This is a genomic window from Saccharibacillus deserti (assembly GCF_013618475.1).
Lineage (GTDB): Bacteria > Bacillota > Bacilli > Paenibacillales > Paenibacillaceae > Saccharibacillus > Saccharibacillus deserti.
The window spans coordinates 1-52,817 of record NZ_JABJVN010000005.1; the positions used below are offsets into that span (position 1 = coordinate 1).

The 52,817-nt window shown below is 54.6% G+C and carries 65 protein-coding genes and 1 pseudogene; 60 read left to right on the forward strand and 6 right to left on the reverse strand.

Features of this window, described 5'->3' with window-relative positions:
* The first annotated feature begins 720 nt into the window (after positions 1–720).
* From HOP44_RS13645 to HOP44_RS13730, 18 genes are all read left to right on the forward strand, one after another.
* Positions 721–1,143: a GNAT family N-acetyltransferase gene (locus HOP44_RS13645; RefSeq protein ID WP_246369815.1), complete on the forward strand. Its 423-nt coding sequence runs from the start codon at positions 721–723 to the stop codon at positions 1,141–1,143.
* A 202-nt stretch (positions 1,144–1,345) separates the two neighbouring features.
* Positions 1,346–1,747, forward strand: coding sequence for an NUDIX hydrolase (locus tag HOP44_RS13650; protein ID WP_172254258.1), 402 nt, complete (start codon positions 1,346–1,348; stop codon positions 1,745–1,747).
* A gap of 251 nt (positions 1,748–1,998) precedes the next feature.
* On the forward strand, positions 1,999–2,715 hold the full coding sequence (locus HOP44_RS13655) for a class I SAM-dependent methyltransferase (RefSeq protein ID WP_172254260.1): 717 nt from the start codon (positions 1,999–2,001) through the stop codon (positions 2,713–2,715).
* 417 nt (positions 2,716–3,132) lie between these two features.
* Positions 3,133–3,669 carry a GNAT family N-acetyltransferase gene (locus HOP44_RS13660; RefSeq protein WP_172254261.1) on the forward strand — a complete coding sequence of 179 codons (537 nt, stop codon included), beginning with the start codon at positions 3,133–3,135 and terminating at the stop codon, positions 3,667–3,669.
* 215 nt (positions 3,670–3,884) lie between these two features.
* Entirely contained in the window at positions 3,885–4,799 is a 915-nt protein-coding gene (locus tag HOP44_RS13665; RefSeq protein WP_172254262.1) for a phosphotransferase, read from the forward strand.
* A 71-nt stretch (positions 4,800–4,870) separates the two neighbouring features.
* Positions 4,871–5,203, forward strand: coding sequence for a hypothetical protein (locus HOP44_RS13670; protein WP_172254263.1), 333 nt, complete (start codon positions 4,871–4,873; stop codon positions 5,201–5,203).
* A 72-nt stretch (positions 5,204–5,275) separates the two neighbouring features.
* A complete protein-coding gene (locus HOP44_RS13675) occupies positions 5,276–6,427 on the forward strand; it encodes a hypothetical protein (RefSeq protein ID WP_172254264.1) in 1,152 nt (383 codons plus the stop codon).
* On the forward strand, positions 6,424–7,149 hold the full coding sequence (locus HOP44_RS13680) for a hypothetical protein (RefSeq protein WP_172254265.1): 726 nt from the start codon (positions 6,424–6,426) through the stop codon (positions 7,147–7,149). Before HOP44_RS13675 ends, HOP44_RS13680 begins: the two co-directional genes overlap by 4 nt.
* A 409-nt stretch (positions 7,150–7,558) precedes the next feature.
* A complete protein-coding gene (locus tag HOP44_RS13685; protein WP_172254266.1) occupies positions 7,559–8,506 on the forward strand; it encodes an RCC1 domain-containing protein in 948 nt (315 codons plus the stop codon).
* Positions 8,503–9,063 (forward strand): dihydrofolate reductase family protein, encoded by a 561-nt coding sequence (locus tag HOP44_RS13690; RefSeq protein WP_172254267.1) that lies wholly within the window; start codon positions 8,503–8,505, stop codon positions 9,061–9,063. Before HOP44_RS13685 ends, HOP44_RS13690 begins: the two co-directional genes overlap by 4 nt.
* A 32-nt stretch (positions 9,064–9,095) precedes the next feature.
* A complete protein-coding gene (locus HOP44_RS13695; RefSeq protein ID WP_172254268.1) occupies positions 9,096–9,314 on the forward strand; it encodes a hypothetical protein in 219 nt (72 codons plus the stop codon).
* Between the two features lie 70 nt (positions 9,315–9,384).
* Positions 9,385–10,062 carry a GNAT family N-acetyltransferase gene (locus HOP44_RS13700; RefSeq protein ID WP_172254269.1) on the forward strand — a complete coding sequence of 226 codons (678 nt, stop codon included), beginning with the start codon at positions 9,385–9,387 and terminating at the stop codon, positions 10,060–10,062.
* 19 nt (positions 10,063–10,081) lie between these two features.
* Positions 10,082–10,432, forward strand: coding sequence for a hypothetical protein (locus HOP44_RS13705; protein ID WP_172254271.1), 351 nt, complete (start codon positions 10,082–10,084; stop codon positions 10,430–10,432).
* Positions 10,433–10,459: 27 nt separating this feature from the next.
* Positions 10,460–10,747, forward strand: a complete 288-nt coding sequence (locus HOP44_RS13710) for a phosphotransferase-like protein (RefSeq protein WP_246369834.1) — start codon at positions 10,460–10,462, stop codon at positions 10,745–10,747.
* Positions 10,748–10,805: 58 nt separating this feature from the next.
* The gene (locus HOP44_RS13715; protein ID WP_172254273.1) at positions 10,806–11,477 is read left to right on the forward strand and encodes a hypothetical protein; all 672 of its coding nucleotides are present in this window, start codon (positions 10,806–10,808) and stop codon (positions 11,475–11,477) included.
* A gap of 5 nt (positions 11,478–11,482) precedes the next feature.
* Positions 11,483–12,004, forward strand: a complete 522-nt coding sequence (locus HOP44_RS13720) for an AAA family ATPase (RefSeq protein WP_246369835.1) — start codon at positions 11,483–11,485, stop codon at positions 12,002–12,004.
* A gap of 49 nt (positions 12,005–12,053) precedes the next feature.
* Positions 12,054–12,362, forward strand: a complete 309-nt coding sequence (locus HOP44_RS13725; protein ID WP_172254277.1) for a hypothetical protein — start codon at positions 12,054–12,056, stop codon at positions 12,360–12,362.
* 80 nt (positions 12,363–12,442) lie between these two features.
* Complete coding sequence (locus HOP44_RS13730; protein WP_172254279.1) at positions 12,443–12,673, forward strand: hypothetical protein; 231 nt, start codon at positions 12,443–12,445, stop codon at positions 12,671–12,673.
* A 12-nt stretch (positions 12,674–12,685) separates the two neighbouring features.
* Here HOP44_RS13730 and HOP44_RS13735 read toward each other — a convergent pair whose 3' ends face one another.
* Both HOP44_RS13735 and HOP44_RS13740 read right to left on the reverse strand, forming a co-directional pair.
* Positions 12,686–13,018 carry a hypothetical protein gene (locus HOP44_RS13735; protein WP_172254281.1) on the reverse strand — a complete coding sequence of 111 codons (333 nt, stop codon included), beginning with the start codon at positions 13,016–13,018 and terminating at the stop codon, positions 12,686–12,688.
* A 357-nt stretch (positions 13,019–13,375) separates the two neighbouring features.
* A complete protein-coding gene (locus HOP44_RS13740; protein ID WP_172254283.1) occupies positions 13,376–14,707 on the reverse strand; it encodes an alpha/beta hydrolase family protein in 1,332 nt (443 codons plus the stop codon).
* 242 nt (positions 14,708–14,949) lie between these two features.
* On the opposite strand from HOP44_RS13740, the gene HOP44_RS13745 reads away from it, so the two are divergent.
* The 27 genes from HOP44_RS13745 to HOP44_RS13875 all read left to right on the forward strand — a co-directional run bounded on the left by HOP44_RS13745 (position 14,950) and on the right by HOP44_RS13875 (position 37,361).
* Positions 14,950–15,651, forward strand: coding sequence for a response regulator transcription factor (locus HOP44_RS13745; protein ID WP_172254285.1), 702 nt, complete (start codon positions 14,950–14,952; stop codon positions 15,649–15,651).
* Positions 15,648–16,640: a sensor histidine kinase gene (locus HOP44_RS13750; protein ID WP_172254287.1), complete on the forward strand. Its 993-nt coding sequence runs from the start codon at positions 15,648–15,650 to the stop codon at positions 16,638–16,640. Before HOP44_RS13745 ends, HOP44_RS13750 begins: the two co-directional genes overlap by 4 nt.
* The gene (locus HOP44_RS13755; protein WP_172254289.1) at positions 16,641–18,425 is read left to right on the forward strand and encodes an FtsX-like permease family protein; all 1,785 of its coding nucleotides are present in this window, start codon (positions 16,641–16,643) and stop codon (positions 18,423–18,425) included. It begins immediately after the preceding gene.
* Positions 18,426–18,626: 201 nt separating this feature from the next.
* Entirely contained in the window at positions 18,627–19,403 is a 777-nt protein-coding gene (locus HOP44_RS13760; RefSeq protein WP_172254291.1) for a CPBP family intramembrane glutamic endopeptidase, read from the forward strand.
* Complete coding sequence (locus tag HOP44_RS13765) at positions 19,404–20,591, forward strand: sensor histidine kinase (RefSeq protein ID WP_172254293.1); 1,188 nt, start codon at positions 19,404–19,406, stop codon at positions 20,589–20,591.
* Positions 20,591–21,247 carry a response regulator transcription factor gene (locus tag HOP44_RS13770; RefSeq protein WP_172254295.1) on the forward strand — a complete coding sequence of 219 codons (657 nt, stop codon included), beginning with the start codon at positions 20,591–20,593 and terminating at the stop codon, positions 21,245–21,247. The genes HOP44_RS13765 and HOP44_RS13770 overlap by 1 nt, the downstream gene beginning before the upstream one ends.
* 185 nt (positions 21,248–21,432) lie before the next feature.
* Complete coding sequence (locus HOP44_RS13775) at positions 21,433–22,428, forward strand: YiiG family protein (protein WP_343059887.1); 996 nt, start codon at positions 21,433–21,435, stop codon at positions 22,426–22,428.
* 108 nt (positions 22,429–22,536) lie between these two features.
* A complete protein-coding gene (locus HOP44_RS13780; RefSeq protein WP_172254297.1) occupies positions 22,537–22,920 on the forward strand; it encodes a nuclear transport factor 2 family protein in 384 nt (127 codons plus the stop codon).
* Positions 22,921–22,977: 57 nt separating this feature from the next.
* On the forward strand, positions 22,978–23,433 hold the full coding sequence (locus tag HOP44_RS13785; RefSeq protein ID WP_343059888.1) for a DinB family protein: 456 nt from the start codon (positions 22,978–22,980) through the stop codon (positions 23,431–23,433).
* A 34-nt stretch (positions 23,434–23,467) separates the two neighbouring features.
* Complete coding sequence (locus tag HOP44_RS13790; protein WP_343059906.1) at positions 23,468–23,842, forward strand: hypothetical protein; 375 nt, start codon at positions 23,468–23,470, stop codon at positions 23,840–23,842.
* Positions 23,843–23,877: 35 nt separating this feature from the next.
* Positions 23,878–24,429, forward strand: coding sequence for a GNAT family N-acetyltransferase (locus HOP44_RS13795; RefSeq protein ID WP_172254301.1), 552 nt, complete (start codon positions 23,878–23,880; stop codon positions 24,427–24,429).
* Positions 24,426–25,265: an alpha/beta fold macrolide esterase gene (gene mle / locus HOP44_RS13800; RefSeq protein ID WP_172254303.1), complete on the forward strand. Its 840-nt coding sequence runs from the start codon at positions 24,426–24,428 to the stop codon at positions 25,263–25,265. Before HOP44_RS13795 ends, mle begins: the two co-directional genes overlap by 4 nt.
* Before the next feature lie 14 nt (positions 25,266–25,279).
* Complete coding sequence (locus tag HOP44_RS13805) at positions 25,280–25,726, forward strand: DinB family protein (RefSeq protein WP_172254305.1); 447 nt, start codon at positions 25,280–25,282, stop codon at positions 25,724–25,726.
* A 378-nt stretch (positions 25,727–26,104) separates the two neighbouring features.
* Positions 26,105–26,752 carry a FusB/FusC family EF-G-binding protein gene (locus HOP44_RS13810; RefSeq protein ID WP_172254307.1) on the forward strand — a complete coding sequence of 216 codons (648 nt, stop codon included), beginning with the start codon at positions 26,105–26,107 and terminating at the stop codon, positions 26,750–26,752.
* A gap of 132 nt (positions 26,753–26,884) precedes the next feature.
* A complete protein-coding gene (locus HOP44_RS13815; protein WP_172254309.1) occupies positions 26,885–27,865 on the forward strand; it encodes a phosphotransferase enzyme family protein in 981 nt (326 codons plus the stop codon).
* 112 nt (positions 27,866–27,977) lie between these two features.
* A complete protein-coding gene (locus HOP44_RS13820) occupies positions 27,978–28,565 on the forward strand; it encodes a cysteine peptidase family C39 domain-containing protein (RefSeq protein ID WP_172254311.1) in 588 nt (195 codons plus the stop codon).
* Positions 28,566–28,626: 61 nt separating this feature from the next.
* A complete protein-coding gene (locus tag HOP44_RS22815; protein ID WP_246369816.1) occupies positions 28,627–29,457 on the forward strand; it encodes an SRPBCC family protein in 831 nt (276 codons plus the stop codon).
* Between the two features lie 45 nt (positions 29,458–29,502).
* Positions 29,503–30,006 (forward strand): DUF6985 domain-containing protein, encoded by a 504-nt coding sequence (locus tag HOP44_RS13830; RefSeq protein WP_172254313.1) that lies wholly within the window; start codon positions 29,503–29,505, stop codon positions 30,004–30,006.
* A 184-nt stretch (positions 30,007–30,190) separates the two neighbouring features.
* Positions 30,191–32,398: an alpha-galactosidase gene (locus HOP44_RS13835; protein WP_172254315.1), complete on the forward strand. Its 2,208-nt coding sequence runs from the start codon at positions 30,191–30,193 to the stop codon at positions 32,396–32,398.
* Between the two features lie 390 nt (positions 32,399–32,788).
* Positions 32,789–33,583 carry a metallophosphoesterase family protein gene (locus HOP44_RS13840; RefSeq protein ID WP_172254317.1) on the forward strand — a complete coding sequence of 265 codons (795 nt, stop codon included), beginning with the start codon at positions 32,789–32,791 and terminating at the stop codon, positions 33,581–33,583.
* 41 nt (positions 33,584–33,624) lie between these two features.
* Positions 33,625–34,236, forward strand: coding sequence for a histidine phosphatase family protein (locus HOP44_RS13845; RefSeq protein ID WP_172254319.1), 612 nt, complete (start codon positions 33,625–33,627; stop codon positions 34,234–34,236).
* A gap of 60 nt (positions 34,237–34,296) precedes the next feature.
* Entirely contained in the window at positions 34,297–34,845 is a 549-nt protein-coding gene (locus HOP44_RS13850) for a GrpB family protein (protein ID WP_172254321.1), read from the forward strand.
* A 72-nt stretch (positions 34,846–34,917) separates the two neighbouring features.
* Entirely contained in the window at positions 34,918–35,169 is a 252-nt protein-coding gene (locus HOP44_RS13855; protein ID WP_172254323.1) for a hypothetical protein, read from the forward strand.
* A gap of 112 nt (positions 35,170–35,281) precedes the next feature.
* Positions 35,282–36,040 (forward strand): hypothetical protein, encoded by a 759-nt coding sequence (locus HOP44_RS22820; protein WP_172254325.1) that lies wholly within the window; start codon positions 35,282–35,284, stop codon positions 36,038–36,040.
* Positions 36,007–36,321: a glyoxalase superfamily protein gene (locus HOP44_RS13865; RefSeq protein WP_246369817.1), complete on the forward strand. Its 315-nt coding sequence runs from the start codon at positions 36,007–36,009 to the stop codon at positions 36,319–36,321. The genes HOP44_RS22820 and HOP44_RS13865 overlap by 34 nt, the downstream gene beginning before the upstream one ends.
* 134 nt (positions 36,322–36,455) lie before the next feature.
* A complete protein-coding gene (locus HOP44_RS13870) occupies positions 36,456–36,815 on the forward strand; it encodes a type II toxin-antitoxin system HicA family toxin (RefSeq protein WP_172254327.1) in 360 nt (119 codons plus the stop codon).
* 57 nt (positions 36,816–36,872) lie between these two features.
* On the forward strand, positions 36,873–37,361 hold the full coding sequence (locus tag HOP44_RS13875) for a cysteine hydrolase family protein (RefSeq protein ID WP_172254329.1): 489 nt from the start codon (positions 36,873–36,875) through the stop codon (positions 37,359–37,361).
* Here HOP44_RS13875 and HOP44_RS13880 read toward each other — a convergent pair.
* The gene (locus tag HOP44_RS13880) at positions 37,358–38,263 is read right to left on the reverse strand and encodes a helix-turn-helix domain-containing protein (RefSeq protein WP_343059891.1); all 906 of its coding nucleotides are present in this window, start codon (positions 38,261–38,263) and stop codon (positions 37,358–37,360) included. The genes HOP44_RS13875 and HOP44_RS13880 overlap by 4 nt on opposite strands.
* 247 nt (positions 38,264–38,510) lie before the next feature.
* On the opposite strand from HOP44_RS13880, the gene HOP44_RS13885 reads away from it, so the two are divergent.
* From HOP44_RS13885 to HOP44_RS13910, 6 genes are all read left to right on the forward strand, one after another.
* Entirely contained in the window at positions 38,511–41,198 is a 2,688-nt protein-coding gene (locus HOP44_RS13885) for an alpha-L-rhamnosidase (RefSeq protein WP_172254331.1), read from the forward strand.
* A 126-nt stretch (positions 41,199–41,324) separates the two neighbouring features.
* Positions 41,325–41,765 (forward strand): VOC family protein, encoded by a 441-nt coding sequence (locus tag HOP44_RS13890; protein WP_172254333.1) that lies wholly within the window; start codon positions 41,325–41,327, stop codon positions 41,763–41,765.
* Positions 41,766–41,842: 77 nt separating this feature from the next.
* Complete coding sequence (locus HOP44_RS13895; RefSeq protein ID WP_172254335.1) at positions 41,843–42,553, forward strand: hypothetical protein; 711 nt, start codon at positions 41,843–41,845, stop codon at positions 42,551–42,553.
* The gene (locus tag HOP44_RS13900; protein ID WP_172254337.1) at positions 42,550–42,861 is read left to right on the forward strand and encodes a hypothetical protein; all 312 of its coding nucleotides are present in this window, start codon (positions 42,550–42,552) and stop codon (positions 42,859–42,861) included. The genes HOP44_RS13895 and HOP44_RS13900 overlap by 4 nt, the downstream gene beginning before the upstream one ends.
* A gap of 65 nt (positions 42,862–42,926) precedes the next feature.
* Entirely contained in the window at positions 42,927–43,289 is a 363-nt protein-coding gene (locus tag HOP44_RS13905; RefSeq protein WP_172254339.1) for a hypothetical protein, read from the forward strand.
* Positions 43,286–43,615 (forward strand): hypothetical protein, encoded by a 330-nt coding sequence (locus HOP44_RS13910; protein ID WP_172254341.1) that lies wholly within the window; start codon positions 43,286–43,288, stop codon positions 43,613–43,615. Before HOP44_RS13905 ends, HOP44_RS13910 begins: the two co-directional genes overlap by 4 nt.
* Here the strand turns inward: HOP44_RS13910 and HOP44_RS13915 are convergent.
* Positions 43,588–44,157 (reverse strand): shikimate kinase, encoded by a 570-nt coding sequence (locus HOP44_RS13915; RefSeq protein WP_172254343.1) that lies wholly within the window; start codon positions 44,155–44,157, stop codon positions 43,588–43,590. The two genes, HOP44_RS13910 and HOP44_RS13915, sit on opposite strands and share 28 nt — an antisense overlap.
* A 130-nt stretch (positions 44,158–44,287) precedes the next feature.
* On the opposite strand from HOP44_RS13915, the gene HOP44_RS23290 reads away from it, so the two are divergent.
* On the forward strand, positions 44,288–44,530 hold the full coding sequence (locus HOP44_RS23290; protein ID WP_425501874.1) for a RidA family protein: 243 nt from the start codon (positions 44,288–44,290) through the stop codon (positions 44,528–44,530).
* Complete coding sequence (locus HOP44_RS13925) at positions 44,527–44,916, forward strand: RidA family protein (RefSeq protein WP_172254345.1); 390 nt, start codon at positions 44,527–44,529, stop codon at positions 44,914–44,916. The genes HOP44_RS23290 and HOP44_RS13925 overlap by 4 nt, the downstream gene beginning before the upstream one ends.
* A 323-nt stretch (positions 44,917–45,239) precedes the next feature.
* On the opposite strand, the gene HOP44_RS13930 is transcribed toward HOP44_RS13925, so the two are convergent.
* Positions 45,240–47,462, reverse strand: coding sequence for a bifunctional alpha,alpha-trehalose-phosphate synthase (UDP-forming)/trehalose-phosphatase (locus HOP44_RS13930; protein WP_172254347.1), 2,223 nt, complete (start codon positions 47,460–47,462; stop codon positions 45,240–45,242).
* A gap of 221 nt (positions 47,463–47,683) precedes the next feature.
* Between HOP44_RS13930 and HOP44_RS13935 the strand changes: the two genes are divergently transcribed.
* The 5 genes from HOP44_RS13935 (at position 47,684) to HOP44_RS13955 (ending at position 50,252) form a co-directional block, all read left to right on the forward strand.
* Positions 47,684–48,271 carry a hypothetical protein gene (locus tag HOP44_RS13935; protein ID WP_172254349.1) on the forward strand — a complete coding sequence of 196 codons (588 nt, stop codon included), beginning with the start codon at positions 47,684–47,686 and terminating at the stop codon, positions 48,269–48,271.
* Positions 48,272–48,288: 17 nt separating this feature from the next.
* A complete protein-coding gene (locus HOP44_RS13940; protein ID WP_246369819.1) occupies positions 48,289–48,873 on the forward strand; it encodes a GNAT family N-acetyltransferase in 585 nt (194 codons plus the stop codon).
* A gap of 156 nt (positions 48,874–49,029) precedes the next feature.
* Positions 49,030–49,557: a hypothetical protein gene (locus HOP44_RS13945; RefSeq protein WP_172254351.1), complete on the forward strand. Its 528-nt coding sequence runs from the start codon at positions 49,030–49,032 to the stop codon at positions 49,555–49,557.
* The gene (locus HOP44_RS22825; protein WP_246369821.1) at positions 49,530–49,853 is read left to right on the forward strand and encodes a DUF3024 domain-containing protein; all 324 of its coding nucleotides are present in this window, start codon (positions 49,530–49,532) and stop codon (positions 49,851–49,853) included. Before HOP44_RS13945 ends, HOP44_RS22825 begins: the two co-directional genes overlap by 28 nt.
* A gap of 24 nt (positions 49,854–49,877) precedes the next feature.
* Positions 49,878–50,252, forward strand: a complete 375-nt coding sequence (locus tag HOP44_RS13955; protein ID WP_172254353.1) for a hypothetical protein — start codon at positions 49,878–49,880, stop codon at positions 50,250–50,252.
* 281 nt (positions 50,253–50,533) lie between these two features.
* On the opposite strand, the pseudogene HOP44_RS13960 reads toward HOP44_RS13955, so the two are convergent.
* Positions 50,534–50,833: pseudogene (locus HOP44_RS13960) on the reverse strand (winged helix-turn-helix transcriptional regulator); the annotation flags it as partial.
* Positions 50,834–51,164: 331 nt separating this feature from the next.
* Here HOP44_RS13960 and HOP44_RS13965 point away from each other — a divergent pair.
* Both HOP44_RS13965 and HOP44_RS13970 read left to right on the forward strand, forming a co-directional pair.
* Positions 51,165–51,437: a hypothetical protein gene (locus tag HOP44_RS13965; RefSeq protein WP_172254355.1), complete on the forward strand. Its 273-nt coding sequence runs from the start codon at positions 51,165–51,167 to the stop codon at positions 51,435–51,437.
* 352 nt (positions 51,438–51,789) lie between these two features.
* Positions 51,790–52,362, forward strand: a complete 573-nt coding sequence (locus HOP44_RS13970) for a Gfo/Idh/MocA family protein (protein ID WP_172254357.1) — start codon at positions 51,790–51,792, stop codon at positions 52,360–52,362.
* Positions 52,363–52,817: the final 455 nt, after the last annotated feature.

A 52,817-nucleotide genomic window follows, 5' to 3' on the forward strand; every position in this document is an offset into this window, starting at 1 on the left:
TCAGAAGAAATTCAAAAAGAAAACTATTTAAGGATTAATAACACGTATTTGAGTGCCGAAGAAGTTGCAAAGCAAATAAAAGTCAATTTCAATTTGTAAACAACTTCATGTAAGTAATTCGAAGAAGCTGCTGACATCCTATAACATAATATTCATGCTGCGGACATTCGTCCTTGGTCCGGCATACGCCGGACACCCAACATTCGTTGGGTCGTGAATACAGGAACGTTATATGCAACCTGAAAGAATGGGAAACCATAAGGGAAAGAATAGAATCACAAGGCGCCGAGTTCCCTATCGGCGTTTTTTGTTTAGGGTAAAGAGCATTTAAAAATCAAAGGAATTAACAGATATAAGAACGATTAAGAAATGAGGCCCATGCTCGAAATATGAAGCATAGAATCGCTTCAGATCAGACAAATGAAAAAGAGAGTTTGGAAAGGATTTTAAAATCAAAGAGGACTATAAAAGATTGAAAAAGAGGTAAAAAATGATTGTAGAAAGATAGGAAGAAAGCATAGAATTAGAGAAGGAAACGACCAAATAAGATTAAGAGAATTTGGAAGGGCACAGGCAGCATATAACATAATATTCACGCTGCGGACATACGTCCTGGGTCCGGCATACGCCGGACACTCGACATGCGTCGAGTCGTGAATACAGGAACGTTATAGGAAATTCGGGCAAAACATATAAACATTAAAAATAGGATGTGATTTGTTGAACAAGTATAAAATTCGTGAAATGAACCTGAATGATTATTTGAAAGTTTTTGATCTTTGGTCAAATACAGAGGGCATGGGATTAAGTGATTCTGATTCTGAGGAATCAATTTCTAAATTCTTGAAAAGAAATGACGGACATAGTTTTGTATGTACGGACGCAGAAGAAATCATTGGTACAATTTTGTGTGGTCATGATGGAAGAAGAGGTTTTCTCTATCATGTAGCAGTTTCAAAAGAATATAGAAAAAACGGAATAGGAAAAAGACTAGTTGAAAGTGCTTTGGACTCCTTAAAGAAATCAGGAATTATTAAATGTCACTTAATGGTTCTCGGAAACAATAAAATAGGCAATCAATATTGGAATAATGCAGGATGGATTAAAAGAGATGATATTCTGATTTTTTCAAAGGACACATAACGAACACCATAATCATCAAACAAAATTTAGCAATATCGAAGAAGGCCCGAACATCCTATAACATAATATTCACGCTGCGGACATTCGTCCTTGGCCTGGCATTCGCCAGGCACTCAGCATACGCTGATTCGTGAATACAGGAACGTTATCTGAAAGATGCAAAACCTAAGAAAATCATTCAAATCTTAGGGGAGGAATTCAAATGAAATTTATCGTTTCTGCAAGTGTAATTGTTCTCAACGAAAACAATGAAATTTTATTAATGAAAGGTCGGAGAGGCTGGGAAATGCCTCAAGGTTGTATTGAAGAAAAAGAGACAATCAGACAGGCAGCGATTCGAGAAGTAAAAGAAGAAACAGGGATCGATATTGAATTAATTAAATTTTGTGGGTTATATCAAAATATCACGCGCGGTGTATGTAACAATATATTTACTGGAAAACCGATTGGTGGGGCTTTAACTACCAGTGATGAAAGTGAAGAAATAGGATATTTCACTTTAGAAGAAGCCCGAAAAATGATAACATGGGGAAATTTTAATGACAGAATTCAAAAAGCATTGAATGAAAAGAGTCATCCTTTTTTAATTGAATTTTCTGAATAAAGCATCGAATAAGAAGAGCTTAAATACTGCAGGAATTTCCAAAGAACAGGAACGTTATAGGAAACACCTTAAATCCAGAGGAAGTACATTTTTAAGCTTAATACAACATGAAAAGATTTGAAATAAATGAAGAGGAAAGGTAATTAATTTCTAAGCAATGGTTAGGGAACATATGTTTTACCGCCTAATTTATGAATGGAAGAATGCCTTCTGTTAGGGACGGTAATTATTTTTAGAAAGCAGGTAAATACATGATTCCATTGGTATATGATCAAATTAATAGCTGGGGCAAAGATGATGAATTCTTTTTAGCATTATTAAAAAAAATTAACGTTAAGAGTATAGCAGATTTGGGTTGCGGCACAGGAAGATTAACAATCCATTTTGCAAAAGCAGGTCATGAGGTTACAGCTATTGACCCAAATGAAGAAGCAATTGAATATGCCAAAGTCAAAGAGTCTTATGGAGACGTAAAATGGATGATTGGTGATAGTACAAAATTGCGAACAAATGCCTTTGAAGCAATCATTATGACAGCGAATGTTGCACAAGTATTTCTTACGGAAGAAAGTTGGAGAAATGTCGTTGCTGATGCGTATCGAGCTCTAAAACCCGGCGGACACTTTATCTTTGATACACGCAATCCATTGGCTAAAGCATGGGAACAATGGATTACGGATACAACACCTGATGTTGCAAAAAACTTGTTGACCGGAGAGAAGCTGGAGATTTGGACGCAATATGAGGGGTTTGTGAACGATGTTTATACGTTTTATGAAACGGTAAAAAAAGCAGACACGGGGGAAGTAATCATTCGTGAAAAAATGGAATTGAAATTTAGAACACAAGAAACAATCCATGATTCCTTAAAACAAGCAAGCTTTTCACAAGTTCAAGTTTATGGAGATTGGGAGTTTGAACAAGCAACTTCAAAAGCGAAATCTTTTATTTTTCATGCTATAAAATAAAAGAATCAAATTCGGAATCGCACAAAAAAGCTGAGGAGGAAAGAGATTGTAACTAGAACTCTTTTCTGCTTCTTTGTTCATATATTTATAAGTTGAGAACTTGATTGAACCGATGAAAAAAGATTTGAAAACCTGGAATGGCAATAAGTTAAAGAAGTAGAGTCGGAAGATTTTTAAAATCGGATAAAGCTCAAAAGAAAAGCGAAAATCGATAAAAATCAAGAATATTTGAAGAACAAAAATCAGATGAAAGAAGAAAGATAAAGAGTGATGTAAAGGCGTGACCAAAGAAGAAAGGTGCATCCGATAACCTAATATTCACGCTGCGGGCATATGCCCTTGGCCTGGCATACGCTGAGTTGTGAATACAGGAACGCGATCTGAAAGAATTGAAAGTGAAAAAGAAGGGACAAAATTATGAAGCTTATCTTAGACAAATGGAATTCCCAAAGGCTTGTGATGTCCAATTTAAAAGAAGATGAAATTCCACGGGTACAAGATATTTATGAAACAAGTAAGTATATGAACCAGTGGGATGGCCAAAGTTACAACCCGCAGCATATAAAAGATTGTTTCTTTAAAGGAAACCTACCTCCGAGTGGTAAATTAGAAAATTATAGAATACAAACTATTCGAAATAAAGAAGATCAAAAAATAATAGGAATATTAAGTGTATATCATGGTTATCCGTCTACAGATTCTATGTATCTTGAATTTTTGTACATAGATAAAGATATTCAAAAACAAGGATTTGGACAAGAAGTCATCAATCAATTTATAGAAGTAACAGCGTCTTTAGGTTATAAAGAGATTCGGATCAACGTAGCCGTGAAAAATTGGCCGGCTTTAAAGTTTTGGATTAAATCGGGGTTTAATCATGCAAGCGGAATTTATGGTGATCATGAATTTTCAGAAACGACTTATGCGAATTTAGAATTAATAAAGGCATTGTGAGTAATTCAGGATGATAGATTCCTTTAGATAACATAATATTCACGCGGCGGACATTCGCCCTTGGCCCGGCCACCCAACATGCGTCGGGACGTGAATACAGGAACGTCATCGGAAATCACCACAAAACCTAACTGTGTTCGCCCAACAACGGGCAGTTAGGCGTAACTTTCGAGGAATGTAAACGTCTAAGCAAGGAGCGAGGAGGCAGACCTTTCATGGGAGCAGCAAATGTATGGGATGCGGAGTGGGAGGTTAGCGAAGATCTGGCGCGGACGCTGATCGGCAGACAATTCCCTCAGCTGTCAGCGAAGCCCGTGAAGCGATTGGGCTGGGGCTGGGACAATACGGTTTTTCTCATCGGTGACGAGTACATGTTCCGGTTTCCAAGAAGAACGGCTGCCGTTGGCCCGATTCGGACGGAAGGGAAGCTGCTGCCGAAGCTGGAGCCCTATATGACCATCCCTTATCCAAAACCGTTGTTTTACGGCGAAGCCAGTGACGAATACCCGGCACCCTTTCTCGGCTATGCCTACGTGCCTGGAGATTTCCCTATCGGTTTGACGGAAGAACGACGCGCTTTATCGGCAGAAAAGCTGGCGGCATTTTTGCGGAGATTGCATGAGTTTCCGGTGCAGACGGCGCTGGAGTGCGGAGTTCAGCAGGATCATCGAAACTTGACGGACATCGCAGCGCGCAAAGTGAAATTGGAAGGTTTTCTATCAAAAGTGGCTGAACACTTGTCGCCGAAGGAGTCCGGCGTGATCGAAGCGTATATGGGCAGGCTGCAAACGGACCGGGTCGAGGCGGTGAATGTACTGCTGCATGGCGACCTTCATTTCAAAAATATGCTTGTGGATGAGAACGGAATCGTTTCCGGCATCATTGATTGGGGCGATCTGAACGTAGGCCATCCGGCTTGCGATTTGAGCGCTGCTTACAGCTTTTTGCCCCCTTACGCTCGCGGCGTGTTTTTCGAAACGTACGGAGGAGCGAACGAGGAAACGAAGCTGCTGGCGCGGCTGATCGCGGTATACATCCCCGTACTGATCTTGATGCAAGCGATCGATGACGGGAATGAAGCGATTGCGGCAGAGGCGAAATCCAACATCATGCGAGCACTGACGGATTAGACTTAGACAGCAAACGACTCAGCCTAGGTTAAGAGTTATCTAAGGTTGGGTCGTTTCGTGAATAGAGGAGAATGGTAAGGGCAAATCATAAGTATCCCGAGAATTACTTTGAACACTACATTGTTAGTTTTTCAGGCATAGGTTATGCACCAAATGAAGATGGATTTGAAAAGCTGGCAAAGTTCTACCTCGATATGGAAGGGCTCGACGAATTCTCCAACCTAATAAAAGAGATACAGATGGTAAAAGAAAACAACGATTGGTCCTACTTTGAGAGTATAGCTAAAGATTTTGAACTAGAAGGCTTAGATCTTGTTAAGTTAAAAGAAATGGCCGAGGTCGCTATACAGGCTGCGTATAACATCCGCAAAGAGCCTCCCTTTTCTAAAAGGAAGGCTTTTTAGGTTCGTCGCTATCTTAATAGTTTAAAATGATTGGAATTGGAAAAATATTCAGTAAAAAAAGGAGGGGTTCGTTTGAGCAGGGGAGAGTCGAAAAAATGGAAAAAGTGGCCGTTGGCTGCCTTTGTGCTTTTAGTGGCGGGAGGCGGGGCTTATGCGCTGCCGAATGTATTTGCCAATGAAGCAGACGGACAGACGATCCCATCGGTTCGGCAAACCGCGACTGTCAGCGCCGGGAGTAAAGGAGCTTTGATACAGAGCGAATCTGTAGGCGCGGCCTCGGCAGCAAGCGTGCAGGCGAAAGTTGTTGCGCCCGTTATCGCGGCCGATCCGAAGCGGACTTCAATCACGGCTTCTCGCAAGGCTTTGATCAAGCTGGGGATGATGAACTTGAGCACGGGGGCGGCTTCCGATTTTTATTCATCGGAGAACGCGCTTCGGAAGCTGCATCTAGCCCGGAATCAGGCCAATAAGGTCACTTTCGACCCGAAAGCTTCTGCAGATCAGATATTCTATGCTTCGCGCAAGCTGGAAAAAGCCATTGATCTCTATAACGCCAGCGCGGTCAGCAGTGCGGATGTTCTCGGTAAAATATTGAAGTACGAGAAAGCTGCCGTACGCAACGGCGAAAATGAACATTCACTGAATGAGATTGAACTATTGGCGTTAAAAGGAATCAAAGAAGCGCAGGCCAAGCTGGCAGCCGACTCGACAGAGGCGGGTGTACAGGCCGCTTACAAGCACTTTTTATCCAGCAATGCGGATGTTAATGATCTGAGACCGTTTGACCGGGCGGACAATGTCTCTTTTCTGCAGCGTTACAAAGAGAATTACGCCGCTGAAATAGCCGGTGCGGGATCACGCGCAAAAGAGGCGGTGCTTCAGCGAAAAGCCTACGAGAATGCCGCAAAGGCGATGCAGTCCGCGATTGACGCCAAATCGGGTAAAAATGAGCTGACCGTCGCTGGAGCGAGCGTCATAAACACCTACTCGGCTTTTCTGGAAGGAATGCGTCTATCGGATGCCCTGAATCAAGCCCGCCCGCTGCTGCATTCGCCGGTAGGCAAGGAAGAAGGACAATATACGGCTTCTTCGATCGGCACGCTAAGATCCGCGATTAACCAAGCGGAGTCCTCGCTGAAACAATCGGAAATGCGGGAAGAATTGGCCGATGCCCAGAAAAGATTGGCCGTCTCGGTCCGAGCATTTAAAGCAAGCCGAAAATGAAGAAAAAACAGGATAATAGAGAAATCCTCTATGTGAGCGGCAGCGAAATCGACCAACACTGCTTTTATTCCTATGGGATTGAATTTTTTGAATTTATGTCTTGTGTGGAGCCTAGACCGGCAAACCTGATTTTGCTCAAGCATAAGTTTGAAGACGGGAAGCGAAATCCGAACTGCGGATTTGATTACGTTATCTCTTCAGAAATAGACGAATTAATTGAGGATGACGTCTATGGGTACGGAGATTTTTGCTGGGTCGATGTTGAGCAAGAAGAAGATCTCGATCGGCTGACTGAACCGCAAATCGCCGAACTGCTGTTCTTTGGTCATCTTGCCAAGCCATTAAACGAGATACCCAAGGCGAGATTTGCTTATTACGCACACGATGACGGATGGTTTAATAAACTCTATGTCACCTATCTGGAGGATTACGAAAGGATGTTATCCGCAGTCCTTGTATTCAAACTCCGGGAATGGACGAGAAGATCGATTAGGGCTATCCCACGACATATCTCGCGCGTTCTATTGGAAGCGACTCAAGAAGGTTTATTTATCGATTTATCGAAGATCCAAAAAGGGAAAGATGAAATTCGGATCCCTTTTACGGCAGTCGGACATTATAGAGATATGGACAGCGTTTACGGGTTGAAGGATGAAATCACGGACTATCCGATTAGGTTGGTTTATTCGAAACAGTCGTGGAAGCTTATTCGAGAGAGTTGAGCCTAGGACCGCAAAAGGGTTAAATTTATGAAAAACAAAAGAACTGATTCCTCATGCGTTTATCTATATATCCGTATTCCAAGGAGGCGCTGAATGAAAGCTTTTTTAAGATCGAAATCGTTTTGGATTCCGACGGTGTTATGTTCGCTGCTTTTTCTTTTTAATATGTCCACGACCAATGAGTCTCCTGTTCTGACGGCAGGTGTTATCCTGATTTTAAGTATCGGATTCGCGGGTTTTCTTTTTGGCGGCATCCTGTATGTACTCATTCACAAAATAAAATCCGTAACAGGATCATAAGCTTGATTATGGCAAATCGAATGATCGCGTTGAATAGATGTACGGAAATTCAAGACGAGAACGGTTAGGCCAATCAAAGTTTCATAAACCGACCAAAAGGAGCCTGGTCATGCGACATCTTCCGTCTATCCCGTCATCTTCGCCGCCTGTTTTGCCTGTTCAGTATTCGATCGCTGCCGCCCGCCGTCACAGCGCCGTTCTTGCCGCCGACGGAACCGTGCTCGCCGTAGGCGACAACCGGCAGGGCGAATGCGAGGTCGGCGGCTGGCGGGATATGGTCGCCGTTGCTGCCGGCAATGTGCATCTGGCGTCGAATACGGGAAGCTCGCATACAGTCGGCTTGAGGTCGGACGGAACGGTGGCCGCCGCCGGCTGGAATCGGCAGGGACAATGCAAAGTCGGCGGTTGGCAGGAAATTGTAGCGATCGCCGCCGGATGGCGCCGCACCGTCGGATTGACGGCGCAGGGCACCGTCGCTGCGGTCGGCCGGAATAACGAAGGTCAATGCGAAGTCGGCGCTTGGCGCGATATGATCGCGATTGCCGCAGGCGACTGGCATACGCTCGGCCTTCAATCGGACGGCACCGTGAAGAGCACTGGCAATCGTCGTTACGGCCTGGCAGACTCCGAAGGATGGCATGACATCACGGCGATTGCGGCGGGCTATCTGCACAGCGTGGGATTGAAAGCAGACGGAACGGCGGCAGCGGCGGGTTCGAACCGACATCGCCAATGCGACGTTGCGGCGTGGCAGGATCTGGCAGCCGTCTCGGCGGGCAGCTACCATACGGTCGGCCTGAAAAAAGACGGAACGGTGATCGCGGCAGGTTCAAACGAATACGGGCAGTGCGATGTCAGCGGTTGGCACAGCATGATCGCCGTCGCCGCAGGCTGCGTCCATACGATCGGACTGCGTGCCGACGGCACGCTGGCGGCTGTGGGCGGTAACGATTCGAGGCAGTGCGACGTGAGTGAGTGGAACGACTTAAGATCGAGCAGATCCAGCGCTGAAGCCAAACCGGATACTCCCATCCCGAAAGGATCGTGCAGACCATGACCAAAGTGATTTTCGGCATGACGATGTCGCTCGACGGATTCATTAACGATGCGGACGGCAGGATCTCGATCCTGTACCCCGATCATCAAGAATTCGGAAAGTCCGAGATTATGCAGGAAGCGATTCGCGATACCGGAGCGGTCGTGATGGGGCGTCGGACCTTCGAATTGGCAGGCGATCCTGACCATTACGCGATCGACTACGAGTTTCAGGTGCCGATTTTTGTCGTAACGCATCAACCTCCCGCCAAAAAGCCGAAGGAAAACGAGCGGCTCAGCTTTACGTTCGTGGATGACATCGAAGAAGCGATCCAGATGGCGAAGCAGGCGGCTGAAGGGCGGGACGTTGCCGTAGTCGGCGGAGCGAGCATCGGTCGGCAGTTATTAAGAGCGGGGCTTGTGGACGAGCTGCAGGTCGGGATCATGCCGATGCTGTTGGGAAGAGGGCAGCGTTTATTCGAAGAACTTGAAGAACTGCCGATGACGCTGACGAAAACGAGATTGATCGAAACGGGAGCGCGTACGGATCTGTTTTTTGCGGTCGGCCCTCATGATTAGAACTTACAAATTAACGAATAGAGGGTGAAGCCATGCAAAACAATAAAATGAGAGTGGGAATCACCTTGCTTGCCGGAATCTTACTTATTGTTTCTGCAGGAGCGATCTTTTACGTGCTGACGCAGGACAAAAACAGTATGGACTTGGGGCTGCTGATAGGTCTACATTCATTATCTTTGTTCATTACGGCCGGGAATCTTTTTGTGCTGGCCTTGAGAAAGAGAGCCGACCGAAAAGCAGCGGCAAAGTAAAGAAATCCGACAAACCGACTGTAACGAAATGCGATTACCGAACGTTATCTAGTACGGGGGTGAAGAGTTGTTGAGCGATAATGAGTGGATGCGAATTCAGGCGGAGACGTTGTATGTGCTGGACGGCCATAAGATCCTCGGCATTAATGAACCCGGACCCCAGCCGAGCGCGCCGCTTCTATTCGTGGGCAGGACTCGAACAGCCGCATACCGTTACTTTCGTGCAGATCTGCCTCAAGCCTTAATCGAAGAAATTCACCGGTTGACCCGGGAAGACTTGAATATCGTCCAGCTGTGCCGAGCGTTACGTACCTACCAAGAGGTCACCCAGATATGGATAGGTCCGGCGTACAGCATTCCGCAGCTCGCTCTTCCCGCGGAGGACAGCGGCGTCTGTCTGATCGGGGACTCCAACCGGCATGTGCTGGATCGGTTTTTCCGCAGCGTCAATGAACAATACGCCTATCGAAGTCCTGTCGTCGCCGTGGTAGATCAAGGTCATGCCGTTTCGGTCTGCTGCAGTGCGAGAAAATCAAACCGGGCGATCGAAGCCAGCTTGTATACGGTCGAAGCGTACAGAGGAAAAGGCCTGGCCGGACGACTGCTTCCATTGTGGAGCGCACAGGTCCGGCAGCTCGGGTATCATCCTCTCTACAGCGCGTCTTGGGACAATTTGCATTCTCAAAGAGTCGCGCAGCGGCTGGGGATGGTTCAATACGGAGTAGACCTCAGTCTAAGTGCCGAATAAGAGCCAGCAGAATGCGGAGGTGAGTCCACTGGCGATTTCGGCCAAACGCAAGCGTAAGATTGTCGTCAACAACCACGGGTTTTACTGGTATGTCGGCAAAGACCCCTGGGACAAGAAATTTGCGAAAGCGCTGCATATCGTATCGCCGAACCGGGATTTTGCCGCTCTTTACCGCCTGAATCCAATCACGGAAGGAAGTCTGTGTCCGAAGCTGCAGGTAATCCGGAGCCGCTGGATCCAGCCGGGCTTCTATCCGTTGAACGAAGAGGTTCATGAAGAGGCCGTGACGCCCGAATGCGTAAGGCAGATCCTCGCGTTCTGTCTGGCAGGTGGGGAAACGGAGCGTTCCGAAGATGAAGAGCGATCGTGAGTTCCGGCGGCAATTTAATGAGTGAGGATGATGATGGTGAAGCCGGGAACGATCCTATTTTTGAACGGTACTTCAAGCGCAGGCAAAACCAGTATTGCCAAGGAGCTGCTGAAGCAGTCCGAGATTCCTTTTCATCACGTTTCCGTCGACGACTTTTTCCATAATTACAATGAGTTCGTCGACAACAACTATCCGGATCTTGAGCCGAAGCGGGAAGTGGGGCAGGATCGGGTGGCACAGATCATTTTTGATCCGATCATTTCGCTGTGTTATTCGACGGTCAAGTTGCCCGGAAAAATCCAGCTAGGACCTTGACCAAGATAAAAGTAAGGTTTACGGACCAGGATCCATTTTCTTAAAAGGAGTATTCATTATGCCTCTGCCTATGGTTCATCTGGGAGTCGCGGACCGTTATTTCGAAGGCGGCCGCATTCCGGATGCTTTTGTACTTGGAAGTATTGCGCCGGACGCGATTCATAGGAGAGCGGGGAGCGGCCGGGAAGACAAACTGCGGACCCACTTCGGCGGCAAGGAGACGACGCCCGGGCAGTTGGAGCCGTATTACGCACCGTGGATCGGCCGATATCCCGAAGAAGATTGGAAGCGGTACGTCCAGGGTTATTTTGCCCATGTGCTGACCGACTATTTGTGGGGAATCCGCGTCTACGCCGATTTCAAGCGCCAAGTCCGGCAGGATGAAGTTCCCGAAGCCGAGATCAAGCAGAGATATTACGTGGACACGGACGGGATCGACTTCCGGCTCTACGAGACGGCGCCGTGGCAGGAACAGGTTTGGGAGAGCCTTCTGCGGGTGCCTGCCTATGCGATGGACCCCTTGCTGACCGAACGGGAAGTGGACGAATGGAGGCTGCGCACTCTTCGCTGGTTCGAAGAACCTGCCCACAAGCCGGACGTGCCGCCGCGGTTCATTACGCCCGGCATCGTCGACGACTTTATCCGGCAAACGGGCGACGAGGTTCGTTCCCTGCTGGGCGAATGGGAGAAACGGCTGACGATTCCGGCCAGTTCGGAGGGACCCTTTTGATTGTCATGATCAATGGAGCTTTCGGCTCCGGCAAGACGTCGGCGGCCCATAGGCTGCAGTCTTCGATTCCCGACAGTATGATTTTTGATCCCGAGGAAGTCGGCTATATGCTGAGAAACATCATTCCGGAAGAGATCAGGCTCGAAGAAGAACAAACAGACGATTTCCAGGACCTGGAGTTGTGGCGGATTCTTGTGGTCAAGACTGCCGAAGAATTGAAGCGCAGATACAATAAATCGCTGATCGTGCCTATGACCCTCTACAAAGCGGAGCCTTTCGATTGCATTTTTGGCGGCTTAAAAAGACTGGATCCGGCATTTTTTCATTTTTGCCTGATCGCTTCCGAGGCGACCCTCCGAAAACGGGTGGAAAGCCGGGGAGATCTTTTCGGGGAGTGGTATCAAGAACATACCCGCAGAGCGGTGTCCGCTTTTAGCGAGAACAAATTCCAAGAGCAGATCCTGACCGATCACCGTGAGCCGTCCGAGATTGCGGGAATCATTCTGGACAGGATTTATAATCTTTGATCTTTTTTAAAGGATGATTCGAATAGAAGAGAAAGGGAAGAGAACTCTATTGGTAAAGTGGTTTTTGTCGGGACTGGCGTTGTCGGCACTATCTTTGCTCGTGGCTTTACTGCTGAAAATGCCGGAAATATTAGTTTTTTTCACCATGATGGTCGGAATCTTCGCGGTAGCCGTGGCTGTTCATCTTCACGTGACGCTGCGCTGGTTCTACCGGTATAACCAATTCAGATCCAACCATGAAGGAGCCGACTATCGCGAGAAACATCGATTGAAATACAAGTTGGCCGCTTTTGCACTGCCGAATCTGGCGGTCGGGGGCATCGCGAACGAAATGTATCAGCTTTGGGCCTGGATGTAAGCCGAGCACAGATCCCTAAGAAAAGGGTGGGAGCCATTGAAGAATCTTTCTATAGGGTTATCCATCGTTGAGGCCGTTATATGATCCTGGCTTCGGCGACCGAAGACCAATACGATTTGTACAGCCAAGAAGCGGATATCATTCTGGATGCAGTAAATGGATACAGCAAACAGCCGGACCTAAGTTATGTATTCAATGAGCAGAGTATGGCTATTATTGACGAGAAGAAAGGCCTTATCGAAGTCAAACCCCTTATAAAAGCCAGCTCAAGCGAAAGCGAGATCATACGCACTAAGAGGCTGCTGGATTGAACGGCGCCTGAGTCAACGTGCCGCCGCTTCCCTGCTCATTTTGAGAAAAGCATACGCACAGGCCAATGAAAACAAAATCAAAAACCCTTTAAAAGGCAGACCCTGCGCTTCCAGGTAAAAGGCATTGACCACATTCAGGCAGGATACGACAAAGCCCGTGATCGCCAGAAGTGTACGTGTGCGGGAAGCTTGAATCGAATCGTAAATCAGCACGCAGAGTACATAGACGACCAAGCTGAATCCGGCCCAGGAAAAGTGCGAGAACAAGCCAAACAAAGCGATGAGCATAACCCAGACAACAAGGGCGATAAGCGGGGCAAGAAGTTTTCGTTTAGGAATGTGCATGTGTGATCAACTCCCATTCCATTTATTCCAATTGTATCGACTAACAAACCTTTTTTCTATATCCAATCCGACTTGGGAGGACTGTTCATGCAGCTTTTTTCGTTACAACTGAGTGATTAGGGAGCAATGGTAGGAATGGTGCGAAGAGGTATCGGCGGAAGAACTGCTGCGCCCCCGAATCGGAAGCGAAGGCAGTCTGCTGCAGACGCTGTTCCATATCTTGGACGTGGAATGGAGCCGGATCCGTATGCTGTAGGGCAAGCCGGACTTCCAGGAGAACTTCGAAGAATACCGGATGCTCGAACGGGTCCAAGAATTGGGTCGCAGATTTCGGCCGGCAGCCGATTCCGCCAAGCTTCAGGGAAAGCGGATAAATTTCACTTCCGGGAATCGGCTGTCGGGTTTTCCCGTCAGAACGCCGTCTTTCTTTTTGAGGTGTTGGTCGAAAAAGTCCAGCATATAGGCATTGACTACGGCATCGGCTCGTTCGGGCGATATTTTTCCGGTGAGGCCCAAGCGGGCGAACAGCGGGGAAAGGAATTGGGCGTCGGTAAAGTTCAGATGTTCGGTATTTTCGATATACAGCGCCTGTCCCCCCGCTTCAACCGCTTCCTGCATCCGCTTGAGCTCCAGCCGCTTGTCTTGCGCAGCGGCTTCTTCCCATTCCCGCGTCGAACCCATGCTTTCAATCTCTTCATCCGTGTAGGGACGCTGTTCCAGCACCCGACGCAGTTTCCCGAAATAGCTGCCTGAGGTAATAAACAAGAACGGTTTCCGTAGTTCTCCCCGCTCGCGCAGACGATACAGCCCGCCATCCAGATCGATGCCGGCCGCGATTCGGGGATCGAACGAAGCGTCATAAGCGGCGGCTCCGCCGATCGAATGACCGAATATCCCGATATGGCCGAGGTCCAATTTGCCCTGCAGGTCGCTCGGGATCTGCCCGGATTGCATCTGTTCGAACTGGTCCAGTACAAACGCGACGTCGTCGGTCAATAAGCGGCCCAGCCGATCGCGCTGCACGCTTCCCGTGCGATAATCGTCGTCGGGCGAGAACAGGCTGTCGGCTGCGGCGGTTGTGATCTTCCCGTCGGGAAATTCGGTGGCGAAAGTATTGTAGGTATGGTCGATCACCGCTACGATATACCCGCGGGCGGCGAGGTATTCGGCCTGCGACGTATGGAAGAACCTCGAAGAAGCATTGCCGGGATTCGCGAGAATCAGCGGATAGGCCTGCCGCGCCGAAGAAACGGCGGCCTGTGGATACGCATGGGCGGACACCTTCTCCAGATAGTCAAAAGTAAATTCGGGCAGTCCGTACTGCGCAGCCATATACGGCAGGATCCGGGGGTCCGGAATCCAGGCGGCGGGTTTTCCGGTGCCGGCTTGAGCCGGGTACCAGATCTGGACCATCAAAGCCCGGTGCCCTTGAACGGGCCCGTCGAACGTTTCTTGCCGATCCGTATCCACGAGATACAGCGCCTGTGTGCCTACCGGATAATCGCCTTGCGGCTCGGGCAGCTTGAATACGGGAAAAGCATACAGCAGGCCGACCGTTCCGGCCAGCGCGAGCCCCATACCGGCATAGGCGCATCTTCGCAGCAGCCGGTACCGTTCTTTTTTGCAGGCAAGCGCGGTAACCAGCAGGATCAGCACAACCGCGGCTCCCACCAAGGCAATTCCTCTCATCCTCGACTCCTCCTGTTCGCTCGGGTAGATGCTTCGATCTTACCTCGCAAAGGACGCGTCATCCATCGATTTTCCTTACAGCCGGCTTTCCGGTTCGTCACCTGAATCCGGCAGCCTCCGAGGGTCCGCCGCTTCGGTTGACCGTCCATTTGAAAGGGAACCGCTTGCGGTTATAATAGCTTACAGCGGAAAGCCCGATCCGGCTTGTTCCCACTTTTTGATCCGCAAAGGAGCCGAGTCCCATGTTTAGTATTCTGATTGTGGAAGACGATCTCAAACTGGCGCAGCTGCTGCAAACCCATCTCGAGAAATACGGCTACCGGGCCGAAGTGCTGCGGGAATTCGACCGGGTGATCGAACGGTTCGAGAGCGTCCGTCCGGATCTCGTTCTGCTTGATGTCCAACTGCCTTATTACGACGGGTATTACTGGTGCAGACGGATCCGCGAGGTGTCGAACTGTCCCGTTCTGTTCATCTCGGCCCGAGACGGCAAAATGGAGCAGATCATGGCGCTCGAGCACGGAGCGGACGATTATCTGGCCAAACCGTTCGATTACGAATGGGTGATGGCCAAGATCAAGAGCCAGCTTCGCCGCGCTTACGGTTCCTATGCCCCGGGCCGGCAGGAACGGATCGTGGAATGCGCCGGGCTTGCGCTGTATCCGGAGAGGCTTGAGCTGACGTTAGCCGGCAGAGCGGTAGAGCTCAGTCACAAAGAAGGACTGCTGATCGAAGCGCTGATGGACAACAGTTCCAAAGTGGTCAGCCGCGATTGGCTGCTGGACAAACTGTGGGACGGCCAGCCGATCGTGGACGACAATACGCTGACGGTCAATGTCACGCGGATCCGCAAGAAATTAGCCGAGCTTGGTATCGAAGAAGCGCTGGAAACGGTGCGGGGAGCCGGGTACAGACTGCGGCCGATCTGGAGGACGCAGCCATGAAGCTGTTCTGGAGAGAGCAGACGCCGCTGATCCTGCTGTACGCCGCCCAGCTTCTGCTGACCGGCTACCTCTGCCGTCTGTCCGGGGTCCGCAATCCGTTCGACCTTGCCTATATCGCGCTGGTCTCTACGGCGCTGTTCGCGCTGTATCTGATCTTCCGGTATGTCCGGCATATCCGGTTCTACCGGAGACTGGCGGCACGTTCCGCGTCCCTGGCCGAATCGGCCGAATTCGTCGGGAACGCGCCGCTTGCGGAAGCGCTGGGGCATCTGCTGCAGCGGAATTACCGCCTGTATCAGGAAGAGCTTGGGCAGTCCCGCAGGAAGCTCGGCGACCAGATCACGTTTATCCACCAATGGGTACACCAGATGAAGACCCCGTTATCCGTCATGCATCTGGCACTTCGGCAGGAACCCGATCCTTTTTTTGACGGGCTTCGGGAAGAAATCGACAAATTGAAAAAAGGACTCGATACGGTGCTGTACACCTCGCGCCTGGAAGCGTTCGAGCAGGATTTTGCGGTGGAGCCGGTTCTTCTTGGCCGGCTGGTCGGGACCGTGACGGCCGAGCACAAAAATTTGTGTATCCGCCACCGCGTGTTCCCGGATATTCGGGTGGATGACCGGCTGACGATCCTCACCGACGAGAAATGGCTGGCTTTTGCGATCGGCCAACTTCTGACCAATGCGGTCCGCTATTCGGCCGGAACAAGCAGCCGGATGGAGATCGCCGCGGATATGCAGGGCCGGGAAGCGTGCCTTGAAATCCGCGACAGCGGCGTCGGTATTCCGGGAGGGGATCTCGGCCGGGTATTCGATCCCTATTTTACAGGGGAGAACGGAAGACGGTTCGGCGAATCGACCGGCATGGGACTTTATCTGGTCCGGGAGATTGCCGCGCGGCTCGGTCATCGGATCGAAATCGAATCCCGGCAGGGGCAGGGGACGACGGTGCGTCTATGGATGAATCTGGCGGGGGAGGCGCGGTAGATGACGCTTGGACAGCTGGCGTTTCGCCAGATCGCCCGGAATATGCGGGCCTACGCCGCTTTTCTGCTGAGCAGTACGTTTTCGGTGACGATCTTTTTTATGCTGGCCGTTTTTCTGTTCCATCCTGCGCTTGGACAGCCGTCCGTCGACCGTTCGGCCGTGCAGGCCGTAAAAGCTGCAACCGGTGTCCTCTATGTATTCTCCGTCTGCTTCGTGTTCTATTCCGTCCGCGGATTCCTGAACTCCCGCAGACGGGAATTCGGCGTGCTGGTTCTGCACGGGATGACGGGAAAGCAGCTGCGGCAGATCCTGTTTCTCGAGCATATGGGGATCGGCGTCGTTTCCACGGCGGCAGGAACTGCTGCCGGGCTGCTGTTCGCCCGGCTGTTCCTGATGATCGGAGCCGAAGTGATGGGGATCCGTCCGCTGCGGTTTTATCTGCCGACAGAAGCCGCACTGCTGACGCTGTCGGCGTTTGGAGCGCTGTTTGTCGCAGCTTCCGGATTTGGCGCCGCGTCGGTCCGGACAAACAGACCGCTTACTTTGCTGCAGGGCGATGGCCAAGCGGAATCCGAGCCCCGGGCTTCCGGTCTGCTGTCCGCGGCCGCGTGCATTCTTCTGTTCGCCGGGTGCGGAACAGCTTTTCTCGTGCAGAGGGAAGACGTCGTCTCCGCCCTGCTGCCGGCCGCGCTGATGACCACCGTCGGCACTTATCTGCTGTACACCCAACTGAGCGTGTTCGCGATTCGGCTGTTAAGAAACCGCCGCTCGATTTGGCTGCGCGGGACCAATCTGATCGTCTTCTCCGGTCTGGCTGCCCGCCTGAGAGACCATGCCCGTCTGTTCTGTCTCGTGACCCTGTTGACGACGGCCGCGATCTGCACCCTGGGCGGGCTGCTCGGCTTCCTGCAGACCATCCACCGGCAGATGGCGGAAGCGTATCCGTTCGCCTACGCCTATATCCAGACCGCGGGCGATACGGCGCAAGCCGCCCGCCATACGGAAGCGATCGAGCGGGAGCTGGATGAACAGGGGATTACTTACCGCAAAGCATCCGTTCATATCGCGAATTTCGGCGCAGCCGGCGGGCCTTCCCGAAACGTGATCCGCCTGTCCGAGTATATCCGGCTTGCCGACCTGCAGACGGCTTCGAAGCCTCCGCAGCCGACCGGCCGAGGGGTCGAACTTCCTTTTGTCGAGGCAGCGCCGCTGATTGTTCCCGATCGGATCTTCGGCTTGTTGGGAACCCCGAAGCGCGCAGAGTTCTTGACGGTGTACGAGACGGAGGCTTCCGATTCGGCGGCGGATACGGGCCGGGCGATCGCCCGGCAGTTGGAGCGGACGCAGGCCGCCGGGTTCGGATTCGCTTCGCCCGCCGATCTGGAGGAAAAGCTCAAGCAGAGCTACGGGTTGATGCTTTTTGTCGGAGGAGCGGTCTGCTGCGTGTTTGCGGCCGCTTCGGGAAGCCTGCTCCACTTCCGCCTGTTTCGTGACCTGAACGACGAGAAGCGGAAATTCCGCCTTCTCGGGAAGATCGGATTGACCGGGCGCGAACAGAGCCGAATCGTCCATACCCAGCTGGCGCTGCTGTTCCTGCTGCCGCTCGCCGCTGCTTTTCTCTACAGCTCGGCCGCGCTTTACGCGCTGCATACGCTGCTTCGTTCGTCGATGGTCGGCCCTGCCGTTACGGTCTGCTTCGCGTTCCTTGCGCTGCAGCTTCTGTGTGTCCTGCTGATCCGTCCCCGGTATTTGAGACGGCTGCGGGAATCGGATGTTTCTTCCTGAGCGGCTGCCGCCCCGGTCTTCGCAGGACGGCACCGCAGCCCGGCACCGCAGCCCGGCACCGCAGCCCGGCACCGCAGCCCGGCACCGCAGCCCGGCACCGCAGCCCGGCACGCAAGCTTATGACGAGCGTCACTTCTCATATGACGGCCTTCTCTCCTATATTTGCTTCAGCACTTATACGAGTAAGAAGGAGTGGACAAGTTGAATAACGAAGTATCCGTCAAGCCTTACAGCGTAGGGGAAATATTGGGGTTATGGGCGCTGGTCACGCTGCCGATGTTCTTGATCCGGTTTGCCCTGATGCCGCGGCTGGTTCCCGTGGTGTCGATCCATCCGGGCATTCTGTACTGGCTGCTCATGATTGTGGGCATGATGTGGCAGTTTGTTCTCTCGGTCATCATTTTAAAAAAAGAATTAGGCACGTTAACCTGGGAGAAACTGAAGAAAAGGCTCTGGCTGAATCATCCGATCCATCCGAAGACGTTCAAAGTGTACAAACTCGCGTACTCGTTTACGATTCCGATCATTTTGTACGCGTTTTTCTTCGAAAGTTCCGGGTTGTTCACGTTTGTGGGCGCGACGCTGAACCGGCTGTTCCCTTTTATGGCTCCGGCGGGTTATGCCGATATTCAGAACCTGGTGAGTCCCGAATTCGTAGGCGCCTGGTATCTGATCGGAATTGCGCTGGTCAGCTGTCTGTTCAACTACCTGCTTGGGGAAGAATTGTTTTTCCGCGGGATTCTGCTTCCCCAGATGAGAGGGGCTTTCGGAAAATGGGATTGGGCCATGAACGGGGTATTGTTCGCCGCCTATCACCTGCACAAAATGTCGGATATCCCGGTGCTGCTCGTCGGATCGTTTTTCTACGGATTTTTGAACGCGAAATATCGGAGCTTCTGGCCGGCGGTTATCATCCATGGAGTGGAAGCCATTCCTCTGTTGATCGCCGTAACGGCCGTGGTGCTGGGATTGATGTAAATGATTCATGCGAAGGAGTGTGCTCCTATTCCCCTTTCCGCCGTGCATACTTTGAGCAATACGAGAGCATCCAGACTGTTCTTCTACGGGCTGGCGTTCGCTTACGCGTCTCTGCTGCTGGTATATCTGTCCTTGTCCCATTACCAAGACCTGGTCGGGGTGGCGATCCTGATCGGATTGTACGTGCTGCGTCATTCCAGGCGGATCATGCGGCATCGCGGGTATCCGCTGCTTGCCGCCGCATCGCCTGTCGTTGAAATCGTCCTGCTGTTTCTGCTGTTTTTTGGAAAAGGAACGGAAGTCGAGAATATCGTATTTGTTCTGTTTATTGCGGATCTGCTGCTTCATTACAAATCCTGGTATGCGTTTCCGTTTGCGTATGCCGGGTATCTGGTCTACATGATCCTGTGGCCGCCGGACGGGAACGATCTATGGAGCCCTATGTTTCATGTACTGAGCTATTCCTTCCTGATTGTTCCGATTTGGAGTACCAAGCTGCTGCTCAACCAAAGAGAGGTGAATCTTCGATTGAACGAGTCCTTGAAACAGGAAGCCCGAACCCGGGAAGAGATGGCGGCTTTAAAAGAAAGAACGAGGATCGCGGAAGAGGTGCACGATACGGTAGGGCATACGCTGACGACGGCGATCGTCGCTCTGGAAGGAGCCCAGCTGCTGTTCGAGAAACGGCCCGAGGAATCGCTGCGCAAAATTCGGGTGGCCCGGGAACAGTTGAAGGAGGGGTTGGGCAATATCCGCCAGGTGGCCAAGACGCTCAAAGCCACGGAAGGGACGGTCGGCGACCTGGAACTCGAAGAAGGGATCCGGAAGATCATGACCGATGCCGAGCGGCAGACGGACGTTCGATTTACGCTGCATCTTGAAGAGCTGCCGCATCTCGTCTCTGTTCAGAAATACGTCATCCTCAATCTGATCAAGGAATCGATTACGAATGCGCTGAAGCACGGCCGGGCAAGCGCCATCGGAATTTCCATTATGGAAGAGCGGGACACCATTCATATTCGGGTCGAGGATAACGGCGGCGGCAGCGATGCGTGGGCCTACGGATTCGGCTTGAAGACGATGGAAGAACGAATCGAAGCGATCGGAGGGCAATTGACGCTGCACAGCGAAGCGAAGGGAGGATTTGCCCTTCATGCCCGCATGCCGATCGCCGGAGGAGAGGCATAATGGAGAATGAACGCAGAATCGGCGTGATGCTGGTCGACGACCACCGGATTATGCTGGAAGGGCTGGCCACGCTGCTGTCGATCAGACCGGAGATCGAGATCGTGGGAATGGCCCAGACCGGCGAAGAAGCGCTGGAGCAGCTGCTTGACGTCGTTCCCGACATCATCCTGATGGATATTCGCATGCCCGGGATGGGCGGTGTCCAAACTACCGAAGCGATCAAAACTTTGTACCCGGACCTCATCATTCTGATCCTGACGACGTTCGACGACGACGAATATATTATAGAAGCTTTGTGCAACGGAGCCTCCGGCTACCTGCTCAAAGATATCGACGGCGAGAAGCTTGTGCAATCGATCGACGAAGCGCTGTCCGGAAGCCTGCTCCTCACGGGCAAAGCGGCCAAGAAACTCGCGCTCAATCTTCGCAGCCAGCACAGCCGGTTCAAGCAGACGGGCGGGGAGTTTGAATTGACGCCCAGGGAACTCGATCTGGCCAAACTGCTGATCGAAGGATACAATTCCAAAGAAATGGCGGAGAAGCTGTTCTTGACCCAGGGCACAGTCAAAAATTATCTGAGCGACATTTATGCCAAGCTCGGGACCAATGACCGGGTCAAAGCCGCCTTATTGCTGAAAAGGTACTTGTCCTTGTGAGAACAGCGGCACAGAAATCCCGGGCGGTAAGGCCTTCTGTGCCCGGGACAAGGCAGCAGGCGATTTGCAAGATTGCGCCTCCGGCCTCAAGACCCTCCCGCCGAATCCTTCTAAAATTGAAGAGAAATATTCAAAGAATCTTACATACGGATGAGAGCAAGTAAAATGACCCAGTCGGAGGAATCGTGATCTTGAGAAAGCTGCCGTTTATGATTGCCGTTATTTGTTTGGGAACCGCCTTATCCGCTTGTTCCGCCCCGGCCGTTCCTCTGAGCCCTGCGGCTGCAGGCGTAACGCAAGGCGAGAGCGAACAGATGGAGAAATATAATGCGTACGTGATGTTGAACAACCTGATGAGGGGCCGGATCGACGAGGTGCTGATTCATTATTTCGAGAAGTTCGGCACGGAGAAACAGCCCGTGATCGAAGATAACTTCAGCTTTATTATGCTGGGTGTGGTCGAGCAGGACCGCGCTGTGATCGATCAGGCCAAAGGCTTTATTGCCAGCAAGCCCGCTTTTGCGAGTGCCGACCCGGCGGCCGCCAAGCTGATTCCGGCCATTCAGGATCTGCTGGCCGTTCTTGACGGGATGAAAGTCTATTATGACTCCAAAGGGTATGTGGACGACGACTTCGCCAAAGGCAAAGAGCTGCACGCCAAACTGCTGGCCGCTTATGAGGCTTACGACAAATCCGCCCAGGACTATTATACGGCTCTGCAGAAAATGGGCGACGAGCAGCGTCTGGCCGATCTGCAGGAATTCAAGAATGCCGGCCAGGACATCCGGTACAATGCTTTGAAGTTCATGATCGACGCCGAAGCGACGGCGATGGAGATCGAGGCGCAGGGGATTCACGCCGCCAATGTGCTGGAGCTTGATCTGGCGAAATTCAAAGCCAAATACGATGTGATGACCGCGGATCTGACCGCGCTGACCACTCTGTCCAAAGACAAAGACCAGATTCAAAAAGAAGGCTTGAACGAGTTCTCCATCGGCAGCTATGTGCAAGCGGCTACCGAAGCCAAAGTCGGCGCTTCGAATATCATCGAACGGATCAAGAACAAGGAACCCGTATCCGATTCCGATCTGAGCGGCCAGTTCCTGGACAGTACGGAAGGAACCCCCGAGACGTTCAATCAGCTGATTGGCAAAGCAGTCGAACGTTATAACGGCATGTAAAGCAAGCCGCGCATGCCCGGCATGAATCCTCCCTTTGAAAGCGTGCCTAGACGGTACGGCTTCCGAAGGGAGGTTTTATTATAAAAATGAACAGGGAGCGTGGACCGTATGGAAAACGAAGAGATGCAGCGTCTGATTGAACGGTATTTGAGCGCTTATAACACGTTCGATATTCAAGGCATGCTGGACGTATTGGATGAAGAGATCCGCTTCCTGAACGTCGCCCGGGGCGAAGTGACGACCGAAACCCTGGGCATTGCGGACTTCCGCGCCCTGGCCGAACAATCCGTGCCGATCTTCTCGGAGCGGCGCCAAACGATCCGACAGATCGGATTCACGCAGGGCGGAGCGGAAGTCGAGATCGATTATGAAGCGACGCTTGCGGTGGATCTGCCCAACGGTATGCAAGCGGGCGAAGTTCTGCAGCTCCGGGGAAAATCGGTCTTTCAAAAAAAAGGAGAAAAGCTGGTGCGGATCGAAGATCACAGTTGAGCAAAGGGACTGCCGCTAGAAAAGCGAAGCCTGAAAAACGGTGAAGGAGGACTTGTCGTGCAAAACGTAACGAACCTGATCGAAAACCTGGATCATTTGATCCGCAGCGTTCCGGCTGAATTAAGCTTACTGACCGAAGAGGAGTTCAACAGAAAAGCCTCTCCCTCCAAATGGTCCAAAAAAGAAATACTGGGCCATCTGTGCGATTCGGCGGCAAACAACCATTACAGATTCATGAAAATCATGACGGATGATCAGCCGGTCCGGATCGAGAGTTACAATCAGGACCTGTGGGTGTCGCTGCATGGCTATCAAGCCGATTATTCGCACACGGAGCTGATCCGGTTATGGGGCGGGTTGAACAAGCAGATCGCCTGCGTCTGGAAAAATGCGGAGGAAAAGAAGTTCGACCAAGAAGTGATTCTGCCTGATGGGACCTCCGTGACTCTTGAATGGTTAGCCGGGGATTATCTCGATCATACGCGGCATCATCTCGATCAGATCTTGATCTGACTCTAAAGCAATGGAGGAATTGGATTTGTGGCATGTGGAATCGGCAGTTGCGTTCTCCGTATTGATCGGAACCGTCATATTGTTTCAACTGATGCTCGCTCTGGGGATGCCTTGGGGAAGCATGGCGATGGGCGGCCGGTATCCCGGCAGATTCCCTCCTGCGATGCGGGCCGCCGCCGTGATTCAGATTGCGATCCTGGCGGCGTTAGCCCTGATTGTGCTGAGCGCGGCGGGTCTCATGCTGCCGCAGTGGCAGGCTTTCAGCCGAAGCGCCATCTGGTTTGTGGTTGCTTTTTCGATAGTGGCCACACTGCTGAACCTGATCACGAAAAGCGTCTGGGAAAAAAGGATCTGGGCGCCGGTGTCCATTCTTATGCTGGTGACCAGCGTGATCGTGGCGATTGGATAAGCGGTATATGCTGGACGCAGCCAAGGAGGAAGGTTATGATTACTCTTCAATATTTCGAACCGGCGGATTTCGGGCAGCTGATCCGCTGGAGCGGCGACGAAGCGTTTCTGCTGCAATGGTCGGGTCCGAGCTTTCGCTTCCCGCTCTCGGAAGATCAGCTTGCCGCTTATCTGAACGAAGCCAACGATCCCGAGACCTCTTCGATGTTCATCTACAAAGCGGTCGAATCGTCCACGGGTGAAACGGTGGGGCATCTCTCGCTCGGTTTTCTCGACCGGCATAACCGTTCGGCCCGCGTCGGCAGGGTGCTGCTCTTCGAACCGCACAGGGGCAAAGGGTACGGCCTGCAGATGATGCGCGCGATTCTGCAAATCGGGTTCGAGGATTTCGGCCTGCACCGGATCGGTTTGGGCGTATTCGACTTCAACCGCTCCGCGTTAAGCTGCTACGAGAAAGCGGGCTTTGTCCGGGAAGGCTTGATCCGCGATTCGCGCCGGTACGGGGATTCTTTCTGGAACTTGATCGAAATGGGCATTTTGGAACAGGAATGGCGAACAGGCCGGAGTGAAAAGGAGGAAATAAATTGAGCGAAACCTACATACGGATAGAAGGCGTCACGATCTGCACGGAAAGTTTCGGAGATCCCGAAGATCCGGCGCTGCTCCTGATTATGGGCGCGCAGTCTTCGATGATCTGGTGGGAAGAGAAATTCTGCCGGCAGTTGGCGGACCGGGGGCTGTTCGTGATCCGCTACGACAACCGCGATGTCGGCCGTTCGACGGTCTACGATGCCGGGCAGCCCGGATACACGCTCGAAGATATGGCGGACGACGCGATCGCCGTACTGGACGCGTACGAAATCGAGCAGGCGCATATCATGGGGATGTCGCTTGGCGGCATGCTGGCACAAATTGTCGCCCTGCGGCACCAGAACCGGGTTCGGAGCGTCATCCTGCTGGCTTCGTCCAACTTTGCTGCGCATCTTCCTCCGATGGAAGAGAAAGTGGCGGCCTTTTTTGCACAGATGGGAGACGTGGATCTGACGGACCGGGCTGCCTTCGTCCGCTTTTCGATCGACCGTTCGAGAGTGCTGGTCGGTTCGAAACATGCTTTTGACGAGAAGAAAACCGGCGAGCTTGCGGGTCAGGACTTCGACCGGGCGGAACGGCCGAGCAGTATGACCAACCATGCCCAGCTGGCGGGCGGAGAAGTCTATATGAGGCGGACCAAAGAAATTTCCGTTCCCGCTCTGGTGATCCACGGCACGGAAGATCCGATTCTTCCTTATGAGCACGGGCTGTATCTGTTCGATCGGATTCCGGGAGCGAAGCTGCTGACTCTCGAAGGCAGCGGCCATGAACTTCACGAAGACGATTGGGCCATGGTGATCGAAGCGATCGCCGAACATCTGCACTTTTTCTGAGGAGGAGACTCTCTATGGATCCGGTCAGTCAAATGTTCCGTCATCTCGATTGGGCCAATCAAACGCTGCTCGCCGCTTTGCAAAATGCGGGAGCGTCCGGCAAGCCGCTGACGCTGTTCACGCATCTGCTGAATGCCGAGCGCGTCTGGCTGACTCGGCTTCAAGGCGCAGACAGCTCGCAGCTGCCGATCTGGTCGGAATCGGATGCCGCTTTGTGCGCCGAACTGATGCGCAGGAACGCGGAAGGCTTCGAAGCCTTTCTGGCCGACGCCGAAGCTTCCGATCCCAGCCGCCCCGTTTCGTACAAAGACAGCCGCGGCACGCCTTTTACAAATTCGGTAGGAGATATTCTGCTGCAGGTCGCTCTTCACGGACAATACCACAGGGGGCAGATCAATATGCAGCTTCGCCAAGACGGCTATACGCCGGTAAACGTGGATTACATCATGTTTGTCCGTTGATCCGGCAGCGAAATACATTCGAGGATTGTCTGGGTCGGCCTGCCCTGCTATACTTCCCCTATACCATTCGTATGGGGGGTTAGACCGTGGCAATGTGGGCACCGCCGGATTGCTCGTTCGCTAGAACGGCCTTGCGCGAAGCCTGAATAGGGGCGGACTTCGTGTGGGGCGCGACGAGAAGAACATCGATCGCCCTGGTACGTTGACCGAATCTAATCCGAGGTTTGCGTTCGCCTGAAACGCACACGCTTTAAGTGCGATTCAGGGGCGTAACCTTACTTTTAGCTTTGACAAGGTACTGGTTCAAGCACCAACGTCTCACTCCGCAGGCTTTGCACCTTATTCGCTTTTCCAACAATCAATAAGGGGCTGAAAGCTATGCAGCATCCAACACCGTTCATTTATAACCATCAACTTAATGTCATTCATAAACAAGCCAATTTCCTGTTCAAGACGCTTCGCAGCGTGGCAGACCGAAGCGTGCTTGCATCGGTCCGCCAGACGGCCGTTCTGAACGTGCTTGAAGCATTCGGCGAACTCGGAGTTTCGCAGCGAGAACTGCTGGAGCGGATGTCGGCCTTCGAGGCGGCGCACGAACTTCAGGAGTATCTCGATTCGCTCGAAGAGTACCTGCTGCCGTTTCCCGAAGTGACGCCCAAGCAGGTACAGAAGCTGTTTCCCAAAGCCAAAAAGCTGAAAGTGCTGGAACTTGCGACCGTCGATTATCGGCACACGACTTATTTGAGATGGATCGATATCGCAACCAACCGCCTGTTCATCGTTTATCCGCGCGAAGGCGAATTCGTCGGCGTGGAAGGACGGATCACCGCAACGAACAAAAAAGGCTTCTGCGTGTTCTGCAACCGTCACCAGGAGCTGGGGTTCTTCCATGTAAAACTCAAAGGCAGTTCGCCGGACAATCTGTCTTCGATCGGGCAGTACGTCTGCATGGACGACCTGGCCTGCAACAAAGGCATTACGGATCCCGCGCCGCTGGAGAAGTTTCTGCTGTCGGCCGGGAAATAGTTTGCTGCACAAGCAGCGGGCCGCTCTTCGGAGCGGTCTTTTTTTGTATAAGGGAACGAACGCCCGGGCGACCGCCGACGTCTATTTATACAGAAGGACGGATGCGTCCAAACGGAAGAAGGAGTGGATCGGATGGAAACGGAGAAACTGCTCCAACTGTTGAACCGATACGACCTCAAACAGCCCGAACCGACTTTTCTGCGCCATAACGAGAACCGGACCTACCGGGTGCGCGATGCAGCCGGAACGAGCTATCTGCTGCGGATTCACGATCCTTTTGTTCCGGAAATGAGAGGGCTGCAGCATCGTTACGCAGGCATTCTGGCCGAGCTGGATATGCTGGAACAGTGGGGGATCTGGAGCCGCAAAAAAGTGCAGAGCCCGGTTCGCAACAGGCAGGGAGAGCTGGTCACGGTGTTCGAGGAAGACGGCCGGATGCTGAATGTTTCGCTGCTTACCTGGCTGGACGGGCGCGATCTGGTGAAGGAAGATCTCTACGAGGAAGCCAATATACGGAAGCTGGGCAGACAGCTGGCGAAGCTGCATGAATTTTTTGCCCAATACCGACCGACGGGAATGGAAGCGCGGCCGCATCAGGGCAGAGCCTACAACGATAAAATGGCCGGGGTAATCCGCTCGGGAGTGGGCAAAGGACTGTTCACGGCGGAAGATGCGGACACGATCGAAGAGACGCTGAGGCTGGTCAATACCCGGCTCGAGGGACGCGGCGGCGATAGGGGGACCGATCTGATCCATGGCGATATCGGGCTGAACAACACGATTATAACGGAAGAAGGAGAGATTCGGCTGATCGATTTCGGGTTCTACGGAACAGGCTACCGGCTGACCGATACGGCGATGGGGGCGATGATGCTGCCGAGCGACCGGAGAGAACTGTTTTTGGAAGCGTATTACGGAGGCCGGAACTGGACCCATGCGCAGCTGCGGGAGATCGACGGATTCATGCTGGTCGCGATCATCGGCTATTATGTATTCCAGTTCGGCAACGACAGCATGCACGACTGGATGAGAGAAAGAATGCCGATGCTGTGCGCGGACAAATGCCGGCCTTTTCTGGCGGGGGAACGGATTCTGGAACGGGCGGGGTTCTAAGGAGATCTACAGCCGGAAGAAGCCGGCCGAGGCAGGAAACGGCAGCATGAACAGAGAATTCCTGTGTGTGCGCAGATCGATATTCGATCAAGCAGGAGGAAGGGAGGATTCCATGAAAATGTCCACATGGGCCGGAGGAGCCGCCGTTGCGGCGCTGGCCTGGCATTATCACGCGCTGCCGCAAAAAGACCCGGTTTCGACCGATGACATGCCGGAAACCTATACGATCGATACGCCCAACCGCACGGATCTGCAGTCGGGCACGGAATGTGCCGCTTTCTCGAGCGCCTATGTCATGCGGCATTTGGGAGTCGAGACGGACGGACGCGAAGTCTACAGGGGTTATCCCCGCAAACTGCTGGACGGAACCGTAGACCCGCGCGGGATTATGGTGTTTTTCAAACGGCACGGCTACCGCGCTTCGTTCTACCGGGGAGACTCGGATACGCTCAAAAAGCGGGTCAGTCTCGGTATTCCGGTCATCGTGTTCATCAAAGTCTATCCGGACAAAAGATACGCCCATTTCGTGCCGGTCGTCGGCTACGACCGGGATCATTTCTATCTGGCGGATTCGCTCAAACACCGGATTAACGCACCCGGGCAGCGCGGTTATAACCGAAAGCTGCCGATTGCCGAGCTGGAAAAATTGTGGCGGACGAATCCTTTTTACAAGCGGCCGTATCTCGTAATCGGGGAATAAGTCATTGTACGCCCTGCATGGACAAGAAATGCGGCAAAGCCGCTGTTAAGGGAGGACACGCATGAAAAGATCCTCGTTGTCCCTCGTGCTCCGTATTCTCTCGCTGCTGCTCGGCGTGGTCGGAGTGCTGCTTATGATCCGCAGTACGGAACTTGGGCTCGCTCAGGCGGATTCGCTGACGGGCGGCGAAGAATACGACTCCGGCACCCGATTTTGGCTGGTGCAGCAGAGCGGGATTGCCGCTTACCGGACGCTTGGCGCCGTTCTGGCCGGGGTGGGATTGTTCCATGCGCTGCGGCCGTTCAGCCTGCCCGAGATGCAGCGAATCGGCACGATTCCGGAATCGGAACGCGAGCAGACGAGCGTCTCGGCAGAGGCGCCGATTCGGCCGGTCGAATCCGCGGATGGTATCGGACGGATGACCGGCGGAGCCCCCCGAACCGATACGGCTTCCCGGATCATCCATGTGCCGCCCAAAACGGTCTACTGGGCGTTTGTCGATCCGGATGTACTGGTGCGTTGGCTGCCGCCGGAAGGCATGCGGGGCCGGATCGAACGCTTCGAACCGTACGCCGGAGGCGCTTACCGGATGGTGCTGACGCATACCGGCGCTTCGGGTCCGTTCGAAGGCAAATCGTCGGCGGATACGGACATTGTCGAAGGACATTTTGTAGAGCTGGTTCCGGGAGAGAAGATCGTGCAGGCTTTCCGTTTCGATTCGCCCGATCCTGCTTTTGCCGGAGAAATGATAATGACCTGGACGCTTGCGCCGGTCGGCGAACGGACGGAAGTGACGGTCGTCTGCGAACGGGTGCCGCCGGGCATCGGCCGGCGGGAACACGAGCAGGCACTGGCTTCGACGCTTGCGAATCTGGAGCGGGTGGTCGGGTAGGCTCGAACGAAGAGCGCGTGGATTCGGGATTGGAGGAAGAATGAAATGAAGGACCTGCTGCAAAAAGTCGTCGAAGACGAAAACGGAATCCGGGGCGAGATCCATGTTCCGTTATTCGGCAAATTTACGGCAATAGAAGGAGAGCCCGGCGTAACGCCGGATTATTTGGAGAAATGCGCGGAATCGCTGTTGGGGTTAAGCGAAGAAGCAGTCGAAGCCATCTGCCGGTATACGTTCGAGTTCTGTCGGGATGCGGCCGCCGGTTCGCCGGATGCCGCATACTCGGAACAGCTGGCGGAAATCGCGGAGCCGCGCGGGATACTCGGGGCATTCGAACTGTCGGAAGTGCGGATCAGCGAGCCCGAAGATCCGAAGGTGCCCGCGCTCGATCTGCTCTGCTCCTGTCCCTGGGACGAGGAGAACGGCATGCAGATTCTGATTCTCGACGGCACGGTTGTCTATGTCGGCGTCTATGACGGGTTGAACGCCTGGCAGGACAATCTGGAAGAGTGGGGGAATTACGCGGCCGGCTATCGGTTGAACGACTGATGCGGCGGCGTCTCTTTTTCCAAAACTTTCATCTTGCTTGGTGACATGCAAATCATACATCCTGACATATGGCTTGGCATTGCCTTTCCTCTATAATGTAGAAGTAGTGTTCGGGAATGGGCCGCATTGTAACATGCAGCCGTGGAAACCCGTCACAAACCATTCCGAAACGGAGGCTTTTCCTTTGCCTATTTTCCATGATTCCCAAACCCAAACGTTCCACCTGCAGTCCGCTGCGTCCAGTTATATCATTCAGCTCGTGGAGTCGGCTCATCCCGCCCATGTGTATTGGGGACCGAAACTGTCCCAGGAAACGTTTGGGCGGCGGATCCATTCGATCGAGCGCGCCTCGTTCAGCCCGAACCTGAGCCCCGAAGCGATGCACGTCTCGCTCGACACGCTTCCGCAGGAATATCCGGCGTACGGCAGCGGCGACTTCCGCGAACCGGCGTTCGAAGCCCGCTACGCGGATGGATCGACGATCAGCCGCCTGGTGTACGAACGCCATGAGATCGTGTCCGGCAAGCCGAAGCTCGAAGGCCTGCCTGCGACCTATATCGAGAATGATTCCGAAGCGGATACGCTGCATATCCATCTGCGCGACGAGCTGACCGGACTGCGTGCCGTGCTGAGCTATACCGTGTTCCATGAGATCGACGCGATCACCCGCTCCGTGCGCTTCGCGAACGAAGGCCAGGACGTGATCGCTCTGGGCCGCGCGCTCAGCGTCAGCGTCGACTTCAACCGCAGCGAATTCGAATTCCTGCAGCTCTCCGGCGCGTGGATCCGCGAACGCCATATCCACAAACGCGAACTGGTGCCGGGCATCCACCGTATCGACAGCAAGCGCGGATCGAGCAGCCACAACCAGAACCCGTTTATCGCGCTGCTGGCCAAAGACTCGGGCGAAGACTTCGGCGAAGTGTACGGATTCAGCCTCGTATACAGCGGCGGATTCCTCGGCCAGGCCGAAGTGGATTCGTTCGGCTCGACGCGTGTCCAGCTCGGCGTCCAGCCGTTCGATTTCGAATGGAGACTCGAAGCGGGCGAGGCGTTCCAGACGCCGGAAGCGGTCATGGTCCGCTCGTCGGAAGGACTCGGCGGCATGTCGCGCACGTACCACAAGCTGTACCGCACCCGGCTCAGCCGCGGCGAGTTCCGCGACAAAGCGCGTCCGATTCTCGTCAACAACTGGGAAGCGACGTATTTCGATTTCAATGCCGACAAGATCAAGGAGATCGCGGCGGCCGGCCTGGACCTCGGCATCGAGCTGTTCGTGCTCGACGACGGCTGGTTCGGCAAGCGCGACAGCGACGACAGCTCGCTCGGCGACTGGTTTGAAGACTCCCGCAAACTGCCGGACGGATTGGCGAAGCTTGCGAGCGACATCACGGCGGCGGGCATGCAATTCGGCCTGTGGTTCGAACCGGAAATGGTCTCGCCGAACAGCGAACTGTACCGCAATCACCCGGACTGGTGCCTGCATGTGCCGAACCGCAGCCGAACCGAAGCGCGCCGTCAGCTGATCCTCGACCTGTCGCGTCAGGACGTCTGCGATTATATCGTCGATTCCGTCTCGAAAGTGCTGGAATCCGCGCCGATCACCTACGTCAAATGGGACATGAACCGCAATATGACGGAGATCGGTTCCGAACTGCTGGCGCCGAACCGTCAGCGCGAGACGGCGCACCGCTACATGCTCGGCCTGTACGGAGTGCTGGAACGTATCGTGACGCGCTTCCCGCATATCCTGTTCGAGAGCTGCTCGGGCGGCGGCGGACGTTTCGATCCGGGCATGCTCTATTACATGCCGCAGACGTGGACGAGCGACGACAGCGACGCGGTGGAACGTCTCAAGATCCAATACGGTACCAGCATCGTCTATCCGGCGAGCAGCATGGGCGCGCACGTATCGGCCGTGCCGAACCATCAGGTCGGCCGCATCACGCCGCTTGAAATGCGCGGCCATGTCGCGATGAGCGGCAACTTCGGCTACGAACTGGATCTGACCAAGTTCACCGAAGAAGAGAAGACGGAAGTGAAAGCGCAGGTGCAGCAGTACAAAGAACTGCGCGATTTGATTCAGTTCGGCGACTTCTACCGGATCAAAAGCCCGTTCGAAGGCAACGATACGGCGTGGGCTTACGTGTCGGAAGACCGTTCGCAGGCGTTCACCGCCTACTTCCGCGTGCTGGGGGAACCTTACGCGCCGCTGCGCCGCCTGAAGCTCAAAGGACTCGACCCGACCAAACGCTACAGCGTCGAAGGCCGCCTCGGCCAGGGCGAGAGCGGCAGCGTGTACGGAGGCGACGAGCTGATGCACTTCGGACTGTCGCTGCCGATGCTGGATGGCGATTTCAAGAGCGTGCTGTATGTGATTAAGGAAGTATAAATTCGACCCTTTGTCGAAACGGCATCCAATCAAAGGTACAAGAGCGATTATCGTTGTCTACAAAATAATCGTCTTCGGAAAATCTCGTCGGAAACCCAACTTCCCGACGGGATTTTTCGTTTGTTCAAGTGGGAGCCGACAGTGAGAGAAAATAGCTGCGCACGAACCGTTATTTGCTTGTTTCATCCCGATGCCGGACTCTTTTGTGCAAAATAACGGTTGTTCGGCAGTTATTTCGCTTTTGACGAGAATGTATTCCGAATAAAGGTTCTCCTGCAGTTATTTTGGCCAACCGCCCTGGAACTCTCTTTCCAGCCTGTCTTGACTTGCTTAGGAAGCATGGATAGGTCATGGCGTTTCTGATTTTTCGACGAAAGGACGGTATTTCAAATGGAGCACAAGTATCCCGGTTCGGGCCGGCTGGACAGCGGGAGCGATCGGATAGCGGCGTCGATTGCGGTCATCTCGGATATTCACGGCAATGCGCCGGCGCTGCGAGCGGTGTTGGACGATATTTCCCGGCGGGGCATCGATACGATCATAAATCTGGGAGACAGCCTGTTCGGTCCGATCGATCCCGTCGGTACGGCGGAGCTGCTGATGGGCGATTCCCGCATCCTGCATATCCAGGGCAACTGTGACGAGATTCTGCTGCAGGAAAGCGCCGATTCCGCGACGTTCGCTTTTGTGAAGCCGCGGCTGACTCCCCATATGCTGGAATGGATTCGGAGTTTTCCGGCGACCCGCGCGTTCGACAATCTTTTTTTCTGCCATGGAACGCCGGAAGCGAACGACCGTTATCTGCTGGAAAAAGTAACGGAGGAAGGCGTCCGCTTGAAAAGTTCGGCGAAGCTTGCGAGCGAACTTGCGGGCTTCGATCATGATTATATTTTTTGTGGGCACAGCCATGTGTTCCGAACGAAAAAGCTGCCGGACGGCCGGACGATCGTCAACGCGGGCAGCGTCGGACTTCCGGCTTACGAAGATGAGCTTCCTTTCCCGCATGCGATGGAATCCGGTTCGCCGGATGCCGATTACGCGAGTCTTGAACGGCGCCCCGACGGAAGCTGGGAGGTTCGGCCTATCACGGTTCCGTATGATTTCGAAAGTGCCGCCGTATTGGCGGAGCACGCGGGCAGAGCGGATTATGCTTTTGCGATCCGAACGGGCAGGGCGCTGCGATAAGCGGCATCTTATCATCAAGCAGCATGAGGGAGGAGAAGAACATGCACATTTACCTGGTCAGGCACGGGATGGACGAAGAGGGCTACCGTGGAGGCTGGAGCCGCCGGGGACTGACGGAGGAAGGCATCGCCCAGTCGGGGAGATTGGGAGACTATTTGCGCGATCATTCGGAAACGTACGGCATCCGTACCCTGATAGCCAGCGATCTTCCGAGAGCAGCCGAAACGGCGCGGCAAATCGCACAGAAAACCGGGCTGCGCTGCGTGTATTCGCAAGAGTGGCGGGAGATGAACAACGGCGATCTGGCCGGCATGCCGAATCCCAAAGCGGAAGCGAAATACCCGGGCCTTTATTTCAATGCACTTGAGATGGACAGTCCGTATCCGGGAGGAGAGACGCCGGCGCATTTTCAGGAACGGATTCTCCGGGCTTTCGGAGAGCTGTGCGACCGGATCGAAAAAGGCGAGATAGAAGCAAACGTTCTGCTCGTCACACACGGCGGTGTCATCAATATTTTGTATTACGCGCTTAAAGGACAGGAATGGACAAATCGCGCCGCATTTTACCCGATTGACCAGACTGCCGTACATACGGTGACGAAAACGGACGAAGGATGGAAAATAACGGAGGAAAACGTTCTGCCGTACGACTGAACATGTACTGGAGAACGGAATGTATCTGATCCGTCTGCAGAATGAAGAGGAGGACAGGCTGTGAAAGAATCCGTTATTGTCGTACCCTACGACGCTAACTGGCCAAGTCAGTTCCAAGAAATCGCCGGAAGACTCCGCCAATCGCTCGGCGACCGGGCACTGCGAATCGACCACATCGGTTCGACGGCGGTTCCCGGACTCGACGCCAAGCCGGTGATCGATATCCAGATTTCCGTGCCGGCGCTCGAACCGATGATCTACGCACCGGCGATCGAATCGACCGGATACGTTTACCGCGCAGACAATCCCGATCGAACCAAACGTTATTTTCGCGAAAAAGAAGGACAGCCGCGGACCCATATCCATGTGCGCGAGTCGGGCAGTTGGTCCGAGCGGACGGCGCTGCTGTTTCGGGACTTTCTCAGGGAGCATGAATCCTATCGCAATCTGTATGCCTCGGAAAAGCATGCGCTGGCCCAACGTTATTCCCGGCCCGACCAGCGGCATCTGTACGTGGACGGCAAAGATCCGATCGTCTGGCGAATCTTGTACGCAGCGAGCAAATGGAGTCAAACGGCGGGGTGGAGACCCGGGAAAAGAGACTGTTAAATATTCCTTTTTATGCTTAAAAAGGAACTTGAGGCACCTTGAATTCGTATTCCCTCTAAAGGGGGAGAGGGTATGGAAGGCATTTTGTTAATCGTGTTATTCGTCGTCAACATACCGTTGGTCAATCTGTTGTCGCGGATTTTGTTTCGTGACCGCAAAGATATGGAGCAGGCGGTCAAAGATACGTATCGGCCAGGCTGGTCTCTGAATCATGCCATTAACGAGTCTCAAGTGATGCTGATGGTGGCCCTCTGCGCGATCGCCATCGTCGGCGAATACGTGCTGATTATGCGTCTGTTCGACTGGCTGGGGATTACGGGATGAGCAGGCGGGAGCTGATGCGGGTTGACTTGCCCATCCCCGCCCTCTAGCATAGGAACCAGATGCAAGCGCAAAGCCGTGCAGACTACCTTTGACGCAGCCGGGAGGGATCGGAATGATCAATCATATGACGACGCTTGGTTTTCATATGCAGGAAGAAGAAGATTTTTTGAAATTGGCGGATTACGCTTATAAGAACGGTACGCCGATCCGGACGCCGCAGGGCTCTTATGTTCGGCTTCAGGCCGGAGGCGGAGCGGAACTGTGGCTTCAGTTGGACCGCGAACAGGTGGCGATCGGGATGCATCCGCATTTTACCGGAGCCGGACTGATGCAAGTTGGAATCGAAGGCGAACTTCGGCGGGAAGAAGCGAACGAGCTGGACGGAACGTTCTACGCCTGGGCCGGAGCGGAGGCCGGGCGTCCGGGCGAAGGGTTGTATGCGTTTCTGTTCGATCTGCCGGATCGGGATGTCTACGGTTCGCTGACGACGCCGATGATTCGATCCGTCCAGCTGTCGGCGTTCGCGCATGAGCTGACGGTGTTCTCGAACGAAGCGGATTATTATTCGTATCAGTTGGAACGGTCCTCGGGAGGGTTGGTTCTGCAAACGGAGACGTTCGTAGCGACGGGATTAAACGACCAGGGCGGCGAACCCGGCTCGACGGCCGCTTTTAGCGGAAGGGTGCTGCGGGCCGGATGGATCAAGAACGAGATGAGCGAAACGTATTTTCATTGGGCGCTGGTCCGTACGCTGGGCGGCGATATCGACGTGGTTGCGGACGAACGGTTGGTCGGCGGACGCGAGATCCGGGAAGGCGATATTCTGACCGGATCTTTTTGGCTCAGCGGGCGGTTGGTGGAAGAAGCCTGACATTCCGTTGGGAACATCGTTTCGAGCCGGGGCTTCCGCTGTATGTTCAGGTGTCGAGAGGAGCGGCCGTGCTGCACCTGTCCGGACACCACGGCGACTGCACGCCCGGATCGGCGATCCGGATCGCGGCGGCCGATGTCGGGGAGCTGCACCGCGAACTGACGGCGAAGCCGTATCCCTTTCTCAAACCGGGCGTGGAACACATGCCGTGGGGCGGGCCCGAGCTTGCGCTGACCGATCCGTTCGGCAGCCGGATTATTTTCTACGAGTCCAAAAGTTGAATACGCATACATTCGAGACAGGGAAAGGATAACGAACGACGACCGAACTACAGCTTCCCACCACGATGAAAGCCGCCGTCATTTTATGTTTTGATGATTTTTTCGAAACTGAAGTTGGATAAAGGAGAATGAGGATGAAAAAACATAAGCGAATCGCGGCCTACGCGGCCGGCGCGGCCGGTCTGATCCTGCTGCTGGGAGCCGTGGTTCCGGCCGCGAGGTATGGAACCGACACGGCACTTGCGATGGCTAGGCTCACGATGACGAATGCGGAATTAGTTGCCGTAAACGGGAACGACCGTTTCAATACGTATCTGACCGACGACGACGGCGTTCTCGAGGAAATCCGCAGCCTGATAGAAAGCCGCGGCTGGACGTTCGAGCAGCAGGACGGCTCGGGATACTTTTTCCGCAAAGACGGCAGGCAGACGATCGTAACCACCCAGCAAATCTCGCGGCATACGACCGAATTTCAGATCGAGAAGCGGATGTAGCGGGGCGAAATTTCTATAGAACCGATTCTTGAGATCGAAAATGGAGGGACAGCTTGAATGAAAATCGCTCTTTTGATTATTGATATGCAAATTGTCCATTTGGAAGGCGTACCGCAGTCCAAAATCGACAAGGCTTGCGAATATATCAACCATGTATCTCGCGTTATGCGCACGGCCGGTCATCCGATTATCCATATTCAGGATATCGAAGGCATGACGGAAGAGACGGAAAGCAGCTACCGGACAATCGAAGAGATTGTATTCGAATCCCCCGATCAAGCCGTGTCCAAAGCATATTCGAATGCGTTCTGGCAGACAAAGTTGGAAGAAACGCTTGCGCAGCACGGCGTCGAACGCGTCATCCTGGCCGGATTCGCGGTCGAGCACTGCGTGCAGTTTACGTACAACGGTGCGGTCGAACGCGGCTTCAGTCCGGTTCTGCTGCAGAACGCGATCTTCAGCCGTCACGACGATGCGGTCGCCGCCGCTTACCGGGACCGCAATCTGATCTCGTATCCGGTCGTGGAATGGTTGATGGGAAGCTAGCCGTTTCGACGATAAGCCATCGGCGTAACGCCGGTCTTGCGCTTGAACAGCCGGTAGAAAAACTTCAAATCGCCGTAACCGACAGCCGCCGCGATTTCCGCAATCCCCATGTTCGACGAGGAGAGGAGAGCGCAGGCGGCTTCGACGCGTGTATTTTGCAAAAAGGTCGAGAAGTTCAGCCCGGTCTGCCGCACGAACAGACGGCTGAACTGGCGTTCGCTCAGACCGGCCTGCCGCGCCAATTCGCCAAGCGTGAGCGTCTCCGCATACCTCTGTTCGATCTCCTGCATAGCCTGCCCGATCGACGCTTCGGACGAGCCGCTGCGGGTGTGCCCGAACAATGCCGCCGCGGCCTTATCCGAATCTTCACCCGCGCGGCTTGGGGATTCGTCGGCGCGCTTGCGATACAGCTCGACCAGAATACGGATCACGAGTGCGGTCAGTACCGCTTCGCAGCCCGGCTGCCGCGCCGTATACTCCCGGTACAATGACTTGAACCAGCCGTGGAATTCGCCGGAATCCCGCAGCTTGAACCAGGCGCTGCCGGGTTCGCGGAACCGGGCGAGCAGCGGCGCGGTATCGGGGAATAGGCGCTCCAGATGCAGCAAATAGCCGATCGGGAAAATACAGTTGTAGACGATCAGTTCGCGGCCGCGTCCGGGCGCCGCAGGGCGGAACACATGCGAGACGCCAACCGGAATGAAAAAGACATCGCCCCGCGAAACCCGCATGTTGTGTTCGCCGATATAATGCACGCCCGCTCCTTCGCAGACATAGGTCAGCTCGACGAAATCGTGCGTATGCTCCAGCATATCGAACGACTCCGCCGCCCTGTTGACGTAAACCGGCAGTTCTTCTTCAAAAAAATACGTGCCCAACAACCGCCCCACGCTTCGCCGCACTAGTTCTCCTCCTCCGCTGCTATCCTGTTTCTCGCTGCCGCTTGGACAAGCATTTTCCGGCAGTCTTTTTCCCTGTTGTATCGAGCTTAATCGCTGGGGTCCTTCTTGTCCAGATCGGCCTATGGATTCGTCCGAATCGGTCTATTCTTCTTGCGGCGAACCGATTTACAATGAAGAAGAAAAGCCAAGGGATTCACTACACGAACCCCCGTATCCACTATACGATCGACCGGGAGGAATACGACTTATGCGTTCAACCAAGGTGACCGAACTGCGCTGCGAGTATCTGCAAGATCCGCTGGGAATGACCGTCCGCCGTCCGCGTCTGGGCTGGAAGCTGCTGACGGATCGAAGAAACGTGCTTCAAACGGCTTACCGGATTCAGGTGTCGGCCGACGATCCGTCTTTTGCCGAAGACCGGTTGGTCTGGGACAGTGGAAAGGTGGAATCGGACGAGAGCGTTCATGTGCCGTATGCGGGCGAGGAACTGGAATCGGTGACGCGCTATCTGTACCGGGTGCGGATCTGGGACGAGCGGGGCGAAGAGTCGCCCTGGAGCGAGACCGCCTGTTGGGAGACGGGTCTGCTGGACTCCGGCGAATGGCGGGCGCAGTGGATTACGCCGACGGAGAAGGAAATCGATCCTGCGGCGCCGGAAGCTTTTTATCTGCGCGGAGAATTCGCGACGACCGGGCAAAAGGTGAGCCGGGCCACGCTGTTTGCGACCGCGCTCGGCCTGTATGAACTGGAACTGGACGGCAGCCGGGTCGGTGACAGCCTGTTTACGCCGGGCTGGACCCGCTACGATCGCCGTCTCCAGGTGCAGGCGTACGACGTGACGGAGCTTATGGGCCGTGCGGACGCGGGTCCGCATGTTCTTGGAGCGGCGCTTGCGGACGGCTGGTACAAAGGCAGGCTCGGCTGGGAAGGCCGCCGCGACATTTACGGCGACCGGCGCGCGCTGCTGCTGGAGCTGCATATCCGGTACGCCGACGGAACGCGGCAGGTCATCACGTCAGGCGAGTCGTGGCGGGCGTGCGCGAACGGTCCGATCCGGATGTCCGGCTTGTACGAAGGCGAGACGTACGACGCTTCGCTTGAACTGAACGGCTGGAGCGAGCCCGGCTTCGACGATACGGACTGGCATCCCGTCTCGGTGCTGGAACGCCCGATGGACGCGCTGATCGGCGAGCAGAGCGAGCGGGTCCAAGTCACGGAGAAGATCGCGCCGGTATCGCTGATCGTCACGCCTGCGGGAGAAACGGTGCTGGATCTGGGACAAAATATGGTCGGCCGCATGGCGTTTACGGTGCAGGCGCCTGCGGGCACTACGCTTACGCTGCATCACGCGGAAGTGCTGGACCGGGAAGGGAACTTCTACACCGGCAATCTGCGTACCGCCGCGCAGGAAGTGACGTATGTCTGCCGGGGCGGCGGCGCGGAGACCTACCGGCCTTCCTTTACGTTCCAGGGCTTCCGGTACGTCCGTCTGACCGGTTTCCCGGAAGCGATCGACCTGCATGACTTCGTCGGGGAAGTCATCCATACGAATATGCGCCCTACCGGATCGTTCGAATGTTCGAATCCGCTGATCAATCGGCTGCAGCGCAATATCGTCTGGGGCCAGCGCGGCAACTTCCTCGATATTCCGACCGACTGTCCGCAGCGCGACGAGCGGCTAGGCTGGACGGGGGACGCGCAGGTATTTATCCGTACATCGGCGTTCAATTACGGCGTTGCGCCCTTTTTCACCAAATGGCTCAAAGATCTGGCGGCCGAGCAGCTGCCGAGCGGAGGGGTGCCGTTCGTCGTACCGAATATTCTGGACGAAGGCTCGCATTCCTCGGCGGCCTGGGGCGACGCGGCGGTCATTTGTCCGTGGACGATCTATCTCTGCTACGGCGACCGGCGTATCCTGGACGAACAGTACGACAGCATGACCGCCTGGGTCGAATACATTCGCGCCCAGGGAGACGACGAGCTGCTGTGGAACACGGGATTTCATTTCGGCGACTGGCTCGCGCTGGATGCCAAGGAGAACAGCTATATCGGCGCGACGCCGCGGGATCTGATTTGCACCGCCTTTTTCGCTTATTCGACTTCGCTTGTTGCGAAAACGGCGACGATTCTCGGCAAAGAAGAAGACGCGCGCAAATACGGAGAGCTGCACGGGCGGATCGTCCAGGCTTTTGCCGACGAATTCCTGACCCCGAGCGGCCGGCTGGCCGGGCACACCCAGACGGCGCATGTGCTGGCGCTTATGTTCGATCTGGTCGAAGGTGAGACCAAGCGGCGCGTGGCGGATACGCTGGCCGAATACGTACGCGAGCAGCAGATGCACCTAACCACCGGCTTCGTCGGAACGCCTTATCTGTGCCAGGTCCTGTCCGAGAACGGTCACCACGACGTCGCCGTGCAGCTCGTTCTTCAGGAAGAATATCCGTCGTGGCTGTATTCGGTCAATCAGGGCGCGACGACGATCTGGGAGCATTGGGACGGGATCAAGCCGGACGGTTCGTTCTGGAGCGACGACATGAATTCGTATAATCATTACGCGTACGGCGCGATCGGCGACTGGCTGTACCGCACCGTGGCGGGACTGGATACGGACGAGGCGGCTCCCGGCTGCAAAAGGATCAAGCTGCACCCGAACCCGGAGTCGGGCTTGACGCACGCCCGCGCACAGTATGACTCGCTGTACGGGACCATCGCCAGCGGCTGGGCCAAGCGCGAAGACGGCAGCGTCGTGTACGAGTTCGAGCTTCCGCCGAATACGACGGCCGAAGTCCGGCTGCCGTATTCTTCCGGTCAGGCGCTGCGGATCGACGAACGCGAGGCGAGCGAAGGTGCAGGGCCGGAAGCGGTCCGCATGGAAGATGACAGCGTTGTATTGGAACTCGGATCGGGCCGTTATGCGGTGCGAGTCGGTGTCTGAATAGAAGAAGCAAGATGCGGAAGACGGCCCGCCGCGGACTTCGGGGGCCGTTTTTTTTTTTGTATAAAAAAGGATGGCGGACTGCGGAAGCGAATGAGTAAAGAGGAGTGAAAGGGGAGAACTGACATGAATCAATCCATCGTACATATCGCGCTTGTCGTGAACGACTACGACGAAGCCATCGAATTTTATACGCAAAAACTGCATTTCACGCTGGTGGAGGATCTGGATCAGCCGGAGCAAGGCAAACGCTGGGTCGTCGTGGCCCCGCCGGGGTCGACAGGCACCACGGTGCTGCTGGCGCGCGCTTCGAAGCCGGAACAAGAGCCTTTTGTCGGCAATCAAGCCGGGGGGCGGGTGTTCCTGTTTCTGAATACGGACGATTTCTGGAGAGATTACGAGGACATGAAGCGAAGCGGCATCGAGTTCGTGCGCGAGCCCAAAGAAGATTCGTACGGCACGGTTGCCGTATTTAAAGACCTGTACGGCAATCTGTGGGATCTGCTGCAGTTGAAAGAGGATCATCCGGTGATGCGGCGCATGAAGGAATCTCAAGATCGGACTTAAGTGAAGGAGCGGTAGGATGCCTACTTACTTTATGATCAGCTTTAATTTCGGGTTTTCCGAATTTCGCGGAGTCGAATGTGCGCGCCCCGACGATCTTGGAAATGGACTTCAGGGAGGATCGACTGCGCTCGCTGATCGAGTTTTGTGTTCGAATCTGGGCCGAGATGCCCGTCGTCTTGATCCAGAGCAGTCCGGAAAACGGATGCCCGTCTTCGCTTAAGCAAATTGCCGGGGGCGGTACACCGCAGATGTATCCGTTTGTTCTCGCAGGTTCGGAATTGGCAGAGAAAGTCCAACCGGCTCGCCCGTCGATCGAATCGTCGCGGGCTGCCAAACGCGGAGTGCTGATGATCGATCGCAGTATGTTTCCGGAATACCGAAATCCACAAGATATAACGACGCACGAACGGGAAGTTCAGACTTTTGATAGGAGCGAAAAAGAAACCGAACCGAACCTGACTACCGTCCGATATGATGAGCGGCAGACCGAAATCGTCGAAAGCGGCGCGGAAGCGATCGAAGCCCGTCTGCGGGATTCCGACGATGCCGGGCGCCGGAGTCTGCTCTTCTGCCTGGATAAATACCTGGCCCCGTATTTCGGATATGAGCTGCCGTATGCCGAAGGAATTTTCGGGATTTCACAACGGGAAGTGCTGCGGAAGCGTTCGATCCATGTAAAGGAAGACGCGTACGAGTTGATGAGGATGTATTCGGGTCTACGTTTGGAACAGCTCGCAGGGCGGGCAAAGAGGTATAAGGAATTGTTCCAAAGGAGGCGAGACTCATGAGCTTGATTTATCTGATTGGCCTGACGTTACTTGGACTGCTGCTTATGTTATTCCTCCCGCAGTATATCGGTATATATCTGGTTCTGGCTGTTATTTTCGCTTTCAGTATTCTGAATGCGCGCCGTACCCGCGAACTTCATGCCGGAATGGAAGAGATTCGCCGGCACTTAGGATTGATGGGCAAGGCCGAAGCGGAAAACTACGATCTCGAGCGGGAAATCGACGGGGCGAACCGTCTCGGCGATGAGGAGCGCGAAGCGATTGATCGCCGCACGCAAGCACAGTTGAAACGGGAGACGGATTCCTGACAGACCTGTCCTTCGCCCGATTTCCCGGCACTCGAAACTTATCTGGAGCAAAAGGGAGGCCAATCATGAGATTGTATGCGAACCGTCGGCTCCAGCTTGGGCTTGCGATCTTGTACCCGCTGCTGCTGGGGCTGTTTCTGACTGCTTTTTCGTCCGCTTTTTGGGTGACTGCCTTAATTACGATGCTTGTCTACTGCGCTCTCTGGAAAAACATCGGATACGTCCTGTTCTCCAATGCGCTGCTGCTTGTCATGTCTGCGCTGCTCTGGGTGACCGAACGGGATTATATGCACATGGGCAGTGTGGAAGAAACTCGGGAATGGCTGCCTTTTGCCTATATCCTGTACGGTGTGATGTGTCTGATTCCGCCGCTGATTCTGGTCCCGCTGCGGAACTTTCTGCTTAGAATGGAGGATCGCCGCCGGTGAGCTACACCTTTCAAGGATTTAGAGGTTCGGCAGAATCGTTAAAAACAGCGGGAATCCGACTCCGGCAGGCAAAAGCCGTTGCGTTGTCCGGCGGCTTGGCCGTGCTTCCGCTTGGCAAAGATATGCAGACAGAGATCAGCGCCGGCGCAGAACCGCTGCGGGAAGGCCGGGATTCCCTAACCGGCAGGATCGAAGCCTTCGGCCGCAATCTGTCGAAAAAGACAAAGAGCCGAATCGTTTACGACGAAGAACGCGAAGACTATGGATATGCGGAAAGTTCCGCCTTTTTGCTTGAGCCTTACCCTTCCCGCGTCCAGCCGGCCTGAATCTGCAGCGCGATCGCTTCGGCGATCTGTTCGGGCGTCTGCGTATCGACAGATACCGTATGATGATTCTCGGCGTAGACGAGTTTGCGGCTGTTGAACATGTCCTGAACTTCCTCCAGCGACTTGCTCTGCAGAATCGGACGGGTATCGATCAAGGCTTCAAAGCGGCCCAGCCAGGAATCCCAGCTCAAGTCGAGATGATACACGATCCCGCTCGACAGACACGATTCCCGGATCGCTTCCTGCATGAAAGAACCTCCGCCGAGCGATACGACTTTCTCGCGCTCGCTGCGGCACAGTTTGGTCAGGTACTCTTTTTCCATCTGCCGAAAAGCGGGTTCGCCCATCGTCTTGAAGATTTCCGTGACCGGCATGCCGTGCAGCGCTTCGATCTCATGGTCGGCGTCGAGAAACTCCCGTCCGAGCTTCTCTGCCAGCAGTTGGCCGATCGTCGTTTTGCCTGCGCCCATAAAGCCGATCAGGATGATGTTTTTTTCGCGAAAAGGGATCTTGGAAGAGAGGGGAAGGTTGGACTGCGTCATGACTTTTCTCCTTTATGGCTTTAAACCGTTGAATGATATGGATAGATGAATACCGTGTAAAATGAATATGTCCATTATAAAAGCTGCGCTTGACGGGGGCAAGGTCAAACGTGAGAGGAGAGGCGCCCGTATGGAATTTCTGTTTATTCGTCACGGTCAGGCAGAGCATAATCTGGATACGCCGGACCGGCTGAACCGACTTCACCCCAGGTTGACGGACTTAGTGTTGGACGGCTGTTCCAAGTTGATGGCCGACGTATTCGGCGAGCACGGTTCGCACGCGAGATCCGTGTTCGGCGCCGTTTCAGTCCGAGATAATCTGCCGATTATCGTAGATTCGATTTTTGAAGCGGAAGAGGAGGTGAGCGCATGACCAGACAAACGTACTCGACCGGTTCTCCCTGGGAGTCGATCGTCGGCTACAGCCGCGCCGTGCGTGTCGGAAACGTCGTGGAAGTCGCGGGCACTACCGCGATGAAGGACGGGGAGGTCGTCGGAGCCGGCGATCCGTATCGGCAGACGGCGGAGATTCTGGGCACGATCGAAGAAGCACTGGCGCATGTCGGAGCGAAAATGGAGCATGTCGTCCGCACGCGCATGTTCGTGACCGATATTTCGCGGTGGGAAGAGATCGGGCGTGCCCACGGCGAAGCTTTCCGCGATATCCGCCCCGTGGCGACCATGGTCGAAGTGAAAGCGCTGATCGATCCTGCGCTGTTGGTGGAGATCGAGGTGCAGGCGATTGTGCCGGAAGGATAGAGCCGGAATCGGCGAAGGCGCAGGAAGGTTGGCTTGATAAGCGGCCGATTATTCCTAGGGCGATCGGAGTGTCGGAAAATGGCGCGGTCGCGGGAATGTTGCCTTTTGATGCACATTTCCGGCTTATCTAGCGTGTTTTGGAGCGAATGTTGACTTTATGCGTACATTTTCGAAGGCGGTCTTGCTCTGCCACGTTCGGCTGCGCCCCGCAGCGTTCAGTCCCGCCTGGCCTCGCTCCAAACCCCAAAAAAACACACAAAAAAGAAGCCGAGCAAACCGCTCGGCTTCTTTTCATACTTTCTACCCATAAACGGTCCGGCCGCTTACTTGCTCTTCGCCGCGTCTTCCGCGACTTCGCCGGACACCTGTGTGAAGCGTCCCAGCAGGGCGCGGATATCGCCCGAAGATTTGAGGCGGTACCGGGCCGCCGTCACTTCTTTGCCGATCTTGACGGAATACGCGTTCTCCGGCAGCGCCGCGAACATGTCTTCGTCGGTCCGGTCGTCGCCGGCTCCGAAGACGAAGTCAAAGTGCCCCTGGCTCAGCACCAGATGCGCGCCGTGGCCTTTGTTGACCCGCGTATCCTTCACTTCGATGACTTTGTTGCCGTCCAGTACGCCTACGGTCATCGACTGGGTGATGGACATGAGCGCTTCCTTGAGTTCGTTGCGCTTCACGGCCGCGATATCCGGTTCGGACTGGCGGTAATGCCAGGCGATCGAGTAGTCTTTCTCTTCGATCAGCGAACCCGGCGTCCGGTCGGTATACGTCTCCATGATCGGACGGATGGATTCTTTCCATTCGTTGTCGATATTGAGCGTCATCGTCCATTCGCCGCCTGCCGGGCGGAACCACAGACCGTGCGCCGCGACGATGCTGAGATTGAGATCGCCCAGCCATTTCTGGGCCGTAAAGCGGTCGCGTCCGGTGATAATGACGACCGTGTTCTTCGGATCTTCGGTGAGCGTCGTCAGCAGCTGCTTCAGCTCGCGGTCCGGACGCGCCTGGTCCGGCGTCGGCTTGAAGCCGACCAGCGTCCCGTCGTAATCGAGGAACAGCACCCGCTTGTTGGCGGTCCGATACGCCAGATCGAGTTCCGACGAAGCGGAAGTCAGACGGTCGAGAGGTTCGGTATGGATCTTTTCTTCCGACGAACCCTGCAGCGTATTCAGGAACTCTTCCGCCCAGAACTTGACGTTGTAGCGGGAGATCCGGCGGTGCATATTTTTGTTGCGGTCCATTTTGTCGTCTTCCGGCATCTCGAGCGCCATCTTGATTCCGGCCGCGATCGCGGCGTGATCGTTTGTATTAACGATGATCGCTTCGCCGAGTTCGCTGGCCGCGCCGGCCGTTTCGCTCATGACGAGCATGCCTTTATAATCGGTCCGCGAAGCGACGTATTCTTTGGCGACCAGGTTCATACCGTCGCGCAGCGGAGTGACGAGCAGCACGTCACTGTGGCGGTAGAAAGCGATCAGATCGTCCTGGGATACGGTGCGGAAGAAGAACCAGACCGGCATCCAGTTGAACGTTCCGTATTCGCCGTTCACCTCGCTGACGAGTTCCTCGATTTCGCGCTTGAGGTTGTCGTATTTCTCGATCCCGACCCGCGAAGGAGCGATAATCAGATTCAAGCGGACCTTTTCCCGATACTCCGGGTAATTGGCCAGGAAATGCTTGAACGCTTTGATCCGGTCGGGAATACCTTTGGTGTAATCCAGGCGGTCGACCGAAATGATATTGCGGACATCCTTCGTGCTTTTGACAAAGTCCATCGTTTCCTGAGACGCGTTTTCTTTGGTCGGCGTCTTGGAGAAATAGTCGTAGTCGATCCCCATGGGGAAAGCGTCGACCTGTACCTGATGCGATTGAAGCTGCATTTTGTACAGACTGTGCTCGTGCCCAAGCAGACGGCGCACGCTGCTCAGGAAGTGGCGCACATAATCGTACGTATGGAAACCGATCAGGTTGGCACCCATCAAGCCTTCAAGGATCTCGTTGCGCCAGATCATCTGACGGTAGATTTCGAACGAAGGGAACGGGATATGCAGGAAAAATCCGATCTTCACGTCGGGATGCTTCTCCCGGATCATCTGCGGCAGCAGCATGAGCTGGTAATCGTGGATCCAGATCGTGTCGCCTTCTTCGATCAGCGGATCGACCGAGTCGAAGAATTTGCGGTTGACCCGCTGATACGCTTCCCAGGTGTCCGTTTTGTATTCGACCGCACTCGTAAAGTAATGGAAAAGAGGCCAGATCGTTTCGTTGCAGAAGCCGTGGTAATATTGTTCGATGTCGTCGGAAGTCAGAGGGACCGACAGACATTTATAATCTTTTCTCAGGGTGTCGGCAACCGAGGAGATCTCGCCTTCACTCAGATCGTCCTGTGCCACGCCCGGCCAGCCGGCCCAGACCGTGCTGCCCTGTTCATGGTAGTTTTTGAGTCCGGTAGCCAGACCGCCTATGCTTTCCTTGTACTCCAGGCCGGATTCGTTCTTGCTAACGGTGACGGGAAGACGGTTGGATACGAAAATCGTTTTACTCATAGGTTGGACCAGCTCTCCTTCTTATTTGAAAATAATAGATGAAAAACGCGCAATATCCGTAACAATTCTTACCTTCATTACCCGAAACGGAGCCGTAAGACTCAAATTCGGGACGAAGCGGCACTCTGGATGAGTTAAATCGAGCTTTTCGTAACGTTTGGATCGCAGATTCCGTCTAACGGGTAAAAGGCCGGGAAATCCGCCAGAGAGAAGGAACGAAGATGCGAATTTTAGGCAGAGTAACCCTTGTCCTCATTCTGTTTCTAATGTCATTCGGTTTGTTGATTCCCGCGGAGAAAGCTATGGCCTGCAGCTGCCGTATTCCGGAAACCGCACGCGAAGCCAAAGAAAAAGCCTCGGCTGCTTTTACGGGTACGGTGCGGAAGATCGAGAAATTCAAAGACGATAGAAAAGAGATGTACAATGCGGTTACGCTTGCCGTCGGCGAAAGCTGGAAAGGCGTGAACGAACCGGAAGTCGTTGTCTACACCAGCTGGAGCAGCTGCCAATTCGATTTTGAAGAAGGGAAACGTTACCTGCTGTATCCATATGAATACAAAGGGCGGTACGAGGTGTACAACTGCGGACGTTCCGGCGAAATCCGAAGCGAGAATATCTCGGCCGCCGCGGATCTCAAGGAACTTGGAGCAGGTACGAAATTCGAGGCTCCGCCGGAGCCGGAAAAAGAGAAAAGCGAAGGAACGGGTAAAAGGATAGCATGGATCGGAATTCCGGCGGCGATTCTGCTGCTTGCGGCGGGATTCGGACTGTGGCAGCGGCGCAGCCGGAAAAAGAGGTTCATTCAATAAGGAGGGACAACCGCAAAATGCCGAACGAAATGGAGAACAAGAAAGAGCCGGCCGCGGTGCCGGATAGGAGAGCTGCCGACGGGACGGCGGGTCATGCAGAGTCGCCCTACCGGATTCGCCCGGCCGAAGAACGGGACCTTCCTTTTCTGTGGGAGATGCTGTTCGAATCGTTATATGCGGGAAAAGGCAAGGAACCGTTCGACCGCTCGATCCTCGAAGAACCTTCCATGCGCAAGTATGTGGAAGGCTGGGGACGCCAAGGCGACTTCGGGGTGATTGCCGAAGCGCCGGACGGAACGCCGCTCGGCTCGGCGACGGCACGTTTCTTCGGCGCCGACGATCGCGGCTACGGCTATGTCGCGCCGGACGTGCCGGAGCTTGGCATGGCGCTGCTGCCGGGCAGCCGGGGCCGGGGGATCGGAACCTCGCTGATACGCCATCTGCTGGACGGGCTGCGGGAGCAAGGCGTGAAGCGGGTCTCGCTGAGCGTCGATCCGGGCAATGAACCCGCCATGAAGCTGTACTTACGCTTTGGCTTCCAAGAAGCCGGACGCGAAGGCACATCGATCACGATGGTGGCGGATCTGGAACCGACAAAGTGAAGACGGAACGGACAAAGCGGCTTCCTCCGGCGAAGATTTATCGGTACGGATTGGTGAACGGCAGGAAGAAGGGATAGACAAGGTGGTATGCTGAAAAAGACCGACAAATTCACTGGGACCCGGGTGTTTGTAGGGAAGAAAGGGGAGCGCGGTAAAATGGAAAAGAACCCTGCGGAACTGCCGCGCAGTCTGCTGATCGTCAGCCTGCGTCCCGATCCGTACGCGCGGATGAAAGCAGGCACGAAACGGCATGAATTCCGGCGGCGCTTCACAGATCAACCGGCCGATGCGTATCTGTACATCCCGGTGCCGGTCGGCGCGATTGCCGCTTATGCCGAATTTGGACGTCCACTCCTAGGAACGCCGGAAGAACTGGCCGCCATCGCGGAGAAAGACGAGCCCGGCTCATATGCGGGGACGCTGGAATACTTTGACGGCGTGGAATACGGATTTGCCGTACCCGTGTTGTCGGTGCAGCCGATCGAGCCGCTGGCGCTGCACGAAATGCGCGAAGCATTCAGCTTCGCTCCGCCGCGTTCGTCACGGCGCCTGGAAGTCGGTTCGGCACTGGAGCGCGAGCTGGCCGGCAGGCTGGCGGCCGCTCGAAAAAGGTCTATACCCGGGAATCGGATGCGAAGAGAAGAGGAATGGCGAGGATGGACGATTTTACCAAGAAACGAATAGAGAAAATCATGCGTCATTATATGGAGAGTATCGCCGAAGAGCAGCTGCGCAGCCGGAGAAGTATCGGCTACGCGCTGGAAGGCGACGAGCTGACGCTGGTCGAACAGCGTCCGTCCAGAGACGGCACGAATTGGATCGAGCTTCCGGTCGCGCAGTTTCGGCTGGATGCCGGCGGCTGGCGCGTCTATGGGCTCGACAGCGGCGGAAGCTGGCACCCCGTATCGGAAATTGCGCCAAGCGGCGACTTTGAAGCGCAGTTGAGCCGGGTCAAGGCGAACGAACTGGGGATTTTTTGATACAAAAGGAGGCCTACCTAGACCATGAAATATGCGCAGGAATTCCAACAGCTGCACGAAACTCTTGTACCGGACAGCGGCCAGGCCCCGACCGTACAGGGCGAGCTAATCCGTTCGGTCGCCCGCCTGCATGACGAAGCCGAGCGAAACGGCAACGCGAACTGGGACGAAGGGTACGAGCTGTTCGCCGACTTTGTCGAGAAGACGTTCCACGCGCAGCGGATGGCCGACCCCGTATTCAGGGAGCGGGTCGAGACGATCATCAACCGTGTCCGTCAGCCGAAGATCGCGTACCTGGATTATGAATGGTTCCACGAATTGAGCGACCACGCGGTGCAGTGGTGCCGGCGCCATCCCGAGCCGATCCCGAATCCGCATGATCCGAGGCAGTACCGGTAGAAGGAAGAGTTCGAAGGAACCGAAGCCAGACAAACGAGGGAATAACGGCGTATGGAATGAACGGTCGACGGGGCGGGGGGATTTCATGAACGGATATAGCATGTTCTACCCGCACAATCCGCCAAGCCCGTTCTTTTATCGTCCATACAGAGAACTTTCGATGTTACTACCGCTCAGTTCCATTGAGAGATGAGAGATACAGGTCGTTTGTAGGCGTCTTGGATTGAAAAAAAGGCATTCCGATCGCAGCGCCGTCTGCTAACGGAATGCCTTTTTCTTTTTCACGATTTTTCCGGTTCGCCGGGTTCGTCCGTTTCATCGGATTTCCCGCGTTCCCCATGCGTCCCGTTTTCCCCATACTCTCTCCCGAACGCTTCCATCTGCTCCAGAATCGGCAGCAGCCGGACACCTTTTTCGGTCAGCGAATACTCGACTTTGGGCGGAACTTCCGGGTAGACTTTCCGATGGACGACGCCGTCTTTTTCCAGTTCCTTGAGCTGCTTGGTGAGCGAACCCTGCGACAAACCGCCCAGAAAACTCTGGATATCGCCGAAACGGCGGGTTCCGCTTTTGAGATACCAGAGAACAAAATATTTTCATCGGCCCGACAGGATGTTCTGCGTCAGGACGATCGCGTACAGGTCTTCTTTTTCCTCGATAAAGGCCGGCTCGAATCCGTTCAAGCATACTTTCATGGCGATCCCTCCCGATCCAAAGGTACAAAATTATGGACTATGGACATTTAAATTGCCTTCTTCGCAAAGCCAACCGCCGGACTTATGATAGGTTCACGCCGTCGAAAGCGGCATGCGTTTTATATATTTAGTAGGCTAAATACCAGTGTGACAAAAAAAGGCTTTCGAATAAACGCCAACTAAACACAAACCGCATAAATAGAAAAGAGGGAAAGAATTGAATCCTACGATCGAACTGCTGCACAAGCACGTATCCATCCCTTCCTATGCCCCCGAACCGCTGACCGACGAGCAGCGGGACGTTAGTTTCCGGGCCGCCAACCGGACGTCCGGCAGGACCATCCCGAAGGCTTCGCGGACTTTATCCGGCCGGTCGTTCCGATCCTGCAGGACCGAGGACTGTTCCGTACGGAATAACGAGCACGACACGCTTCGCGGCCTGCCGGAACTGCCTTACCCCGAGGACCGGCACGCCAAATCGCATCGTTGAATCAAAAAGGAGAAGTTAAGCATGGATAAAAAATAAGAACGGGCATTATCGGAGGATCGATCAACAACGGCTGGGCGAGAGGCACGCATATCCCGGCCCTTCGGCAGTTGGAAGAGTATGAACTGACCGCGGTCGGCACGAGCCGGATGGAGAGCGCGCGCCAAAGCGCGGAAGCGTTCGGAGCGGCCCACGCGTTCGACCGGGCGGCCGATCTGGCGGTCGTCCGACGTCGATCTGGCGGTCGTCAGCATCAACGTCAAAGAGCACCATGCGGCGGTCCGGGCGATCGTTCCCGCGGGCGCCGATTTACTGCGAATGGCCGCTCGGATCGAATACGGCGGAAGCTCTGAAGATGCGGCAGTGGGTCACCGAGAGCGGAATTCCGAACGCAATCGGCCTGCAGGCGAGGCAGGCTCCGGCCGTCGACTACGTCAAAGACCTGCTGAAGCAGGGATTCGCCGGCAAGGTGCTGTCGGCCAAGCTGAACCTGTCGATCGAAGGGATGGGCGGCGAATCCGACAAAGCCAACTCGTACCTGTTCGACCGCGAAGCCGGCGGCAACCTGCTGACGATCGTGACCGGCCACAATCTGGACGCGTTCACGTACATGCTCGGGGATTTCAAGGAATGGTCGGCCGTCACGGCGCAGCAGTTCGCGGAAGTTCGGATCACGGATACGGACGAGAGCATGGCCAAGACGACCGACGATCAGATCCTGATCAACGGCCTGCTGGAGAGCGGCGCCGCGGCCCAGGTCCACGTCCAGGGCGGCGTGAAGCACGGGACCGGCCTGACGATCGAAATCTTCGGCGACCACCAGGGCACGCTCGTGCTGAGCGCGCCGGCCACCGTCCAGTTCGGATCGCACGGGCTGCTGGACGCCGTCGAAGAGTCGGCCCGCACCGGGAACCGGCACGTTTTTTGAACGAGTCGGCCGCCGCTTGCCGGAAAATGAAAAAGGCGCCGGCCGATGGCGGTGCCAAATCCCGGTGCCAAAGGCCGAAGACCCGGATTGTCGAAAAACCCGAAGCTCCAGCTTGGAGCTTCGGGTTTTTGGCGTGCATCCGGACATAAAGGGTCGCGTCGCGGAGCCACCCGGCGAATGCTAACGGAACCGGGAGACGCTTAGCGGTTGATTTGGAGGGTTTTGAAATTCTAACGGATTCATACGACGCTTAGAATGAATTTGGGTTTGTTTTAGGCGAAAAAAAGGCGATAAAAAGCGGCTAACGGAACTACAATCCGTTAAAGTTCGGGAAAGGCTTGATTCGGCCCTCTAAGGGATATACAATCCGTTAGCCGAGCCGAGCCGAGCCGAGCCGAGCCGAGCCGAGCCGAGCCGAGCCGAGCCGAGCCGAGCCGAGCCGAGCCGAGCCGAGC

Bases quoted from the DNA above. Each gene is read 5' to 3' on its own strand.
- HOP44_RS13650 (WP_172254258.1), top strand. From the start codon at position 1,346: ATGAAATTTATCGTTTCTGCAAGTGTAATTGTTCTCAACGAAAACAAT.
- HOP44_RS13655 (WP_172254260.1), top strand. From the start codon at position 1,999: ATGATTCCATTGGTATATGATCAAATTAATAGCTGGGGCAAAGATGAT.
- HOP44_RS13660 (WP_172254261.1), top strand. From the start codon at position 3,133: ATGAAGCTTATCTTAGACAAATGGAATTCCCAAAGGCTTGTGATGTCC.
- HOP44_RS13665 (WP_172254262.1), top strand. From the start codon at position 3,885: ATGGGAGCAGCAAATGTATGGGATGCGGAGTGGGAGGTTAGCGAAGAT.
- HOP44_RS13670 (WP_172254263.1), top strand. From the start codon at position 4,871: ATGGTAAGGGCAAATCATAAGTATCCCGAGAATTACTTTGAACACTAC.
- HOP44_RS13680 (WP_172254265.1), top strand. From the start codon at position 6,424: ATGAAGAAAAAACAGGATAATAGAGAAATCCTCTATGTGAGCGGCAGC.
- HOP44_RS13685 (WP_172254266.1), top strand. From the start codon at position 7,559: ATGCGACATCTTCCGTCTATCCCGTCATCTTCGCCGCCTGTTTTGCCT.
- HOP44_RS13690 (WP_172254267.1), top strand. From the start codon at position 8,503: ATGACCAAAGTGATTTTCGGCATGACGATGTCGCTCGACGGATTCATT.
- HOP44_RS13695 (WP_172254268.1), top strand. From the start codon at position 9,096: ATGCAAAACAATAAAATGAGAGTGGGAATCACCTTGCTTGCCGGAATC.
- HOP44_RS13710 (WP_246369834.1), top strand. From the start codon at position 10,460: ATGATGATGGTGAAGCCGGGAACGATCCTATTTTTGAACGGTACTTCA.
- HOP44_RS13715 (WP_172254273.1), top strand. From the start codon at position 10,806: ATGCCTCTGCCTATGGTTCATCTGGGAGTCGCGGACCGTTATTTCGAA.
- HOP44_RS13720 (WP_246369835.1), top strand. From the start codon at position 11,483: ATGATCAATGGAGCTTTCGGCTCCGGCAAGACGTCGGCGGCCCATAGG.
- HOP44_RS13730 (WP_172254279.1), top strand. From the start codon at position 12,443: ATGATCCTGGCTTCGGCGACCGAAGACCAATACGATTTGTACAGCCAA.
- HOP44_RS13735 (WP_172254281.1), bottom strand. From the start codon at position 13,018: ATGCACATTCCTAAACGAAAACTTCTTGCCCCGCTTATCGCCCTTGTT.
- HOP44_RS13740 (WP_172254283.1), bottom strand. From the start codon at position 14,707: ATGAGAGGAATTGCCTTGGTGGGAGCCGCGGTTGTGCTGATCCTGCTG.
- HOP44_RS13745 (WP_172254285.1), top strand. From the start codon at position 14,950: ATGTTTAGTATTCTGATTGTGGAAGACGATCTCAAACTGGCGCAGCTG.
- HOP44_RS13750 (WP_172254287.1), top strand. From the start codon at position 15,648: ATGAAGCTGTTCTGGAGAGAGCAGACGCCGCTGATCCTGCTGTACGCC.
- HOP44_RS13755 (WP_172254289.1), top strand. From the start codon at position 16,641: ATGACGCTTGGACAGCTGGCGTTTCGCCAGATCGCCCGGAATATGCGG.
- HOP44_RS13765 (WP_172254293.1), top strand. From the start codon at position 19,404: ATGATTCATGCGAAGGAGTGTGCTCCTATTCCCCTTTCCGCCGTGCAT.
- HOP44_RS13770 (WP_172254295.1), top strand. From the start codon at position 20,591: ATGGAGAATGAACGCAGAATCGGCGTGATGCTGGTCGACGACCACCGG.
- HOP44_RS13780 (WP_172254297.1), top strand. From the start codon at position 22,537: ATGGAAAACGAAGAGATGCAGCGTCTGATTGAACGGTATTTGAGCGCT.
- HOP44_RS13795 (WP_172254301.1), top strand. From the start codon at position 23,878: ATGATTACTCTTCAATATTTCGAACCGGCGGATTTCGGGCAGCTGATC.
- HOP44_RS13805 (WP_172254305.1), top strand. From the start codon at position 25,280: ATGGATCCGGTCAGTCAAATGTTCCGTCATCTCGATTGGGCCAATCAA.
- HOP44_RS13810 (WP_172254307.1), top strand. From the start codon at position 26,105: ATGCAGCATCCAACACCGTTCATTTATAACCATCAACTTAATGTCATT.
- HOP44_RS13815 (WP_172254309.1), top strand. From the start codon at position 26,885: ATGGAAACGGAGAAACTGCTCCAACTGTTGAACCGATACGACCTCAAA.
- HOP44_RS13820 (WP_172254311.1), top strand. From the start codon at position 27,978: ATGAAAATGTCCACATGGGCCGGAGGAGCCGCCGTTGCGGCGCTGGCC.
- HOP44_RS22815 (WP_246369816.1), top strand. From the start codon at position 28,627: ATGAAAAGATCCTCGTTGTCCCTCGTGCTCCGTATTCTCTCGCTGCTG.
- HOP44_RS13830 (WP_172254313.1), top strand. From the start codon at position 29,503: ATGAAGGACCTGCTGCAAAAAGTCGTCGAAGACGAAAACGGAATCCGG.
- HOP44_RS13840 (WP_172254317.1), top strand. From the start codon at position 32,789: ATGGAGCACAAGTATCCCGGTTCGGGCCGGCTGGACAGCGGGAGCGAT.
- HOP44_RS13845 (WP_172254319.1), top strand. From the start codon at position 33,625: ATGCACATTTACCTGGTCAGGCACGGGATGGACGAAGAGGGCTACCGT.
- HOP44_RS13855 (WP_172254323.1), top strand. From the start codon at position 34,918: ATGGAAGGCATTTTGTTAATCGTGTTATTCGTCGTCAACATACCGTTG.
- HOP44_RS22820 (WP_172254325.1), top strand. From the start codon at position 35,282: ATGATCAATCATATGACGACGCTTGGTTTTCATATGCAGGAAGAAGAA.
- HOP44_RS13870 (WP_172254327.1), top strand. From the start codon at position 36,456: ATGAAAAAACATAAGCGAATCGCGGCCTACGCGGCCGGCGCGGCCGGT.
- HOP44_RS13875 (WP_172254329.1), top strand. From the start codon at position 36,873: ATGAAAATCGCTCTTTTGATTATTGATATGCAAATTGTCCATTTGGAA.
- HOP44_RS13885 (WP_172254331.1), top strand. From the start codon at position 38,511: ATGCGTTCAACCAAGGTGACCGAACTGCGCTGCGAGTATCTGCAAGAT.
- HOP44_RS13890 (WP_172254333.1), top strand. From the start codon at position 41,325: ATGAATCAATCCATCGTACATATCGCGCTTGTCGTGAACGACTACGAC.
- HOP44_RS13900 (WP_172254337.1), top strand. From the start codon at position 42,550: ATGAGCTTGATTTATCTGATTGGCCTGACGTTACTTGGACTGCTGCTT.
- HOP44_RS13905 (WP_172254339.1), top strand. From the start codon at position 42,927: ATGAGATTGTATGCGAACCGTCGGCTCCAGCTTGGGCTTGCGATCTTG.
- HOP44_RS13915 (WP_172254343.1), bottom strand. From the start codon at position 44,157: ATGACGCAGTCCAACCTTCCCCTCTCTTCCAAGATCCCTTTTCGCGAA.
- HOP44_RS23290 (WP_425501874.1), top strand. From the start codon at position 44,288: ATGGAATTTCTGTTTATTCGTCACGGTCAGGCAGAGCATAATCTGGAT.
- HOP44_RS13925 (WP_172254345.1), top strand. From the start codon at position 44,527: ATGACCAGACAAACGTACTCGACCGGTTCTCCCTGGGAGTCGATCGTC.
- HOP44_RS13930 (WP_172254347.1), bottom strand. From the start codon at position 47,462: ATGAGTAAAACGATTTTCGTATCCAACCGTCTTCCCGTCACCGTTAGC.
- HOP44_RS13935 (WP_172254349.1), top strand. From the start codon at position 47,684: ATGCGAATTTTAGGCAGAGTAACCCTTGTCCTCATTCTGTTTCTAATG.
- HOP44_RS13940 (WP_246369819.1), top strand. From the start codon at position 48,289: ATGCCGAACGAAATGGAGAACAAGAAAGAGCCGGCCGCGGTGCCGGAT.
- HOP44_RS13945 (WP_172254351.1), top strand. From the start codon at position 49,030: ATGGAAAAGAACCCTGCGGAACTGCCGCGCAGTCTGCTGATCGTCAGC.
- HOP44_RS22825 (WP_246369821.1), top strand. From the start codon at position 49,530: ATGGACGATTTTACCAAGAAACGAATAGAGAAAATCATGCGTCATTAT.
- HOP44_RS13955 (WP_172254353.1), top strand. From the start codon at position 49,878: ATGAAATATGCGCAGGAATTCCAACAGCTGCACGAAACTCTTGTACCG.
- HOP44_RS13970 (WP_172254357.1), top strand. From the start codon at position 51,790: ATGCGGCAGTGGGTCACCGAGAGCGGAATTCCGAACGCAATCGGCCTG.